The following is a 57,671-nucleotide window of genomic DNA, read 5'->3' as shown; positions in this document are numbered from 1 at the left end:
GTCCTTAAGAACCCTCCCTCCCAAAAAAGTGATGCAATAAACCCGAAGGTTAACCTCGCTGCAAAATCCAACGACAATGAAGCAGGAAAATTCGATTCCAAGGTGCGGGAACGAACCGACCTCGGGGCGCCAAAATTCAATTTGAATGAAAGCCGCTCATCAGGCATTCAGCCAACATCTCCTGCGACGCTAGTCGAACTGCACAAAAATTTCCACCGAAATGCCAGCTCTTCCTCGAATCTCACCGGTGCGGTTCCTGTTCTAATCAATGCAGTCTCTGACGCCCCTCACTTGGCAAACGATTCTCGAAGTGATACTTCCTCGCCAAACGTCCTTCGACCACAACCCCACAAACGCTCCGCCGACGACAACAATGCCCCCAGCTCGACAGCGGCGAGTGACGTTCAAACTGAAGAACACCCGCTAATTGTCGCGAGACAAAAGGCCGTTCGAAAACTACTTGGGGAGGCGGCGAATGGGGCGCGCGGTGCAGATCTATTGGCCTTCGCAAACAAAATTCACTCCAATGAGGGGAATAATGGTAACAGCGATCTTGCTAGTGATGCCGATTTGGCGCTCTGGAAAGAAGAAGCAATAGCCTGGTGTGCGGAAAATGGTAGAGATAAACGCCCTGTAAGTGACGAAGAGTGCCTCGAAATCTTCAAAGAGGCATGGGACCTTGCTCTAAACCCACCGCCGCCTCCGTCTGGGTTCAAAACCTGGCAGAAAGTGAGAGAAGACGTCGATAAAAATATGACTCCTGCTGAGCGAGTGCGGATTAATTCAACACCCAATGGAAGAGTGGGGGCGGCTGCTCAAATAAATGCAAAAGCCACAAAATTGTATTACGGGCAGTTTGTTGACTACATTGAAAATCACCTTGATCGATTTGCTACGGCAAAGGCCATTGCAAATGGGGAGTTGGCTGGTCTTAGCAGACTTGAGATGGAATATCCTATCAATGTCGCAAAAGTTATCAGGAGCGTTTCTCTCAATATACTAAAATCCAAGAGCGATAATCCGTCGATACGTATCTATCCGAAAAGTATTCCATTGACAAATACCAATCCGGCGGCCTATGTATTTCAATTCGGAGTTTCGCAAGGAGACGAACATTTTGGGGTTATCGGTCCCAAAGGAGAATTTCGAGTTGTCGCTCGAACAAATTTAATGCCGATCCAGAATCGGGAAGGATCGGTGGAGATAAAATTCAGTAATCGTGAAGTCCTCCGCGCCATGGGTATTCCGTTCGCAACTCACGATGAGCCGTTTGCTCCAGAATGCCAAATAAGCAATCCCAGGGGTTGCTCAATCGCCAACTTCATTGTTGATAAAGGGGATGGGCTTGGATATTACATGGCCCTAAATGGAAAGACCGTCAAGGAGATAATGGAGCTTCAAATCCGGGAGGAAGTGAAGCACACCATAAAATCATTCAAGGAAGGGAGTGATGGGAAGGATGTCATCGACAAGCTCTTTGGCATGGTAATTCCATTCTATGATCAAATCATTGATGGCATAAATGATCCGGGTCATCAGATTGAGATCGAAGATATTGCATTTGATTTAATAGATTTGGGTCTTACGCTCACCGCAATAGGCAAGGCCGGCTTAAGTTCTCTTAAAAGTGGACTCGTGCACGCCAAAGCCACATACGCTTCCGGGCAGGGAGTTTTGGCGACTTTGCGTTCGTTAAAAGGAAATATGAAAATTTCAAAACTAGCAAGAAAGACGGGGAGTGAGTTGCTTGATTTTGTTTCGCCTCCTTTTACGAATTTTAATTTGAATAGGATGAAAGAGGAGAGTCTTACGTTGGTGGACATTAAAAAAATAAAGAATTCTGATGGAACGGACGTGCTGCGTTGCAAGAGGGATCTGATTTTCAAAAGTTGCGGCTTCCATTGGCGATCCTCGCGGGTCGCCCCCGCTCCCGACGACGTAGAGTATCTTAATAAGCTCTATGCAAAAACTGATGCAATATATAAAAATCCATACATGAAGGAGATCGATTTAAAGAACCGCATTGATAAATATGCCGATCGTCCATTGCCAGATGTTCTTTATCGGGCTCAACCTCGACCAGGAGCAGAGCCCGTCGCTGGGGTTGGTTACAGAGAAGTCGGTTTTACCGGGCCGGCGCATGCAACGCATGACGATGTTCTGGCTTATGCCATTAAGCATACGGCGAGCGAGAAAGGGATCAAGGACAAGGCTGCTTCGCTTTCAGGGACGCGAAGCGTATCTGAGGATTTTATGAGAAATAATAGAGATAAAAATTACGCACTGTTTCAAATAAACAGGCGAGCTGGAGAAAATGAATTTAGGCGGATTGAGGACATTGTAAAATACGACGGTCCGAGGTTGGTGAGAGAGGGAAAAATCACCGAAGACGAATTAATCGATGCATTAAATCATGTTTTCGTTACCCAGGAGGATGAGATTTTCTACGTGGCGAACTTTGGGAAAATACCTCAGAATTTAGTTGTACCGTTGTAGCCGTATTTGTCGCGGGGAGCGCCCGGAATTTACGAGTATCAAGGGGCGGCTGAACTGAATCTGTGCAAATCAAACTGCCCTTGCTGCAGGCGCAACAAGAACGTGTTGCGCCTGAGGTGAAGAGGCAGACGATGGACGGCCCTGCTTCGGTTTCACGTACGGCGGAACTGCTGCATAAGTCAAGCGTGAGGGCGGAATGGCCCGCTGGAGCATGGACAGCAGTCCTCAGCGGATGTTCACCGAGCGCCTGCCCAGATTGTTCGAGCCTCGCACTCCGACAATCTCTGCGAGAACACCGCCCGCCCGTTTGTCGTCGGACGCAAGGGCTGGTTGTTCTCCGATACCGCCATTTCTGTTTATTGATCCGGCATGAAAATATTGAACATATTCGATCGGATGTGTTCACATGACTCATGAACAAGATCGACTCGAGGACGCTGTCTGTCACCGCTTTGAACGAGCGGCGCCAGCATGCACCAAACTGCAAGTTGGTCAAGGCCGCTGCGTCGCACCTGCGCAGTGTTCAACGACAACCAGAGCGGATCAAAAGCTACTTCGAGTACAAGCCCGTTCGATACGCCGCATAAGTTCATAGATTCAATGCCGGATCATTAACCCCATGCTCCGAAAAACATGGGGTTCGTCAACATTCTGTGGGCGCCTGCAAGGCGCCCATTGCTTAAGTGTGTCGACTGACTTGCGCCAGCACCGGCTCCGCATCACGAGAATGTCACGCGAACATCACGCGAACGCCAGCGACTTCGTCAGGTCGCCCGGCGGCATGGCGCCGCGCGCCGCGAAGGCGGCGTTGCGATGGGCGATGCCTTCGAGCGTCGGCAAGTCGTGCAGCCGCGTGACGAAGCGCAGGATCGACGTGGTGTCGTAGAACGTGTGATCGACGTTGCCGCGCTTGGCGAACGGCGAGACGACCATTGCCGGAATGCGCGAGCCCGGACCCCAGCGATCACCCTTGGGCGGCGCCACGTGATCCCACCAGCCGCCGTTCTCGTCGTACGTGATCACAACCATCATGTTCTGCCACTGCGGCGACTTCATCAGGTGCGCGAGCACGTTCGTGACGTGCTGGTCCCCCTGACCTGACGGACTTTTTCGTACCACTGGTGTCTAGAGATTCACGGCCCCAGTGGTTGGATTACATTCGCTAACCCGACGGAATTCGGCCGGGGTCAGGTACTGCAAACTCGAATGCGGGCGCACTTCGTTGTAGTGGGTTCGCCAGTATTCGATCACGATCTTCGCTTCGATTCGATTCCGAAACCACTCCATCGCCAAACATTCATCACGGAATTTGCCGTTGAAGCTTTCGTTAGTGCCGTTTTGCCAAGGCTTACCTGGATCAATCAGCACCGTCTCGATCCGCTCTTGGACGGCCCACTTCAGAAGCGCCGTGCTGACAAATTCCGGCCCGTTGTCTGACCGAATATAACCGGTGCGTTTTTTGTAGGCATCCTGGGTGTGTAGCCCAAGCTTGATCGACTGATCTGCATCAGCGCACAGGCTCGCCGTTGACTCAAGCCCTGCGTCATCGCAAACCGGGCTTGCTCACAGCGAACCTGCACGCTCACCACTTTTTTGCGCCGATCTCCTTCATGACCTCAATCTCAAGATCGCGCTCAGCCACCATTTTCTTTAACCGCGCGTTCTCCGCCTCAAGCGTCTTGAGTCGCTTGACGTCATCGCTGCACCCGCGCGAAACGCGATGAGACTCTGCCGCCAGACATCAAGATTGCCTGGCAGACCAACATGCAGGTGTATGGCGTGCCGATGGCCTGGAAGCAGATGAACCAGGAAAGCATTGGGGCGCACGCTGTGTGGTCGGACGTCTGAAGAGTTTGCAGGACCTGCGTAGTACGATTCGCGGCAAGCGGGTTCGCGCGACGACTTTCGATGCGAGAGCGCTGCACCCCGTGGGAAACGAGGAAATCCGTCGAGCTTGCAACACTGGAATGGGTGGCTTGGTACAACCATCATCGACTGATGGAACTGCTGAACCATATCCCGCCCGCCGAGGCCGAGGCAGACTATACGGGTAACTCAAACTATCGCTGGTGTGTTCGCATTAACTTATGGCAACCGGCCTTCACGATTCCCGGTGCGGTTCAGGAATGCTTGCGATCTCTGCGGCAGTCCAATTCGGCAAATACGAAAGGTAGTTCATGAGGTTCGTTACCCTGGGGCGCGGTATTCACGACGGAATACAAGTTCGTCCTCGATGGCCTGCGCGACACGTGCGTGTAGATGCTGTTGTTCTGAGTAAATTGCAGAGTATTCAAGCACAACTCCCCTCGGAAATCACGTTGATACTGACCCGAGGTTATGAGCCTAGGGCGTCCCATCTTGGCTTCGTCAGGATGTGGTTTCGCACGTTAGGTATCGGTGTGTTTCGCCGTCTTTATCCCGACAGACAACACGAGATCGCCGATATTTTCGGAAGCAATGGCCACGATGTGGATGGCACCCATATCGACGTTTCATTCTGCCTGAATGGGCGCCGCATCCGCATGCTTCCGCTCGGTGTCTTCACTCCGTCAAGCTGGCAGCATCGACGTGTACAAAGATACGCGTCGCCCCTTAACTTTATTCTCACTTCGCTCAAGAGAAATGGCTTTCGGGTTCACCATAATGAGACGGAAAGCCTACAGATTCATTGTGATCTGATACCGGCGACGAAATGAGAACGGTGCGTCCGGTCGCTCACGTTCACGGGTGGGCAACTACATTCAGCCAAAATGCGGATATTTTCCAACCCTGCGCCAACTCCTGCGGCACGAAGCTGGACTCGCAGATTATTGCGAGCTTGCTGAGTATCACGCCGCTGTGGCCAATCATGAAACAGCGTGGCCGCCGAGCGAGATGATGCGCAGTCTTGACGGCTACAGGCTTCGATACCAACCCGGAAACGGTTGGCGTTACTTGAATATTGGTTACATGCTCGTGGCGGGGATTATCGAGCGTGCGACAGACTTGCCGCTTCAAGATGCTGTTAGGCGGCAGGTATTCGTTCCTCTTGATATCTCGGCAGCTCGTTTTGCAACGGAGCATGCCGATTTGCACGGGGAGTACCTCGGCAATTCCTTGGACTATGGCCCCGGTTGGGTCTATCACGGCTTGCTGACCGGACCGGTTTCACAGGTGACTCTACTGCTAGATTGTCTGCTTGCCGGAGAGCTTCTTCCCGCCAACTTGCTTTTGGACATGCAGGCGGCCAGTGTACTCGGTAGCCCGATTGCGGGGCGTCCGTGGATTTCGGCAGGATACGCTTTGGGGTCTTATGCAGGACTCTGCTGAAGGTGGCTTGACCCTCGCTGGGCATACTGGATGCGGCCCCGGAAGTGTTTTTGGGGTCTATCGCGGTTCCGTTGGTGGCGTTTCAGCGTGCTGCGCAGTTTTCTCGCAAGGCGCAGATGAGGGAGATATCGAAGCACTCGTTGCCCAGCAAATATGCGACGCGCTCGGGGCAGGGCCGCAGAGGGAAGCTCTTCGCCGCCCCCCTGCTATTACCAAGAATCCCCCATCTTAAAAATCAAAAACTTACCCTTCACGGGGGACATCCAGAAATGATAAACGCTCTAGCCCGAAACCCTTGCCAGATAAGTCTCCCAGCCACCGCTAGCCAAGGTTTGCACCCTGACTTAGCTGCCCTATTTCGTTGCCTGAGCGGCGTCGAAGGCGCGGGTCTCTTCCCACGCTTGCAGCGGCACGTGATCGCGTTCACCCTTCTGCACGTTCTTGTCGTCGACGAACACCAGCTTCGGCTTGAAGCCGGCCAGCACGTCCTTCTCTTCGACCTGCGCGTACGACACGATGATGACGACGTCGCCCAACTGCGCGCGGCGCGCCGCTGCACCGTTGAGCGAGATCATGCCGCTGCCGCGCTCGCCGCGAATGGCGTACGTGGTGAAGCGCTCGCCGTTGTTGACGTTGAAGATGTCGATTTGCTCATTTTCGACAAGGCCCGAGGCTTCGAGCAGGTTTTCGTCGATCGCGCACGAGCCTTCGTAATGCAATTCGCAATGCGTCACGGTGGCGCGGTGGATCTTCGACTTGAGCATGGTGCGGTACATGGCTTGCCTCTAGTGTTGCGGTGTCGCGCAAGCGGCGCGACGAAAGATGCGCGTGCAACCGGCACGCGCGGCTTGCGTCGGGAGCACGCGGTACCGGTCATCCGGCCGTGCGCCGCGTGCCCGGCGCTCAGATTTCGAGATTGTCGATCAGACGCGTGGCGCCGAGCTTGGCTGCCGCGAGCACCACAAGGCTCTCGGCGGGGGCCGCCCCCGGTGCCGGCATGCGCAGGTTGGCGCGCTGGCGAATCGACACATAATCCGGCTTCCAGCCACGCCCGGTCAACGTCTGCATGGCCGCCGCTTCGAGCGCGGCGTAGTCCGTCTTGCCGCTGTTCACGTCGTCGCGAATCTGGCCCAGCAAACGATAGAGCTGAGGGGCCTCAGTGCGCTCGGCGTCCGACAGATAGCGGTTACGCGACGAGAGCGCCAGGCCGTCGTCGGCACGCACCGTCTCGGCGGCGATGATTTCGATGGGCAGCGCGAACTGACGGCACATGCTGCGTACGATCATCAGTTGCTGGTAATCCTTCTTGCCGAACACCGCCACGCGCGGTTGCACGCAGGAGAACAGCTTGGTGACGACAGTGCACACGCCCTTGAAGAAGCCCGGGCGGAACTCGCCCTCGAGAATGTCGCCCAGATCGTGCGGCGGCTCGACACGGTATTCCTGCGGCTCGGGGTACATCTCCTTCTCGTCGGGAGAGAACAGCACGTAGACGTTCTCGCGCGTGAGCTTCTCGATGTCATCGGCCATCGTGCGCGGGTACTTGTCGAAGTCTTCGTTCGGCCCGAATTGCAGGCGGTTCACGAAGATGCTGGCGACGACCGGGTCGCCATGCTGGCGCGCCAGTCGCATGAGCGACAGATGTCCTTCATGCAGGTTGCCCATGGTGGGCACGAAGGCGACGCGATTCTGGCCGCGCAGTTGATCGCGCAGTTCGTGAATCGAGGGGATGACTTTCATTGAAGTTCCGTGCGTGGCGTACGTTGATGACGTCCAGGAGTGGCGCACGCCTTATCTGGCAAGGGCGTGGCCGCCAAAATGTCCGGGGGGATTGTAGAGGAAATCTCAATGCGCGTGCGCAAAAAACGCACTGTTCAACAGACTCCCCCGGTTGCGAGGATTCACCGGGCGCTCAGTTGGGGGAATAGGTCAGGCGGACATAGATCGGCGCAAACGGCTCGGCCTGAGTGATCTCCAGCAACGATTCGCGCGAGAGTTCGAGCATGGCGATGAAGTTGACCACGACGACGGGCACACCGCGCGTGACGTCGAAGAGTTCGGTGAACTCCATGAAGCGGGCACCCTGCAAACGCCGCAGAATCTGACTCATGTGCTCGCGCACGGACAGTTCTTCGCGCGAGATCTTGTGATGCTGCACGAGCTTGGCCCGGCGCAGCACTTCGGCCCACGCAGCGCGCAGATCTTCGGCATCGACATCGGGAAAGCGCGGCTGGAGGCTCTGCTCGATATACACCTGCGAGCGCAGGAAGTCGCGGCCAAGCACCGGCAGGGTGTCGAGTTTCTGGGCGGCGAGCTTCATCTGCTCGTACTCAAGCAGGCGGCGCACGAGTTCCGCGCGCGGATCTTCGGCCTCTTCGCCCGTATCTGCCTTCTTGACCGGCAAGAGCATGCGCGATTTGATCTCGATGAGCATCGCCGCCATGAGCAGATACTCGGATGCGAGTTCGAGATTGGTCCGGCGGATCTGCTCGACGTAGAGCAGGTACTGCTTCGTGACCTGCGCCATCGGAATGTCGAGCACGTTGAAGTTCTGCTTGCGGATCAGATACAGCAACAAGTCGAGCGGGCCTTCGAAGGCTTCGAGGAAGATCTCAAGCGCGTCCGGCGGGATGTAGAGGTCGTTCGGCAGTGCGAAGAGCGGCTCGCCGTACAGGCGCGCCCGCGCGACACCGTCGACCGTGTCGGGCGTGGTGTCCCGCCCGTTCTGCGGTGTGGGCAATTCCGTCGTCGCGACGACGGCGGGATGGGGCTTGATCGCCTGCGCTTCCGATGCTTCCAGCGGCGTCATCCCCGCGAGGGCGCTCGCTTCGCTCGATTCGTCTGCTTCGTCCGATTTGCCCTCACTGCCGGATTCTCCTGCGGCGGCAGACGCTTCGATCGACGCATCGCTGCGCTCGTCATCCGGCGCGGCATCGACGTGCGCAGACACCGGCGCGATCTCGGGGATCGGCTCTGGTGTGTGCGACGGATCGTCGGGCGAACTCGGATTCAATGCGGAACTCGGCCGGAAGGCGGTAACTTATTCGCTTTGGTAGACGTACGGCTGCTGGGCCACGCGCGACTGCTGGGCGCGGTGGCGCTCTTCCATATCGATCGGCTGCTTGTCCCACAGCAGTGAGCGGCCCTGACGCTGCTCGGCTTCCAGCGCGGGCTTCTCGGACTTCAATTGCTTGATGAATTGGGTGATGTCGGATTCGTACATGGTCGAATGCTTAAAAAATAGGCGGAAGCGGCGTCATCGCGATGGCGCCAATCGACGCCGATTCTACCGCAAACGCGTCCCGGTTCGCCTTTTTGACAGATTTGAGAGACACGGGTGAATACGCCGTGGGGATATGGTCAAATATGCCCATCTACGCATTGCACGTTACGTCGTTGTGCGATGCTTGCCAACATTGTTCGATTGAGCCCCCTGAACCGCACGCGGGACAACCTGCGGCGGTATTTAAGATTTCAAGGAAGGTTTTGTCCGTCTCACAGATCAAACCCGGTTTCGACGTTTCTCGTCGCCTTGGCGTGCGCCCTTTGCGCACCCTGCCTGCCGCGCTTCTGGCGCTTGCCACACTGACCTGCGGCCTATTGGTGCCCGGCGTGGCACAGGCCGACTATCGTGTTCGTGTCGACGCCCCGAATGGCCTGGCCAAGCTCCTCAAGGACAATCTCGACCTCGCGCGTTACGCCGAGCGTGACGACATTGGCGAGGCGCAGTTCGAGCACCTGATTGCGACCGTCGGTGAGCAGGTTCAGGAACTCACGTCGACGGAAGGCTATTTCTCCCCCGTCACGCATGTGGATGTGGCCACCATCAACGGCCGCCACGACGTTCACGTCACGGTCGACTCGGGGCCGCGCACGTATATCAAGAACCTCGACCTGAAGTTCGAAGGCCCGGTGATCGAGCAGAACCCGCAGCGCGTCGAGCAGTTGCGTCGCGCCTGGGAACTGCCGGTGGACGCTCCGTTCCGTCAGGACGACTGGGACAAGGCGAAGAACGACACGCTGTTTCAACTCGGCCAGAAGCGGTATCACGCGGCGAAGATGTCCTTCTCGCGCGCGACGATCGATGCCGACAGCGACACGGCGTCGCTTGCGGCCACATACGAGAGCGGCCCGCCGTTCACGCTTGGCCCGCTCATCATCTCCGGCACCCGGCGCTATCCCGAGCAGATCATCCGCAACGTCAACCCGCTGTCAGAGGGCGAGCCGTTCGACGCCGATCGCCTGCAGGAACTGCAACGCCAGATTCAGGCGACGCCATATTTCTCGAACGTCATCATCTCGGTGACGGAAGATCCCGAGAAGGCCGCGAATGCGCCGATCGAGGTGAACGTGCGCGAGTTCCCGGAACACCGTGTGCAGAGCGGGGTGGGTTATACGACGGATACGGGGGCGAGCGTCAATGGCCGGTACTCCTACTACAACCTGTTCGGCCGCGCGTGGACATTCGACTCTCAGGCGCGTCTGGAGCAATACCGGCAGGGCGGTTACGCCGAGATCGGCATGCCGCCCGACACCACCGGGTACACCAACAGCCTGCGCGGATCGTTCGATCGCACCTACCTGAACGGCCTCGATCAGCGCTCGAGCCAGATCGGCGTGAAACGCGCACGCTCGCGCGAGCGCTACGACTGGGCCTACACGCTCGACCTCTACCGCGCCGACGAACGCCCGGACGGCGGTCAGCGATTTCTCAACAAGGCGCTCGTGCCCGCGTTTTCCTGGAACCGTCGTGACGTGGACGACCTGATCTTTCCCCGCAGGGGCAACATCATCAACACGCAGATCGGCTTCGCCGCGAAGCCCCTGCTGACCGATCAGAGTTTTGCGCGTCTCTATGGCCGTATCCGCCAGTACTTTCCCGTGGGACAACGCGATCTCGTGATCGCACGCCTAGAGCTTGGCGCCGTGCTCACGAACGGCAACACCAATCGCATCCCGTCGCCGCTGCTGTTCTTCGCGGGCGGTACGTCGTCGGTTCGCGGGTACACGTATCAGAGCATCGGCCGTCAGCAGAACGGCACCACGTTCCCGACGAAGTACCTCGGTACGGCGAGCCTCGAATACCAACGCTGGGTGACCCGCGACTGGGGCGGGGCGGTGTTCTGGGACGTCGGCACGGCGACCGATGACTATCGCCATCCCACGCCGCTGTATCACGGCGTGGGTTTCGGCGTGCGCTGGCGCAGTCCCGTCGGCCCCGTGAATCTCGACCTTGGCTACGGCGTGCGCGACCGGCGCTTCCGTCCGGCCATTTCGCTGGGGGTGGCGTTCTGATGAGTACGATGCCCCTCGATAAGACGCCCGGCGACACGCCTGCGCCGCCGCCTCCACCCGCTGCGCCTGTGTCACCCACTCCACCCCCTCCCCCTCCGCGCCGTTGGCGATGGGGCCGCACCCTGGCGGGCATCGTGCTGGCGCTGCTGCTGATCGTCGCGCTGGCGATCGGTGCGCTGCTCTGGGCAATCTCGAGCGAGCAGGGCAGCCGCTGGCTGTGGCAGACGGCCGTGTCGACGCTCGGCGGCAAACTCTCGGGCGAATGGCACAGCGGCAGCTTCGCCCATGGCTTCACCGTGCGTGACGTGCGCTATCTCGACGGCGCAACGCGCATTACCGTGAGCCGTCTCGAAAGCCGCTGGGAACTGCAATTGCGTCCGCTGCATTTCACCGTCGACAAGCTGCGCGCGGGCGATGTAGAGATGGCGTTCGCGCCGTCGCCGCCATCGAACACGCCGACGACGATGCCGTCGAGCCTGCGGCTGCCGCTCGGCCTGACACTGAACGACGTTCGTGTCGCCAAGCTCACGCTGGATTCCCCCGCGCTGGTGCTTGATGACATTCGTGTCTCGGCGCGCAGCGACGGCACGCAACACACAATTCAGGTCGAGCACCTCGGCACACCCTACGGCAAGGCCCAGGCGAATCTGCAATTGAACGGACGGCATCCGTTCGCTCTCAGCGGCAATGTCGGCTTGCAAGCCAAGGCGGGCGACATTCCGGTGGCGTTGCAGGCCAATCTGTCCGGCTCGCTCGACGCGCTCGCCGTCGACCTGAGCGCGAGCGGCGAGAGGTTGAACGGGACGGCCCATATCGCCGCCTCGCCGTTCGGTCCGGTGCCGCTTTCGCGCGCACAGATTTCGCTCGATCACCTGAATCCGCGAGATTTCGCTGCCAGTGCACCGCAAGCGGATCTTGCGGTGCAGGCCGACTTGCGGCCCGAGCCCGGAGCCAAGGAATTCCGTGTGCTGGGGCCGGTGTCCGTCACCAATGCCAAGCCCGGGGCCATCGATGCGGGATGGCTACCCGTCGAGAGTCTGCGCACCCAGGTGCTGCTCGACGCAACGCGTCAGGCGTTGACAGACATCGAGTTGAAGCTCGCAGGGCGCGCGGTGCTTACCGGTAGCGGTGAGTTGCGTCGCGAGAAGATTGCCGCGACGGTGGCTGCGGCGCCTGTGGCGTCGGGGGCGAGCGGCGCGAGCGTTGCCACTGGGACGGCGCCGGGTGCCGAAGCTACCGTCGGCGGCTTTGCCCTCACGATGCGCGATCTCGACCTGCGCGCGTTGTACGGCAAGCTGCCGGCGACGAAACTCGCCGGGCCGCTCGATATCAGGCTCGACGCTGCCGGGCAACGCATCGTTCTCGACTGGCGCGACGCCGCCCGGCACGTCTTGGCCGATGTCGGTCTCGACGCCAAGGGCACCACGATCCACACGCTCTCGCTCGATGCCGGCAACAGCAAGGTCGCCGCAACCGGAGGGCTCGAAAACGGCGACACCGGCGCGTATCGGGCGCAGATCAGGCTCACGCGTTTCGACCCGGCGGCATGGTATGACCTTTACGGTCCGCAAAAGCGCGGCGCAAAGACCCCGGCGGCGAGTGTCACAGGACAGTTCGACGCGCAGGGCACCCTGCGTCCAGCGTTCGGTCTCACACTGAAGTTTGCGTTGCGGGACAGTGTCTACGCCGACTTGCCGATGAGCGGGTCGGGCACTGTCAGGCTCGCGGGCAAGCGTTTGCTGCCGAGCGACGCCAACTTGCTCGTGGCCGGCAACAAGGTGGTGCTGCGCGGCAGCTTCGGCGCGCCCGGCGACAGGATGGCGGTGAATATCGATGCACCGTCGCTCGACAAGCTCGGTTTCGGGCTCGCTGGTCGTTTGCGACTCGACGGGCAGGTGTCGGGCACGATCGAGCGTCCGGCGGTGGTTGCCGCGCTCGCGGCCGACAAGCTCATTTTCGGGGTGCAGAAGCTCGAGCATCTCACCGGCAAGGTGGACGTGAGCGGTGGATTGCCGGGCGCGGCGGGCGATCGTCTTAACGTGACGCTCGACGGCCAGGGTTTCACGAGCGATATCGCGCGGCTCGACAAACTCTCGGTGGCGCTGGCGGGCACCCGTGGCGCGCATACGCTGCATCTCAAGGCGGCGGGCAAGCTGCGCGAAGCGCCGCTGGACATGGATCTCGACGCCGCCGGAGCGGTGACCGGCGCGGGAGGCAAACCGGGCTGGCGCGGCACGATTCACACCCTCGAAAACCGTGGTGTACCCAAGCTCAAACTGGCCACGCCGTGGCAGGTCGAAGCGAGTGCCGAGCGTGTGCATCTCGGCGCGGCCAAGCTGGTGACGGGGGCGGGGACGCTGTCGCTTGCGAACTTCGACTATGGCGATGGGCAACTGAAGACAGCCGGCACCATCGACGCGCTCGATATCGCGCAGGTGCTGCGCGTCGTGGCGTCGTTCACGGGGGAGCCGTCGCCGGTCGCGAGCGACCTCATACTCGATGGCAAGTGGGATGTGCGCGCCGGTCAGCGCGCCGATGGGTTTGTCGAGATCGTGCGTCGCAGTGGCGATGTGACGCTACGCCGCGGTGGTGTGAACGAAAACGTGAAGGTGACCGTGACAGGCATTCCCGGCCTGAGTGCCGAGAAGGGCGGCGTCGGCGCCCGTGTGCCGCTGGGCATCTCGGAACTGCGTACGCGCATCGATCTGTCGGGACAGACGGCACGTGCAACGCTCAAGGCCGTCTCGTCGCTGGTCGGAACGGTCGACGCCGACGTACAGGCCGGCTTGCATGTGCAAGCCGGCATTCCCAATGTACCGGACGATGCGCCGCTCACGGGACGCGTCGCCATCGCCATTCCGGACCTCTCGAAGTTCGAAGCGCTGGCCGGTGCGCAATTCGCGTTCAAGGGACGTGCCAACCTGCAAGTGGCGCTGGCGGGCACTGTGGCCAAGCCACGCCCCACGGGCGAGTTGACGGCCGACGATCTGTCGATGCAGATGTTCGATACCGGCGTGAGCGTCAAGAACGGCCGCGTGCGCATCGTGCTGACGCCGACCGAAATCGTGCTGCGGGACGTGGTCGTGACGGGCGGTGGCGGGGGCACGGCGAAGGCGACGGGTAACATCCGCCTTGATACGCCTGAGCCGACGCTTGCGATCACACTTGCGGCCGACAAGCTGCAATTGTTCGCCGCCCCCGACCGGCAGCTTTCGCTGAGTGGAGAGGCGAAGGCGGCAGGCAGTGGCGAGGCAATGGCGGTGACCGGCAAGTTCACCATCGACCGGGCCCGTTTCGCCTTGCCGCCGACGAGCGCACCGAAGCTGGGCGACGATGTCGTCGTTGTGCGCGGCGGGGCACAGACGCGCGCCAAACCGATCGACCCGAAGGAGGAGGCCGCCCGCATCGGTGCGAAACCGGCCAGCCGCTTCTCGCCGCACATCAATGTGGAGGTGGATCTGGGACGCGATTTCCGCTTTGTCGGTGCGGGGGCCGATCTGCTGTTGCGCGGCAGTATGCGCTTGCAGAGCGACCCGCTCACGCCAATGCGCGCCACCGGTACGATCACGGTGGCCGAGGGCACATACGAAGCGTTCGACCGCAAGCTCGCCATCGAGCGCGGTCAGATCAACTTCGTCGGTCCGCTGGACAATCCCGACATCTACATTCAGGCCATGCGCCGTAACCAGGAGGTCGCCGCCGGGGTGCTGGTCACGGGTACGGTGCGTCAGCCGCGCGTGTCGCTTGTCTCGGAGCCCAACGTATCGGACGAGGAGAAGCTCTCGTGGCTGATGTTCGGGCACGGTCCGGACGGTGCGGGTCTGGGCCAGCGTCAGGCGATGGCCGGGGCCGCGACGGCACTGCTCGGGGCAACCGGTGGCAAGCGCATCATCAAGGATCTGGGGATCGACGAGTTCAGCATCGGCACCAGCGACTCGGGGCTGGCGGACGACGAGCAGGTGGTGAAGGTGGGCAAGGCGATCTCGGACAACTTCGCGTTGGGATATGAGCAGAGTCTCACCAGCGCGGCGAGTATCGTGAAGATTACATGGCAAGTCTCGCGCCGCTGGCAACTGGTGCTGCGCACCGGCTCGCTGTCCGGCTTCGATGTGCTGTTCAACCGTCGTTTCGACTGACGCACGCATGGCGCAGCAAACGATGATGCGGGACTGTGAAGCGTGAAGAGGAGGTGTTACCGATGCTAACGTCGCGTAGTTCCGTTCATCCGGCGCAGGGGCTGCGCCGGGGTCTTCGTTGGAGAGTGGCCATGGGATTGTTCGCGAGTCTGCTGGGACTATTCGGCTGCGATCAGCAGCAGATCGACAAAGCGCGGGAGAAAGCGCGCGACACGTTCAACGCCATCAAGCCGGACGATATGCTGCTGCGCAACCTGACGCCCGGCGTGACAACCGAAGCGCAGGTGCGTGAGCAGATGGGCAAGCCCGAAATCGTCTGGGAAAACGACGACGGCTCGCGGCGGCTGGAGTATCCGCGCGCGCCGGGCGGCTTGCGAACCTACATGGTCGACATCGCGCCGGATGGGAAGCTGCGCGCCGTTATCCAGGCGCTCGCCGCCGAGAATTTCCAGCAGGTGCAGCCGGGCATGACGCAGGACGACGTGCGGCGGCTGTTGGGCAAGCCAACGACCGTGGCGGAATACCGCTTGAAGAAGGAAACGGTGTGGAGCTGGCGCTGGCTCGAAGATGGTGTCAACACGCCGGGGATGTTCAACGTCCACTTCGGTCCGGACGGCCGTGTGACGGTCACGTCGCGCTCACCGGACCCGGCGTCGGAGCGTCCCTGATCCAGCGGGAAAGGTGCTGCGATGGGGGACGAGCCTCGCTTGCCGGGCGGCTATTGGGCGAGCGGGCTTATCCGCTCGCCTGAGTTGTCCGGTTATGTCGCCTGATCCGCCTGATTTGCCTGAGCGGCTTGCGGGGCGTGCCGGTGACGATGCGTCACCATGCGATCGTGCAGGCTAACGATGATCCGGCTGCCCGTCTTGGCAAACAGGAACGGCAGTAACGCGTGCACGAGACAGGCCAGAAAGGCGCCCAGCAACGGCAGTGCGAACGACAGTGCCGATCCCATATGTTGGAAGTAGCTTTCGCCGACAGAGGCCGGGTGCTGAGTGAAGATTTTCATAATGTCCCCAATTTCCGGAATATTTTTGAAGTTTACTTGCCAACGCGGGGTAAAGGCTTTCAAATATTCGGCCGAATCGGGTAGGATTTGGAAGAACTTTCCTCCCGGGTGGCTGTTGTGGACAAAACTGATCTCGCAATTCTCGAAAATCTGCAAGCCGATGCCTCGCGCTCGCTGGGTGAACTGGCCGAGGCTGTCCACCTGTCGCCCACGCCCTGCTGGCGGCGTGTGCAGCGTCTGCGCGAGAACGGGGTCATCACTGGGCAGGTGACGCTGTGCGACCCTCAGCAGCTCGATCTGCGCGTGACGGCCTTCGTGTTCATCAAGGCGGCGACGCACAGCGAGGACTGGATGGTTCGCTTCGTCGCCGGCGCGCGGGAATTGCCTGAAATCGTCGAGATTCATCGTATGGCAGGCGAGATCGACTATCTGCTCAAGGTCTATCTGCCGGACATTGCGGCTTATGACCGTTTCTACAAAAAGCTCATCCGCGTGGCCGATCTGCAAGACATCAGCGCAAGCTTTTCGATGGAGACGGTGAAGTTCACCACCGCATTGCCGGTGGATCATCTGCGCTAGCCCGCGCCGGGACATCGGCCCGACGATTTTCCGAAGGACTCGAGACGCGCCGCGGCAGTCACGCTATCGAAGCATTCGCTCGGACAAATCTCATGGCTCAGAACATCTACGACAACCCCGAGTTTTTCGCCGACTACAGCCAGTTGCCCCGTCAGGTGCAGGGGGGACGGCGCGCCCGAGTGGCCCGCCATCCGGGCGATGTTGCCCGATTTGCAAGGCAAACGCGGGGTCGATCTCGGCTGGGCGTCGTGCGGGATGCGGAAGCAGGGCGCGGCGCACCGATTGGTTCGCCAAGGGCGTGCTGAAGTACCGTCGCACGCTCGGCACAACGCTGAACGCGCCCATCGACGCGGGCTTCCTGATTCAAAAGGTCGAGGAGTTTGCGCCGACGGCCGCGCAGATCCGCGCGACGCCATCGCTGGCGGACATGACGTCCGCCAACGGGGTGTCTTGCTTGGGAAGAGCGTCGGCGTGAAGCGCGGTCCGCCTTCCCGTGTGCTGGCGTGGCTGCCTTACTTGACGCGCATGCCCGGCTTCGCGCCGTCGTGCGGTTCGAGGATGTAAATCCCCGGTTCGGCTTTCTCGTCGGCGGCCGATGCGGCGAGCACCATGCCTTCGGAAAGACCGAACTTCATCTTGCGTGGTGCGAGATTGGCGACCATCACCGTGAGCTTGCCCACCAGCACTTCCGGCTGCGGATACGCCGACTTGATCCCGGAGAAGACGTTGCGCGTTTGCGCTTCGCCGGCGTCGAGCGTGAGTTGCAAGAGCTTGTCCGACCCTTCGACCGCCTTGCAATCGACGATGCGTGCGATACGCAGATCGATTTTTGCGAAATCGTCGATGGTGATGACACCGTCCTCGGCGCGCTTGTCCGGCTTGCCGGCGTTCTCCGTCGTCTTGGCGGTTTTGTCCTTGCCCTTGGCCGCGGCAGCGTCCGTGGCCGGCGCGGCTGCTTGCAGCGAGTCGCGGTTGGCCGCGAGCAGCGCTTCGACCTGCTTGCCTTCGACGCGCGTCATCAGATGCTTGTACGCAGCGATGGCGGTGTCGGCGGTGAGCGGGCGGCTCACGTCGTGCCACGTTTGCGGCGCGATGTTCAGGAAGTGCTCCACGGCCTCGGCCGTCACCGGCAGCACCGGCTTGAGGTACAGCGTGAGCAGGCGGAACGCCTCAAGGCACACCGAGCAAGCCTCGTGCAGCGCGGCGGCCTGCGCCGGGTCCTTCGCCAGATCCCACGGCTTGACCGTGTCGACGTAGCCGTTCACGGCATCCGCCTGTTCCATCACCAGACGCAGCGCTTTGCCGAATTCGCGGGCTTCGTAATGCGCGGCGATCTGCGGGGCGACGGCACGCAACTGACCCAGCAGTGGCGCTTGCATGGCGTCCGGCGCCACGCGGCCGTCGAAACGCTTGATGAGGAAGCCTGCTGCACGGCTGGCGATATTCACGTACTTGCCGACCAGATCGCTGTTCACGCGGGCGATGAAGTCATCGAGGTTCAGGTCGATGTCTTCCATCGTGTTGCTCAACTTGGCGCCGATGTAATAACGCAGCCATTCCGGATTGAGGCCCGTGTCGACGAAGCTCTGTGCGGTGATGAACGTGCCGCGCGACTTCGACATCTTCTGGCCATCCACCGTCAGGAAACCGTGGGCGAACACGTTGGTCGGCGTGCGATGGCCCGAGAACTCGAGCATCGCGGGCCAGAACAGCGTGTGGAAATACAGAATGTCTTTGCCGATGAAGTGATACTGCTCGGTTGTCGAACCCGGCTTGACCCATTCTTCGAAGTTCAGGCCACGCTGCGCGCACAGGTTCTTGAAGCTGGCGTAGTAACCGACCGGCGCATCGAGCCACACGTAGAAATACTTGCCCGGGGCGCCCGGAATCTCGAAGCCGAAGTACGGGGCGTCGCGCGAGATGTCCCAGTCGGCCAGCGTGGACTCGCCGTCTTCACCGAGCCACTCCTTCATCTTGTTGGCGGCTTCAGGTTGCGCGAGACCGGCAACCCACTTGCGCAGGAACTGCTCGCAGCGCTTGTCCGAGAGCTTGAAGAAGTAATGGGTCGACGTCTTGCGCACTGGTGTGGCGCCCGAGACAACCGAATACGGGTTGAGCAGGTCGGTCGGCGCGTAGGTCGAGCCGCAGACTTCGCACGAATCACCGTACTGGTCCTTGGCGCCGCATTTCGGACATTCGCCCTTGATGAAGCGATCCGGCAGGAACATTTCCTTGACCGGGTCGTAGGCCTGTTCGATATCGCGCGCTTCGATCAGCCCCTGATCCTTGAGGGCGAGATAGACGCTTTCCGACAGTTCACGGTTCTCTTCCGAATCCGTCGAATAGTAGTTATCGAAGGAAATGCCGAAGCTGTCGAAGTCGCGCTTGTGTTCCTTCCAGACGCGCTCGATCAGTTGCTTGGGCGTGAGACCTTCCTTCTCGGCGCGCAGCATGACCGGCGTGCCGTGCGTGTCGTCCGCACCGACGTAATAGACCTCATTGCCCTGCATCCGCATGAACCGTACCCAGATATCTGTCTGGATGTATTCCACCAGATGACCGATGTGAATCTGGCCATTGGCGTACGGCAGGGCGGAGGTGACAAGAATGCGGCGGGACATGAGGATCGATTGTCTGTTGAGGGGTCGGGGAAGGGACGATTCTAGCAGGCGGGGCGGGATGACGCCCAATCGGGCGTTCCGGGGGATGGATTTGCAGGGCGCGCGTTGGCTGGCGTCAGGGGGTGAATGCGGGATCGAACGGCCAAAAAAAAGCCGGAACCAGGTTCCGGCATAACTAGGCACACGTAACGTCAATAACAAAGAGGAGATGGAAGCGCCCACAGCAGGCACTTCCGAAGGGTCTGAGCGATGTGACGCGGGTTTAGTTCAACCGATGTGCCGATCTTTCGATGGTGCGGTGCAGCATGAAAACGCCGCGAGCCCGTCAAACACATGCCCGGCGGACCGGGCATGTGTCGGAACGGCAAACGTGAGACGCGGGAGGATCAGCCGCGCGGTGCGGACAGCAGGATTTCCACGCGGCGGTTCTGCGCACGGCCCTCGGCCGTGGCATTCGAGGCGACCGGCTGGCTCGAGGCCACGCCCGTGCCGCTCATGCGGTTCATCGCGACACCACGGCTGTTCAGATACTGGATGACGTTGGCCGCCCGGTTCTGCGAGAGGGGAATGTTGATCCGGTCGCCGCCCGTGCTGTCGGTGTGGCCCACGACGTTGGCGGTAATGCCCGGGTTCTGGTTGAGCGAGGCGGCAACGTCGTCGAGCACGGCGCGGAAGTTCGGCTTGATCTCGGCGCGGCCGGTATCGAACGTCACGTCGCTCGGCACGGCGACCTTGAGCGTGCCATCGGGTTGTTCGGAGATCGTGGTGCCAGTGCCGGCGGTGTGGCCGCCCAGCATGTTCTTGATGGCGCCCCAGTTGTACCCTGTTGCGCCGCCGGCGGCAGCGCCCACGGCGGCGCCGATCAGCGTGCCGGTGGTATTGCCTCCGATGAGGTTGCCCAGACCTGCGCCGACTGCCGCACCGACGCCGGTGCCGACAGCGGTATTGGTGCCCTGTTCGGTCTGGCACCCGGCCAGCATGGTGGCAGCAGCTAGAACTAGCGCCGAAGCGCGCAGAGTATTTTTATTCATTTAAGGCTCCTTCTCGATTAGCTTGCAGTCATGAAACAACGCGTGAGCACTTCGCCGAAGCACGCGCGCCTCGCAGGGGTTTTGAGCCTGTGGGCGCGGCGTCTTTTACAATAGCGCTGAGTGTCAACCGCAGGCAAGGAAAGATTGCCGCGACGGCTGGTTCCCCAAACACGCGCGCCTCGCATGCTAATCGAGAGCGCGCGCCACGGATGTTACAAGTTGTTAGCGCCCGCCGGGGGTTTTCCCGGCGGGCCTCGACAGAGCGAGAGACCCATGGAAGTCGCCCAAATCAATGAAGTGCTGCGTGGCATCGTCGACCCCGACACGAGGCTCGATCTGATCGCCGGGAAGTATGTGAAGCAGGTTGTAGTCGAGCACGGCCACGTCGGCATTCAGATCGAGTTCGGCTATCCCGCCAAGAGTCAGTTCGAAGCGATGCGCGCGAGCATCACCGAGGCCGTGGGCAAATTACCCGGCGTTGAGCGCGTGGCCGTCGAAATCAGCCAGAAAATCGTGTCGCATGCGGTTCAGCGCGGCGTGAAGCTCCTGCCCAACGTGAAGAACATCGTGGCTGTGGCCTCGGGCAAGGGGGGCGTGGGCAAGAGCACCACGGCCGTGAACCTGGCGCTGGCACTCGCGGCCGAAGGCGCCAACGTCGGTATTCTCGATGCCGACATCTACGGCCCGTCGCTGCCCACGCTGCTGGGCATTCACGGCAAACCCGAATCGAAGGACGGCAAGACGCTCGAGCCGATGGTCGGCCATGGGCTGCAGGCAAGTTCCATCGGTTTTCTGATCGCGCCGGACAATCCGATGGTCTGGCGCGGCCCGATGGTTACGCAGGCGCTCGAGCAACTGCTCAACCAGACGAACTGGCACGACCTCGACTATTTGATCGTCGACATGCCGCCGGGCACGGGCGACATCCAGCTCACGCTTGCGCAGAAGGTGCCGGTCACCGGTGCGGTCATCGTCACCACGCCGCAAGACCTCGCACTGCTCGACGCCCGCAAGGGTCTCAAGATGTTCGAGAAGGTCGGCGTGCCGATCCTGGGCCTCATCGAGAACATGAGCCTGCATATCTGCTCGAAATGCGGTCATGAAGAGCCGATCTTCGGTGCGGGCGGCGGCGAGCGCATGAGCCACGATTTCGACGTCGACCTGCTGGGCAAGCTGCCGCTGGAGATGAGCATCCGCGTGCACGCCGACGCCGGCATGCCGAGCGTGGTGAGCGACCCGAACGGCCCGGTGGCCGATCGTTACCGGGCCATTGCCCGCAAGGTGGCGGTGAAGATCGCGGCCAGGCAGAAGGACATGACGAGCAAATTCCCGTCGATCGTCGTCCAGAACACGTAAAGGTGTTCGACAGGGCGTGCGCCAGCCCCGTGCGGTGCGGTGCGAGTGAAAAAATCACCGCACCGCAACAATCGCGTAAAATACGCGCACTTTTTCACGTACTACGCCCATTCAGGCCCACACATGAGCATCAAGTCCGACAAATGGATTCGGCGTATGGCCGAAGAGCACGGCATGATCGAGCCCTTCGAGCCGTCGCAGGTCCGGTATTCCCAGGACGGGCAAAAGATCGTCAGCTACGGCACGTCGAGTTACGGCTACGATATCCGCTGTGCGGCTGAATTCAAGATCTTCACGAACATCAATTCGACGATTGTCGATCCGAAGAACTTCGACGAGAAATCGTTTGTCGACTTCTCCGGCGACGTCTGCATCATTCCGCCGAACTCGTTTGCGCTTGCGCGCACGGTCGAGTACTTCCGCATTCCGCGCAACGTGTTGACCGTGTGTCTGGGCAAATCGACGTATGCCCGCTGCGGCATCATCGTGAACGTGACGCCGTTCGAACCCGAATGGGAGGGTTACGTGACGCTGGAATTCTCGAACACGACGCCGCTGCCGGCCAAGATCTACGCCAACGAGGGCGTGGCCCAGGTGCTGTTCTTCGAATCCGACGAAGTCTGCGAGACCTCGTACAAGGACCGCGGCGGCAAGTATCAGGGACAGCGTGGTGTCACGCTGCCGAAAACCTAGCCTGTTACGCTCGACTCGCCGCCGGTGAGCATCCCCCATATCGCACTGCCCAAGAGCCACGGCCATGTCGGACCGTGGCTCGTTCTTTTGTCGAAGGAACGCCAATGAAATTCCGTTTTCCGATCGTCATCATCGACGAGGACTTCCGCTCCGAAAATATCTCCGGATCCGGGATTCGTTCCTTGGCGGAGGCCATCGAAGCCGAGGGCATGGAAGTCAACGGGCTCACGAGTTACGGTGATCTGACCTCGTTTGCGCAACAGGCAAGCCGCGCTTCGAGCTTCATCCTGTCCATCGACGACGACGAGTTCGGCACGTTCTCGAGCGAAGCGGGCGGCGAGGGCGAGGGAGAACTGGCGCTGGCCATCATCAACCTGCGCGCCTTCGTGCAGGAAGTGCGCCGTCGCAACCCGGACATTCCGATTTTCCTGTATGGCGAGACGCGCACGTCGCGCCATATCCCGAACGACATTCTGCGCGAGCTGCACGGCTTCATTCACATGTTCGAGGACACGCCGGAGTTCGTGGCGCGTCACATCATTCGTGAAGCCAAGTCGTATCTCGACTCGCTGCCGCCGCCGTTCTTCCGCTCGCTCACGCATTACGCGGCCGACGGGTCGTACTCGTGGCATTGCCCGGGGCACTCGGGCGGCGTGGCGTTCCTGAAGAGCCCGGTCGGCCAGATGTTCCACCAGTTCTTCGGTGAGAACATGCTGCGCGCGGACGTGTGCAACGCGGTGGAAGAGCTGGGCCAACTGCTCGATCACAACGGCCCGGTGGGCGCGTCGGAGCGCAACGCGGCGCGCATTTTCAATGCCGATCACCTCTTCTTCGTGACGAACGGCACGTCGACGTCGAACAAGATCGTGTGGCATGCCACCGTGGCGCCGGGCGATATCGTCGTGGTCGACCGTAACTGCCATAAGTCGATTTTGCATGCAATCACGATGACGGGCGCCGTGCCGGTGTTCCTCACGCCCACGCGCAACCATCTGGGTATCATTGGCCCGATTCCGAAATCGGAGTTCGAGCCGGAAGTCATCCGCGCGAAGATCGAGGCGAACCCGTTTGCCCGCGAAGTGCTCGAACGTGACCCGAACGCCAAGCCGCGCATTCTGACGATCACCCAAAGCACCTATGACGGCGTGATCTACAACGTCGAAATGATCAAGGAAGTGCTGGGCAACAACATCAACACGCTGCATTTCGACGAAGCCTGGCTGCCGCACGCGGCGTTCCACGATTTCTACCGCGACATGCACGCGATCGGCGAAGGCCGTCCGCGCTCGTCGGAAGCAACCATCTACGCCACGCACTCCACGCACAAGCTGCTCGCCGGTATCTCGCAGGCGTCGCAGATCGTGGTGCAGGACTCCGAAGCTCGCACGTTCGATACGTACCGCTTCAACGAGGCGTATCTGATGCACACGTCGACCTCGCCGCAGTACGCCATCATTGCGTCCTGCGACGTGGCGGCCGCCATGATGGAGCCGCCGGGCGGCACGGCGCTCGTGGAGGAATCGATCGTCGAGGCGCTCGATTTCCGCCGCGCCATGCGCAAGGTGGAGAGCGAGTACGGCGATTCGTGGTGGTTCTCGGTCTGGGGTCCGGAAAATCTGGGCGACGAGGGCACGATTCAGCGCGAGGACTGGGTGCTGCGCGCGAACGACCGCTGGCACGGCTTCGGCGATCTGGCCGATGGCTTCAACATGCTCGACCCGATCAAGGCGACGATCATCACGCCGGGGCTGGACGTGGAAGGCGAATTCGGCGAGAGCGGCATTCCGGCGGCCATCGTCACCAAGTATCTGGCCGAGCACGGCATCATCGTCGAGAAGACGGGGCTGTATTCGTTCTTCATCATGTTCACCATCGGCATCACCAAGGGCCGCTGGAACTCGATGGTGACCGAGCTGCAACAGTTCAAGGACGACTACGATCACAACCGTCCGCTGTGGCGTGTGCTGCCCGAGTTCGTGGCGAAGTTCCCACGCTACGAGCGTATCGGCCTGCGTGACCTGTGCGATCAGATTCACAGCGTGTACAAGGCGAACGACGTGGCGCGCGTGACCACCGAGATGTACCTCTCGGACATGCAGCCGGCGATGAAGCCGACCGACGCGTTCTCGAAGCTGGCGCACCGCCAGATCGACCGTGTGCCCATCGATGAACTGGAAGGCCGCGTGACGAGCGTGCTGCTCACGCCGTATCCGCCGGGCATTCCGCTGCTGATTCCGGGCGAGCGTTTCAACGCGGCGATCATCGAGTACCTGCGCTTCGCGCGCGACTTCAACGAGCGCTTCCCGGGCTTCCACACTGATATTCACGGTCTGGTCGTCGAGGAAGTGGACGGACGTCCCGAATACTTTGTGGATTGCGTGCGTCAGTAAGTCGTCCTGCCTGATGTGAAAAGCGGCCCCGTGTGAAAACATGGGGCTTTTTTCTTGTGTGTCGATTGCCCTGAAGGTGGCGCGCCTTATACGCCTGTTTGCGGCGTCTGAAATTCATGACTTGCGTACTCTTGACTTGAGGAACACAGTGGCGTGTGTGTAACTCGATTGAAATGACGGTGAACTGGCGCGAAATGCCGGTATATTGACGCAAAGCGCCCTCGATCGCTCGATTTGTGCATTAGCTTGAATTTCTCGCATTTAAGCAGTTTCCCGGCAATTAGGACTGCTTCGATTGCTACACTCGACGCACTTTTTTCGAGCAGGAGGGTTCATGGAAACCGGACAACTGGTGTTCAGTAACTACGGCACGCTCGTATGTGCCACGTTGGTCTTGTTGCTGGGCCGCAAGCTGGTCGAGTGGATCGCACCGCTCCGTACGTACAGCATTCCCGAGCCGGTCGCTGCTGGCTTGCTGGTGGCGCTGGGCACGCTGGCGCTGCGTCAGATCGGGCACTTCGAATTGAAATTCGATACGTCGCTGCAAACGCCGCTGATGCTGGCTTTCTTTGCGACGATCGGCCTGTCGGCCAATCTGGCGAGCCTCAAGGCGGGGGGGCGTCGTCTGGTGCTGTTCCTCGCCGTGGTGGCGGGTATGTTGATCATGCAGAACGCGATTGGCGTTGGGCTTGCCACGATGATGGGATTGGCGCCGGGCGTCGGTATGCTGGGCGGGTCGATCACGCTGGCGGGCGGGCATGGCACGGGCGCCGCGTGGGGTGAGACGCTGACCTCGCGCTACGGCGTGCAATCGGCCCTTGAGATCGCGATGGCCTGCGCCACGTTCGGGCTGGTGCTGGGAGGCTTGCTGGGCGGGCCGGTAGCGCGTTATCTGGTGGGGCGCTTGGGCAATCAGGTGCCGGGCTTCGATGTCGCGAAGGATGCGGCGCCGGAAGGCTTCGAGCAACCGCATACGGTGCGTCTGATTACCGCGCAGGCGCTGATCGAGACGGTGGCGATGATTGCGATCTGTCTGTTGGGCGGCGAGGTCATTGCACGCTGGCTCTCAGGGACGGCGTTCGAATTGCCGACATTCGTGTGCGTGCTGTTTACCGGTGTGGTCGTGCGCAATCTACTGTCGCTCGTGGGGTATGAAGTGTTCGAGCGCTCGCTGTCGGTGATGGGCAACGTGAGTCTGTCGCTGTTTCTGGCGATGGCGCTCATGACCCTGCGCCTGTGGGATCTCTCGACGCTGGCGTTGCCGATGATCGTGATTCTCGTCGTGCAGGCCGTGGCGATGGCTTTGTACGCGATTTTCGTCACGTTCCGCGTGATGGGGCGCAACTACGATGCCGCGGTGCTGGCTGCGGGCCATTGCGGCTTCGGGCTGGGCGCGACGCCGACGGCCATCGCCAACATGCAGGCGGTGACCGAGCGTTTCGGTCCGTCGCACATTGCGTTCCTGATCGTGCCGATGGTGGGGGCGTTCTTCATCGACATCCTCAACGCGCTCATCATCAAGGGGTTCCTGTCGTTACCGCTGTTCTGATGGAAGGCGTGTGACATCGCCGTGCCGATAAAAAATGCCACCCGATCGGGTGGCATTTTCGTTGGTGCCGGCTAAGTCAGAAGAGATCAGAGCAAGGTTCGACGGCCCTGCCGGACGACCTTACTTGGCGAGCTTCGCGCGCGCTGCCGCGATGGCGCGTTGCACCTGTGCCGGGGCCGTGCCGCCGATATGGTTACGGCTGGCGACCGAGCCTTCGAGCGTGAGGTAGTCGAAGACGTCTTCACCGACCAGCGGCGAGAACTTCTGCAACTCGGCGAGCGACAGGTCGGCCAGATCGATGTCGCGGTCCGAACAGATCTTCACGGCGTGAGCCACGATTTCGTGGGCGTCGCGGAACGGCAGACCCTTCTTGACGAGGTAGTCGGCCAGATCGGTGGCGGTCGAGAACCCTTGCAGCGCGGCGTTACGCATGTTGGCTTCGCGCACCTTGATGCCGGGCACCATGTCCGCGAAGATGCGCAGCGTGTCGATCACGGTGTCGACCGTGTCGAACAGCGGCTCCTTGTCTTCCTGATTGTCTTTGTTGTACGCGAGCGGCTGGCCCTTCATCAGCGTGAGCAGGCCGATGAGGTGGCCATTGACGCGGCCGGTCTTGCCGCGCGCCAGTTCGGGCACGTCCGGGTTCTTCTTCTGCGGCATGATCGAACTGCCGGTGCAGAAACGGTCGGCCAGATCGATGAAACCCACGCGCGGGCTCATCCACAGCACCAGCTCTTCCGAGAAGCGCGACACATGCGTCATCACCAGCGCAGCGGCTGCCGTGAATTCGATGGCGAAGTCACGATCCGACACGGCGTCGAGCGAGTTCGCGCAGACGTCTTCGAAGCCGAGCGTCGCGGCGACACGTTCGCGATCGATCGGATAGCTCGTGCCGGCCAGTGCGGCGGCGCCCAGCGGCAGGCGGTTCACGCGGCGACGCACGTCGAGCATGCGCTCGGCGTCGCGGCTGAACATTTCGAAATAAGCCATCAGGTGATGGCCGAACGTCACCGGCTGCGCCACTTGCAAATGGGTGAAGCCCGGCAGGATCGTCGCGCTGTGCTGCTCCGCCAGATCCAGCAGCGCGCGGCGCAGATCGCCGAGGTGATCGCCGATCCGGTCGATTTCGCTGCGCAGCCACAGGCGGATGTCGGTGGCGACCTGATCGTTACGCGAGCGGCCAGTGTGCAGGCGCTTGCCCGCGTCGCCGATGAGGGCGGTCAGGCGCGCTTCGATGTTCAGGTGAACGTCTTCGAGATCCAGTTGCCACTCGAACTCGCCGCGCTCGATCTCACCGCGGATCTGCGTCATGCCGCGCTGGATGTCGGCCAGATCCTGTGCGCTGATGATGCCTTGTGCCGAGAGCATGTCGGCATGGGCGAGCGAGCCTTCGATGTCGAACAGCGCGAGGCGCTTGTCGAAGAACACCGACGCCGTATAGCGCTTGACGAGTTCGGAAACGGGTTCGGAAAAACGGGCCGACCAGGCTTCGCCTTTCTTGTGGAGTTGGGAGGTCATTGTCGTAGCGTGGCTAATCGAGGCCCATCGGGGCAGATTGAAGCGAACCGCGGCAGAGCACGGCAAACCGTGATTATACAACCCCCCGGGCGGCGTCTCCCCCAACACGCGCCTCGCCGAGGTCGGGCACCCGGTCAGTTCGCCATCGACAGTGTCCAGATACGCGGCGGTGCCGACAGACAAAGGCCGGAGGTGGCTTCGTCGAACGCCGCGCGTTGCAGCGCTTCGAGCTTCGCCGTCTTCGCAATGCGCTCGCGCGCCTGGTGAATGCGGGCCATGCGCGAGGGATCGTCGGGCAGCGCGCACAGGCGTCCGAGATCGTGCATGAGCGAGGTGCCAAGCCGGTCGAGCGCGGGGCGCAGACGCGTGGCCAGATCGACCGGTTCGCCCGGGGCGCCGCCTTCACGCGCCCAGCGGGCCAGCAGGGCGGTCTGCACCAGCTTGCCCGCCTCGATTTGCAGACGGAAGAAAGTTCGGGCCTGCGCGGACGTCAGGCCGAACTGGGCAGCCCGCTCTCCCATGCTGTCAAGCAACGCCTGTTCGCGCGGCGTGTCCTGCACCGGCTTGCCCGACGTGTACTTGGTGCGCGCCACGGCTTCGCTGATCGCCAGACGCTCCAGAATGCCGTTCATCAGCGAGTCGAGCACCGGGTCGACGACGGCGCGTGGCTTGGCCGGCGCGCCGGGCGATGCGGTCAGCGTTTGCGAAACCAGGCGCACGGCCAGACCCCGCACGCCATGCGGTGCGGCGGCCGTGAGCGTATGCGAGGGAGAAAAATCGTTGTTGGCATCGCGCAACGGCATCGTGGATGCCGGACCCGCCTGCACGCCGATGGACGGCAGCGCAAGCGCCGTCGCGGCGATCAGCGTTGCCGCATGTCGTGCGACGCCGATGCGTGCCGTGCGCGGCGGGTATGTCGATAGTGCGTTGGAATCGGAATGCATGATGGATGGGCCCCCCGGCAGCCATCGGGTCGAATCCGATGAAATATACCGTCCTATCGGTCGACTGTCGTTGGGGAGAATCCCAAGGATCTCGTAGATCAACTGGCCGGACGTCTCCGGTGAGCCGGCGTTCTGCGTCAACCCCGCATTCTGCGGCGCTGACGCAGCGTCACGCTACGCGGGCCTCAACCCGTATTGCGCAGACCGGCCGCAATGCCGTTGATGGACAGATGGATGCCACGCCGTGCGCGCTCGTCCGATGCCCCTGCCCGATGCCGTTGCAGCAACTCGACCTGCAAGTGGTTGAGCGGATCGAGGTAAGGGAAGCGGTTCTTGATAGAGCGTGCGAGCAACGGGTTGTCTGCAAGTCGTTCTTCATGACCGGTGATGAGGGTGAGTGCCCGCGACGTGCTTTGCCACTCGCTCACGATGCGGTCGAAAACGCGCTTGCGCAGCTGCTCGTCCGCCACCAGTTCGGCATAACGCGATGCCACGCCCAGATCGGTCTTGGCGAGCACCATGTCCATGTTCGAGAGCAGGTTCGCGAAGAACGGCCAGCGCTTGACCATCTGACGCAACGTATCGAGCCGCTTCTCGCGGCTTGCGTCGTCGGCCTTCGCATCGCCCTCGAGATAGGCGCCGACCGCACTGCCAAAGCCGTACCAACCGGTGATGAGCAGGCGGCACTGGCCCCACGAGAAGCCCCACGGAATGGCGCGAAGGTCTTCGATGCGGCGGTTTTTCGGGTCGGAGAACTTGCGCGATGCGGGGCGCGAACCGATGTTCAACTCGGCGATTTCCGCAATCGGCGTCGCCGAGAAGAAATAGTCGGTGAAGCCCGGCGTCTCATAGACAAGGTTGCGATATGCTGCGAAGGCCGTGTCGGAGAGCGTCTGCATGACCTTCTCGTACGCGGCCAGATGCGGTGGCTGATTGCGGCTCGGCAGCAGCGTGGCTTCTAGCGTGGCGGCCACGATCGTCTCGAGATTGCGCCGCCCGATCTCCGGGTTGGCGAACTTGCTTGCGATGATCTCGCCTTGTTCCGTGAGGCGAATCTGTCCGTTCACGGTACCCGGCGGTTGCGACAGGATGGCCTGATAGGTCGGGCCACCGCCACGGCCCACCGTACCGCCCCGGCCGTGGAACAGGCGCAGGCGGATGCCTTTCTCCTCGAACAGGCGCACGAGTGCGAGTTCCGCCTTGTACAGTTCCCAGTTCGATGTGAGGAAGCCGCCGTCCTTGTTGCTGTCGGAATAGCCGAGCATGACTTCCTGCTCGCCGCCTTGCTGCGTCACCACACCGGACATGCCAGGGATGTCGAAGAACTCGCGCATGATGACGGGCGCATTGCGCAGGTCGGCGATCGTCTCGAAGAGCGGGATGACCATGGCGCCGATTTTGGGCTCCACGGTCTTCGCACTATCGCCGCCGAGCGCGCCCTGAAAGAGTCCCGTCTCCTTTTGCAGCAGCATGACTTCCACCAGATCGCTCACGGTTTCCGTATGCGAAATGATGTAGTTGCGTACCGCACGCGGACCGAAGCGGGCGCGGATGTCGCGAGCGGCGGCAAACACGGCCAACTCGTCGCGGGTGCGCTGCGAGTAGTCGAGATACGGCGAGAAGAGCGGACGCGGCTCGCGCAGTTCGCGCAGCAGCAGAGCGAGCTTTTCGTCTTCGCCGAGTTTTGCGTAATTCGCTTCGACGCCCGCCTTGGCGAACAACTCGGCGATGACCGCTTCGTGAATATCCGAACTCTGACGCAGGTCGATGCTCGCCAGGTGGAAGCCGAATACCTCTGCGGCGCGCACGAGCGGGCCGAGCCGTTGCGAGATCAGCGCGCCGCCATGATGCGCCATGAGCGACGCGACGACCGTGTTCAGGTCCGAGATGAATTCGCTGGCGTCGAGATACGGCCGGGCGTCGCCGACCGCGCCGCGGTGCGGCACGTGGCCGACCCACTCGCGCGCCGTGGCGGCCAGACGGGCGTACACGCCGATGAGGGCGCGCCGATAGGGTTCGTCGGTGCGGTGCGGCGAGTCGTCGGGTGAGCGGCGGGCGAGTGTGAGCAAGGCGTCGCTTGCTCCGGCGAGCAGTTGCGAGACAGACAATTCCGCCCCCAGCAAGTGCACCTCTTCGAGGTAATGCGCGAAGATCTCGGTGGCCTGACGCGTGATCGCGAGTTGCAGCGTTTGTGCCGTGACGTTCGGATTGCCGTCGCGATCGCCGCCGATCCAACTGCCCATTTGCAGGAAGCGTCCGAGACCTTCGGCGCGCACGCTCGGTACGGCGTCGTGCAGCTCGGCGCTGACATCGTCGTACAACGCGGGAATTTCGGTGAGGAACGTGCTGCGGTAATACGACAGCGCGTTGTCGATTTCGTCGGCCACTGTCAGTCGTGAGCCGCGCAACATACGGGTCTGCCACAGCGTGGTGACGTAAGCGCGCATCGATTCCGTGTTACGCGCCGACTCCCGTTCGGTGAGGGCGTCGTCGCGATGCGCCAGCAGGCGGGCGATTTCGCGCTCGGCATCGAGAATACTCTTGCGCTGAACTTCGGTCGGGTGGGCCGTGAGCACCGGCACGATGAGCGCGCTGGCGAAAAACGCCTGCAACGTGGCCGGATCGGCACGACCAGCGTCTTTCAGGCTTTGCAGCGCGGCGCTCAGGCTGCCCGGCTGTGCGCGGCTGCCCGCGAGGGCATGTACGCGGCGACGCCGGTTGTGGTGGCGGTCCTCGGCAATATTGGCCAGATGCGAGAAATAGCTGAACGCGCGCACCACCTGAATGGCTTGCTCGTTGGTCAGGCCGCCCAGCAGTGTGTCGAGTGCGCGGGCGGCGCTGCGGTCACCTTCGCGGTGAAAGCGCACGGCGTTCTGACGAATCGTCTCGACCAGATCGAAGGCGGCGCTGCCTTGCTGCTCGCGCAACACATCGCCGAGCAGGCGGCCGAGGAAGCGTATGTCCTCGCGCAGCGGCGCGTCCTTGTCTTCGCGCGAGCGGCGAGCCTTGGACTTGGCCGGCACATCCGGCACCGTTTCGGAGATGGATGGGACCGCGGCTGCTGCATTTGCGGGGGAAGTTTTGCCGACCGACTTGGCGAGGCCCTCTTGCGGGGCTTTTACCTTTGCGCTGCTCTTCATGTCGCTCCTCTCGAGACCAGCCGTTCGGGCCGGTCAAGCGTGTTACCATTTTTTCTTTTGGTCTTCACGCGGTTGCTGAATGAACTTCGCTACTCCTGAAACCCTGGTGATCGCTTCGCGCGAGAGTCGGCTTGCCATGTGGCAGGCCGAACACGTGCGTGACGCGCTGCACAAATTATATCCGCAGTGTCACGTGAGTATTCTCGGAATGACCACTCGGGGTGACCAGATTCTCGACCGATCGCTCGCGAAGGTCGGCGGCAAGGGGCTGTTCGTCAAGGAACTCGAACTTGCACTGGCCGACGGACGTGCCGATCTCGCCGTCCATTCGCTCAAGGACGTGCCGATGCAACTGCCCGATGGCTTCGCGCTGGCGGCGGTGCTAGAGCGCGAAGATCCGTGCGACGCCTTCGTGAGCAACGACTACGACAGCCTCGATGCGCTGCCTGCCGGGGCGGTGGTCGGTACATCGAGCCTGCGCCGTGAAGTGAGCCTGCGCACCCGGTATCCGCATCTGAAGGTCGCGCCATTGCGCGGCAATCTGGATACGCGTCTGGGCAAACTCGACCGGGGCGATTTCGCGGCGATCATTCTCGCAGCGGCCGGCCTCAAACGACTAGGGCTTGGCGCGCGCATTCGCGCCACGATTCCGACAGAGGCCAGCTTGCCGGCGGCCGGGCAGGGCGCGTTGGGGATCGAAGTGCGTGCCGGACGTCCCGAAATCCTGCAATGGCTCGCACCGTTGCATGATGCTCGCACCACGCTGGCGGTCAGCGCAGAGCGCGCGGTTTCGCGCGCACTGGGTGGCTCGTGTCAGGTTCCGTTGGGTGCTTTTGCCGAATTCACCCCGCAAGGCGAATTGACGTTGCGCGCTTTCATTGCGTCGACGGATGGCGCCACGATGCTTCGCTCGCAGGGGGCCGCCAGGGTCGCCCAGGGGGATGTGGCTGGGGCCGAAGCACTGGGACAACGTGTGGCGCAGGCGTTGATCGACGCGGGCGCGCGGGCATTGGTGCCGCCGTCCGAGCCGAAGGCCCCCCCCGTTTGAGCCCGCGCGCGCCGATGCTGCCGCTCTCCGCCGGTATCTCGCCGGCGAGTGCCGCTGGCCGCGCTGCCGCCGGTTCGGCGACGCCGGCTGCGCCATGCGCCATCCTGACGCGCCCCGACGGGCAGGCGGATTCGCTCGCCCAAGCGCTGCGCGCCGAAGGCATCGACACGCTTGCGTTCCCATTGTTGGACATTGCCGAGCAAGTCGACCCCAGCGCATTGGCGGCGCTCGATAGCGCGTTGGGCGCGCTACCATCCTACGCGCTGGTGGTATTTGTCTCGCCCAATGCCGTCGCGCATGCGCTGGCGCGGCTGGTGGATATTCAGTCTCGCGACGGCGGTAATGCCGCCATTGCAACCGATGCCGGTATCGACGCTGGCGAACGCTGGCCGGTGGCGTTGCCGGTCGCGGTGGTAGGGCCGGGCAGCGCGCAGGCGTTGGCCGACGCGGGCATCGCCCCGCCGCGGCACAAGGTGATTGTTCCGCCGGGGGGACCGTCGGCGAGATTCGACTCGGAAACCTTGCTCGAGCAACTCGATCTGACGGCGCTTGCCGGACGCCGGGTGCTGCTCGTGCGGGGCGATGGTGGCCGCGAATTGCTGGCTGACACGTTGCGCGCGAACGGTGCGCAGGTCGACATCGTGAGCGCCTACACGCGTCGCGCGCCCGTGCCGGACACCACCGCCTGGGCTGCACTCGAAGCCCGGCTGGCCTTGCCCGCGCGTTGCGCCTGGGTGCTGACCAGCTCCGAGGCCGTGCGGCATCTGGCCACTTTGCTCGCTGCGCGCTACGGCACGCGCGACGGTCTTCATACACCTGGCACCCCACAAGTGCTGGCGCAAATCCTCGCCGCGGCGTGCTTTACGTCGCATGCACGCATCGCAGATGCCGCGCGTGCTGCGGGGTTTGATAGGATTACGCAATGCGCGCCCGGCGACGAGAACCTGCTGGCGGCACTCAAAACATGGGCGGATCCCATTCAAGTCAAGCATGACGACAGATAATCGCGTTCCAGAGTCTTCCCAGAACCCGCCGGCGTCGACCGGCCCGGCGGCATCGAATTCCACTGCGACCGGCAGCGCCCCTTACGGCACGGCTGGCGTCCCGCCTGCGTGGCAACCGCCGGAGCCGCCGCAAAAGCGCCGTGGCTCGGGTGCCGCGTTGCCGTGGCTGCTCTTCGTGCTCGTGTCGGCGGGGGCCGGCATCGGTGGCTGGTCGCTCAACCAGAAGCTCGACCGCGTGCAGCAAGAAATGGCGCGCCGCCAGCAGACGGGCGACACGCAACTCATGCAGGCGCAGGTACGCACAGCACAGGCACTCGACAATCAACGCGATCTGCAAAACCGGCTCACGTCGCTTGAGAGCCGCGTCGCCGATTCGCGCAGCCAGCAGGCCGCGCTCGAACAGCTCTATCAGGACCTTGCACACAACCGCGACGAATGGGTGCTGGCGGAAACCGAGCAGATCGTCACGAGTGCCAATCAACAGTTGCAGCTCACCGGTAACGTGCGTGGCGCGCTGATTGCGCTGGAAGGCGCAGACGCCCGGCTGGCACGCACGGGCGCGCCGCAACTCGCCGGGGTGCGTGATGCGTTGAAGAAGGACATCGACCACCTGAAGGCCGTGCCAGCCGCCGATCTTCCGCAATTGACGGGCAAGCTCGACCAGGCCATCGCCATGATCGACACGCTGCCATTGCAGGCCGAAGAGCAACGCGTCGAACCCAGGAAGGATGGGAGCAGCCCGAGCAGCACTGGCGAGACGGGCTGGACGGCAACGTGGCACCGCCTGTCTGCCGAGATGCTGGGCAGCGTGAAGCAACTGGTGCAGGTGCGTCGCCTGGACGATCCGGACGTGATGCTGGTCGCGCCGGAGCAGGGCGCTTTCCTGCGCGCCAATCTCAAGTTGCGATTGCTCAATGCGCGTCTGGCGCTGCTGGCGCGCAACGCGTCGGCCGTGCATAGCGACGTGCAGGTCGCGCAAGCCGCGCTCGACAAGTACTTCGATGCGAAGTCACGCCGCATTGCTGCCGTGAAAACGTTGCTCGATCAGGTCGACTCGGGCTCGCGCACGATCGAACTGCCGACCCTTGACGCCAGCCTGACCGCCATCGGTCAGGTCAAGGACGTCAAGGACAAGCCGTAAGGAGCCGGGCATGCGAGGATTGATCTGGTTGACGCTCCTGTTCGCGGTGGCGGCCGGCTTTGCCGTGCTGGCCACGTTCAATCACGGGCAGGTGGTGATGCTGGTGCCGCCATACCGTGTGGACGTGTCGCTGAACCTTTTCGTGCTGGCGCTGCTGGCTTTGTTCATTGCGCTGTACATCATCATTCGTATCTTGCGCAACATCTACAAGATGCCGGAGCGTGTGGCCGCTTATCGCAATCGCCAACGCAGCCGCCGCGCGAACATCGCGTTGCGCGATGCGGTGGCGAACCTCTTTGCAGGCCGCTATACACGCGCCGAGAAGGCGGCGCGAGAGGCTGCGGAGCAGGACGACAATCGAGGTGTGGCGGCAATCATCGGGGCGCGAGCCGCGCATCGAATGCGTGAATTTGCGCGTCGCGACGCATGGCTGGCCGAGGCGCAAGGGGCGAATCTCGAAGAGGCGCGACTGTTGCAAACCGCAGAGTTGCGCGTCGATACCCGCGACGCGGAAGGCGCGCTCGAAGCGCTCACGGAGATGCGGGCGCAGGGCGCACGTCGCATGCAGGCACAGCTTGTTGCGTTACGGGCGCATCAGCATTTGAAGCACTGGCCCGAAGTGCTGAACTTGCTCAAGGTGCTGGAGAAGCGCGAGGCGTTGCATCCGGCGCTGGCGGCCAAGCTCAAACAGACGGCCAGCGAAGGCATTCTGCGCGATCATCGGCACGACGCCGACGCGCTGCTCAAGTGCTGGCATGAACTGCCGGCCGATACCCGCACGTCGGCGCGAATTGCCGACGTGGCTGCCGAATTGCTGATTTCACTCGACCGTCCACGCGAGGCGCGCGATATCGTGGAAGCGGCACTGGCCGAGCACTGGGACTCACGTTTGCTGCGCCGGTATGCGGAATGTGCCGGCGGCGATGCGCTGCCGCTCATCCAGAAGGCCGAGGCATGGCAGCAGCGCCATCCGAACGATCCCGATCTGCTCTTCGCGCTGGGCAAGCTGTGTCAGCATCAGCGTCTGTGGGGCAAGGCGCAGACGTTCCTTGAAGGGGCGCTGCGTCACACCGACGAGCGCTATTTGCAGCAGCGCGTGCATTTGGCGCTCGCTCAACTCTTTGAAGGTCTTGGCCAGATGGATCAGGCCAACCGCCACTATCGGGCCTGCGCGACCGCGTAAGCCCCGCGAGACACCGATGGCATCCGCGCAACGCGGTGTCGGCCATCGGTGTCGGTCACAGGAGTGCCCGAACGCGCTCCGATTCCCGCCCTTCCCGTTTTTGCCCCGTGTTTGCCCTGTGAGTCAGTCCAGCACGGCGGCTCTGTAGTTATCGAACGCTTCCACGAGCTTGGCATGGGCTTGGGCGGCGAGATCGTTGAAGTGTGCGCCCAGGCAGGTCGAATGTAGGTCGTGGAGCATCTCGACGCACTCGCCGCACGAGAACACCAGGTGATCGTACTCGCCTTCCGTCGCAGCGATTTCGATGAGGTGCGCGAGCAAGGCGCGAGCATCTTGTGATGGGATTTTCTCGGTTTCGTCGGCGATGACCGCTACGGTCGCAATCATGGGAACGCCGTACACCCCCCGATCGGGATGCACCATCGCTCGGGCTATCGCCGGTTTGTCGGCTGGCGCAACGGCGTTGAGGAGCGATTTCGTAAGTTCACTCCACCCGTCGCGGGTACTCAGCTTGTTGGTCGCGGCGACGATCGCGTCGGCAGCCGTTCGCTGCTCGGGGACAGGCAACAGGCTGATGAATGTCGCCAGTGTCCCGAGTCGTTCAGCGTTGACCCCTGCCATCGAGCGCAAGAGGCTGGTGAGCATGTCGTTCCATGCGCTTGAGCGGTTCTCTGCGGGCATATCCGCAATCGCGTGAAGCCGATGGGCGATCAGGCGGTCGATGCTCGTGTGCGTCGATGCACCGGCGAGGAGCAGCGCTTCGTCGCGCGACCCGCTGTCGTGGGTGAGCAGCAGCGCTTTTGCGGCGTCTGCCGTGCGGGATTCGAAGCGCATGATGAGCGATACCACGCGCTCGAACGCCACCGGCCAGGGATCGATGGCCTGTTCGGCCTCCAGCCGCCTGACAAGCCCCTCGAGCAGATAACGGGCATCCAAGTACGGCCCCATCTCCAATGCCGTGTCGACCGCGAGCGACTCCAGCGTGGCAAACCAGTCGGCGGCGAGCGTGTTCGTGTCGGACAGGGCAAGCAACGTCTTCCGCAACACGGTATTCGAGATCGAGACGCCGGATCTGCGCCCGATCCCCGAGGTGGATGGCGACGGCTCCAACGCAGGGATCTCCGGCAAAGCCATGTGTCGTATGCGGTTCAGCGCCATGGCGGCAAGGCTCTCGTCACTGAAGGCTGCGCCGAAAGGTCGCTTGGCCGTGAGCGGCAGCAAGGCATACGACCGCGTTGTCGGATCTGATCCCGCGAGGTTCTCGAAAGTGAGGAAGGTCGCGCCGGGATCTTGGATGAGACCGGAAAACTCGTCACGCATTGCAGACCATGGCAAGCCGGTCGCGGTTGCCGTGTCGGCGCCGTCATGCGTTGTCGATGCGTAGCTCGGCGGACTGAAGGCGAATTGGGTGGCGTGCCAGAAGTCGGCGAGAAGGGCGGCGCGTGACGACCCTGCGGCGGCGGTTCCCGGCACGTTGGTCGTCGCGGCGGTCGTCGTGGCAGTGGTTGTGTCCGTTGTCGCGCTAAGCGGCGCGGTCGTATTGGGCGGGAGAGACGGGAACAATACGGACTCCTGATGTGATGATGGGAGTCCGCACTGTGCCGTAGTGCCGGGCGCAGCACTTTGTGGCGCGTGCACGGGCTTTGCAGAACCGTGCAGGGAGCGCGCGGTAATCGTTGCCTTGTTACTCGATGGCCGTCGCCTCGTTCCCCGAACTTTGACGCAACGGCAATTCCGGCAGCCGGCCGAGTGCGACGATGGCGAGCGCCGCGATCAGCGCGCTACCGGCAAAGAACGCCCCGAAGGCGAGCTGCAGGTGATCCTCCATCCCGGCGGGTGCGCCGCCGGAGCGCAGGAAATCGGTAAGCTCGTGCGGTGCGCTGCCGTGGTCGCCTGAGACTAGCAGGCCCACGATGAGTGCGCCGAACATTGCCACACCGATCATGCCGCCCAGCGCCCGGAAGAACGCATGCGCGGCGGTTGCGATGCCGATGTCGCGCGGTGCGACGGCATTTTGCGTGGCCACGGTCATGACGGGCATGGCCGAGCCGAAGCCAATCCCGACGAGTCCGAGGCACAGCCCGATCGCCACGAGCGGCAGCGACTGCACACCCATCGCCATCGTGGCGAGCCCGAGAAATGCCACTGGCAGACCGATCTGCGGCGGACGTTTGTAATGCCCCGTCGTGCGCATGTAATGCCCCGAGCCAAGCGCGCCGACCACGATACCCAGCAGCGGCAGGATCAGCATCAGGCCGGAGCTACTGGCCGATTCGCCACGCTGCAACTGGAGATAGAGCGGCACGTAGATCCCGATGCTGATGTTGACCATCATCACCAGCACCGCCATCGTCGACGTCATCCGGAACACCGGGTTGGCGAGCAACGCGAGCGGCAGCAACGGCTCGCGCACGGCGCGTTGATGATGCAGGAAGACCGCACCGACGAGCACGGCCGCAGCGAACAGACCGCCGATTTCCTTCGAGAGCCAGGCATAGCGGTGGCCGCCCCACGTGAGCGCGAGCAGCAGACAAACGGTGGCGGCAATGAGCAGCAGCGACCCGAGATAATCGATGCTCGGCTTGCCTTCGCGACGCGGCAGATGGCGCAGGGCGCGGTCGCTCAGGTAGATGGCGAGCACGCCGAGCGGGAGGTTGATCCAGAAGATGAGCGTCCAGTTCAGGTACTGAGCGAACACGCCGCCGGTCACGGGGCCGGCCACACCGGAGACAGCGAACATGCCAGAGATATACCCCTGATACCGACCGCGCTCACGCGGCGAGACGATATCCGCGATCACGGTATTGGACAGCGCAATGAGGCCGCCGCCGCCCAAGCCCTGCACACCGCGCGCGAGTATCAGCACGAGCATGCTCGGTGCGAGTGCGCACAACACCGATCCCACGAGGAAGACCGCCACGCTCGCGGCAATGACGACGCGCCGTCCGAGCAGGTCGGAGAGTTTGCCGACGATAGGCGTAATGGCCGTGGACGAGAGCAGATACGCGGTGACGACCCAGGAAACGGCGTCGAAGCTGCCGAGGTCGCGGGCGATGGTCGGCAGGGCCGGCGCGACAATGGTCTGGTCGAGCGAGCCGAGAAACATGGTGAGCAGCAGGCCGGAGAGGATCGACTTGATCTCTGATGGCGTGAGCGAGACGCCGGCCGGCGTCGTCTGAGAGTCGTTGGCGGGCATGCGGATTTTCGGGGGGCAAAAAATCAGGCCGTCCCGGCGGGGACGGCCTCACGCATGTTACTCCCAAGGGGGGAGCCGGGCCAGCCGTCCCGTGGCGTCTTGGTCTTGCGCGCCAAGACGACGTTTCGTCAGTCGATCTGCGTGGCCGTCACTTGCTCACGAGCCGCGCGGGCACGCATAGCGTGAGCAGTCCGCCCAGAATCATGAAGACCGTGAGCAGGAACATGCCGCTGTTGGTGCTCTGGGTGGCGTCTTTGAGAAACCCGATCAGGTACGGGCCCACGAAGCCGGCCAGATTGCCCAGCGAGTTGATCATCGCGATGCCTGCGGCGGCGGCGGTGCCGCCGAGAAACGCGGTGGGCAGACTCCAGAACAGCGGCAGCACGATCATGATGCCCATCGTGGCCAGCGTCAGCGCGAACATGGCGAGCTGGGTGTTGTGGCTCCAGACCGTCGACAGGAAGAGACCGATCGCGCCGAGGAATGCCGGGATCGCGATGTGCCAGCGACGCTCGCCTCGCAGATCGGAGCGGCGCCCGACCATGACCATCGCGATCACCGCGAAGAAGTACGGAATCGCCGTGAGCAGGCCGATCTGCAACGGATCGGTCACGCCGGTACTCTTGACGATCGTGGGCAGCCAGAAGCCCACGCCGTACAGGCCGATCACGAACGAGAAGTAGATGAGGCTCATCATCCACACCCGCGGGCTGGAGAACACCTGACGCAGCGGCAAATCCTCCTTGGTCTGCACGTCGCTGGCGATGTTGCGCTCGAGCATCGACTTCTCGTCCTCGTCGAGCCATTTGGCATCGCGGATGCGGTCGTCGAGCACGAACAGCACGGCAATGCCGATCACGACGGAGGGAACCGCTTCGATCAGGAACATCCATTGCCAGCCGGCAAGGCCGGAGACGCCGCTCATGTCCTTGAGAATCCAGCCCGAGAGCGGGCCGCCAATCAGCCCGGAGAGTGCCACGGCCGTCATGAACAACGCGGTCATGCGGCCGCGTCGCGAGGCCGGGTACCAATACGTGATGTACAGGATGATGCCGGGGAAGAAGCCCGCCTCGGCCACCCCGAGCAGGAATCGCATGACGTAGAACATCGCGGGTGTCGTGACGAACATGGTCGCCCCCGAGATGATGCCCCACGAAATCATGATCCGCGCGATCCACACGCGCGCGCCCACGCGGTGCAGGATGACGTTGCTTGGCACTTCGAAAATGAAATAGCCGATGAAGAAGATGCCCGCGCCGAGACCGAACACCGTTTCGGAGAAATGCAGGTCGCCGACCATCTGCAACTTGGCAAAGCCTACGTTCACGCGGTCGAGGTACGCGACCACATAGCACAGCAGCAAAAACGGAATCAGCCGCCAGCCGACCTTGCGATAGGTGGCTGCTTCAAAGTCTGCCAACGGGGTGTTGGCCGTGGATGTCGGGGGCGTCGGAACGCTGTTCATACGGAATCTCCTCCGGTTTGACGTTGTGTTGTCTGTCGTTATGGTGTGAATGCGACAACTACGGGGACTGCCGAGTGCAAAAACAGTGGGTCGCTCAGATGCAACGTCCGCCGTCGACTTCCAGGCAGACGCCGGTGATGAAGGCGGCGTCGTCGCTGGCGAGATAGAGGCAGGCGTTGGCAACGTCCTGCGGTGTTGAGAAACGGCCGAGCGGAATCCCGGCGAGGAATTTGGCGCGGTTCTCGGGGGTATTGGGCACGCCCATGAATTCGGCGGTCAGCCCTGTGTCGCCGATCACCGGATTGACGCAGTTCACGCGAATGCTGTGCGGGCCGAACTCGGCGGCCATGGCCTTGCTCGCCGTGATGACAGCGCCTTTGCTGCCGTTGTACCAGACGAGTCCGGGGCGCGGTCGCACGCCCGCCGTCGACGCGATGTTGATCATCACGCCGCCGCCGCGTTGCAAAAAGTACGGGATGACAGCGCGCGCGCTCCAGAAGATACCTTTGACGTTCACGGCATAGACGCGGTCGAACTCGGCCTCCGTGACTTCGAGCAGCGGCTTGTTCCGATGCGTGGTGCCCGCGTTGTTGACCACGATGTCGAGATGACCGAAGCGCGTGACGGCCTCGTCGAGCAGGGTGACGTGATCGTCTTCAAGCGACACGTCGCCGTACACGAACGCGGCGCGCCCGCCCGCTTCGGTGATTTCACCGGCCACACGCTCGCCGGCTTCACGATTCAGATCGCCCACGATGACCGCTGCGCCTTCGCGCGCAAACGTCTTGGCGATGCCTTCGCCGAAGCCGGAGCCGGCGCCCGTCACGATGGCCACTTTCTCTTGCAAACGCATGCCTTGTCTCCTGAGTTGCCGTGTTGTGGCGAAGCGCTGAACCGATGACGCGGCCGCGCTTCGCTGCGATCCCAGTCAGCTTGGGTGCTGCGGGTGCTGCGAAGCCATCGTTGTTCAACCGTGCCTGATCGCGACAGTCTTGAGCGTGGTGAACCCATAAAGCGCTTCGAAGCCTTTTTCGCGCCCGTGACCGGAGTGACGCATGCCACCGAAGGGCAGCTCTACGCCACCGCCGGCACCGTAGTTGTTGATGAAGACCTGCCCCGCGCGGATGGCGCGCGCCATGCGCATCTGACGTCCGCCGTCGCGCGTCCACACCCCGGCCGCAAGACCGTAGAGCGTGCCGTTGGCCAGGCGCACGGCGTCGGTCTCGTCGGTGAAAGGCATGGCCGCGAGCACCGGACCGAACACTTCCTCACGGGCGAGACGATGCGTGGCGGGCACGTCGCGCAGGAGCGTGGGCGCCTGATAGAACCCGGCCTGCGGTGCGCTGCCGACGACTTCGCCCTGCGACATCACGGCAATGCCGTCGTGCTGCGCTTCGGACAGGAAGTCCCACACGCGCTGCTGCTGACGGGCGTTAATCAGCGGGCCAAGATCGAGATCGTCGTGCGACGGTCCCACGCGCAGGCGCGCGAACGCCTCGGCCAGATGCGCGAGCACGGTCTCGTAGGCGTCGCGCTCGATCAGCACACGGCTACCGGCCGAACACGTCTGTCCGGCGTTTTGCACGATCGCATTGACGACGACCGGCAGCACGGTTTCCATGTCCGCATCGGCAAAGACGATCTGCGGCGACTTGCCGCCGAGCTCCAGCGTGACCGGTGTGTGGTTTTCGGCGGCCATCTGCGAAATCAGGGTGCCTGTCGCGGGCGAGCCGGTAAACGAGATGTGGTCGATGCCCGGATGCCGAGCCAGCGCCGCACCGGCTTCCGCGCCGTACCCCGTGACGATATTGAGCGCCCCGGGAGGCAGCCCCGCTTCCAGCGACAACTCGGCAACGCGCAGCAGCGACAGGCAGGCGTCTTCGGCCGGTTTGACAACGCAGGCGTTGCCCGTCGCCAGCGCGGCGGCCACGCTGCGTCCGAAGATTTGCAGCGGGTAGTTCCACGGAATGATGTGACCGGTCACGCCGTGCGGTTCGCGCACGGTGAACACGGTGAAGCCCTGCTGATAGGGGATGGTCTCGCCATGCAACTTGTCGGCCGCGCCCGCATAGAACTCGAAGTAGCGCACGATCGCCGCAGCGTCGGCGCGCGCTTGCTTGAGCGGCTTGCCGGTGTCGCGCGCTTCGAGTTGCGCCAGTTCTTCGTGATGACGGGCGAGGGTACTGGCCAGCGCGTACAACAAGCGGCCGCGCTCGGCGGCGGCGGTGCGGCCCCAGTCGCCATCGAAGGCGGCGCGTGCGGCCTGCACGGCGTGGTCGATGTCCTCGGCATCGCCTCGGGCGATTTCGGCAAAGGGTTGTCCGTCGGACGGGTCGATAACGGGAATGACGAGGGCGGCGGGCGTAGCGGAAATGCCGGGGCGCTTCGCGCAAGCGACCCATTGATTGCCGATGAAGTGTGTAGCGTCGGGCATGTCGACTTCACCTCGTGAGGGAGTGGGAGTCATTATCACTTAACTCACGAGCGCGTTGACTATCGTATCGGGCGTATCCGCATAAACACCTAAAATGATTGCATTGCAATTAAAGATATTTTATTGCAATTTTTTATCGCCTATCCTTGATCGAAATGAATCGCCAGACGTGCGTCTGGTGTGACACTACCGCTCGCTGTGCGCTGTCGCAGACATCGCAGCGAGGTGGTCGAACCGAAGCATTCAGGAGTCGGCAGGAAATGAACGATGCAGTGACGCGCGAGACGCTGATCCACCGGTTGCAAGATGCGCTTGGCGCGGATGCCGTGCTCAGTGACGAGCCCGATACCGCCGGCTATACGGAAGACTGGCGCGGGCGCTACCGGGGCGAGGCACTGTGTGTGGTGCTGCCGTCGTCGACCGCGCAGGTAAGCGAAGTGGTCAAGCTGTGTGCCGCGGCCGGTGTGCCGATCCTCCCGCAGGGCGGTAACACGAGCCTGTGCGGCGGCGCGGTGCCGCCGGCCCAGGGCCCGTCGCCCGTCATTCTGAATCTGGCGCGCATGCGTCACATTCGTCAGATCGATGCCGCGAACGGCTCGATGATCGTCGAAGCCGGGTGCATCCTGAAAACCGTGCAAGATGCGGCGGCCGACGTTGGCCGCTTGTATCCGATCAGTCTCGGCGCGGAGGGGTCGTGCCAGATTGGCGGCACGCTTTCGACCAATGCCGGCGGCACCGGCGTGCTGCGCTACGGCAACACGCGTGAAAACGTGCTGGGTCTCGAAGTCGTGCTGGCCGACGGCACGGTCTGGGAGGGGCTGCGCGCGCTGCGCAAGGACAATACCGGGATCGATCTCAAGCATCTGTTCGTCGGTGCGGAAGGCACGCTCGGCATCATCACTGCGGCGGCCATCAAGCTGCATCCGCTGCCCACCTGTCATTCGCTGGCCTGGTTCGCACCGCGCGATCCGGCGGCCGCCCGGCAGGTGCTCGGCATGTTCCAGAACGCGTGCGGCTCGCGTCTGTCGGCGTTCGAAATCATGAACCGTTACCAACTCGACATGGTGCTCGCGAACGTGCCGAATCGCCGCAATCCGCTCGCGGGCGCGCACGACTGGCATGTGCTCGTCGAACTCGGCGACACGCGCGATGCAGAAGGGCTCGAGGCCGTACTCACGGAAACGCTGGGCGAGGCCATCGAGCAAGGACTGGTCGAGGATGCCGTGATCGCGGCGAACGAAACCCAGCGTGCCGATCTCTGGGAAGTGCGCCACAGCGTGAGCGAAGCGAACAAGAAGGCGGCTGTCGGACTCACGACGGATTGCGCCGTGCCGGTCTCGAGCGTGCCCGAATTCATCGACGCCGCCACGCGTGCTGTGCACGCCGTGGTGCCGGGCCTCGACATCGCCATCGTCGGTCATATGGGTGATGGCAACGTGCACTTCATCCCGATGTTCTCTTTTGCCGCGTGGTCGTCGTTGCCCGACAGTGCATCGATGGGCGACACGATGCGTGCATGCGTGAACGACGTTGCCGCGCGGCTGTCCGGCACGTTCAGCGCCGAGCATGGCGTGGGACAGACGGGGTTGCCGCTTATGCAGCGCTACAAGGCGCCGGCCGAGCTTGCACTCATGCGCACCGTGAAGGCGGCGCTCGATCCGAACCAATTGTTCAATCCGGGACGCCTCGTTCCCTGAGTCATTTTCAGTGTTGCTGTTTGTTTTGCCATAACTGCGCGCGCGGCGGCTGTGCCGAAGCTGCCGTCCGTCGCCGCGCCCACCCCTCCCAGTCAAGACCGGAGACCATGATGAAACGCAAGACCTCCGCAAGCCCGCTCGACATCATCGACAACAACGCAGCGCCGCTCGCGCAACCGGGCCGTCGCACGGCCATGAAGACGGCGCTCGCCGGCGCGGCCGCCGTAGCGTTCCCGTTCGTGTGGACGCCCTCGCGCGCCGCGACCAAACGCATCGTCGTGCGCGACGACGGCGGCATCTATACCAAAGCTTACGACGCGGTGTTCTACAAGCCGTTCGCCAAGGCGACCGGTATCGAGGTCGTCGGCGTGCAGGCGAACGCGGAGCCGACCGCGCAGATCAAGAGCATGGTGGAGGCCGGCAGCTATACGTGGGACATGGCCAAGATCAGCCAGCCCGCGATTCTGCTGCTGACCTCGGGCGGCAAAGAGTATCTGGAGCGTCATGGCCTCGAGTCGGACCCGGTCATCGCGAAAATTCCTCAGCAGTACATGTCGCCGTTCGGTGTCGGTACCAACATCTACTCGACGGTACTCGCCTATCGAACCGACGCGTTCAAGGGCCGCAAGGCACCGACATCGTGGGCCGATCTGTGGAACGTGAAGGATTTCCCGGGCCGCCGTTCGATCCGCAAGTACCCGTTCGACACTATCGAAGAGGCGTTGCTGGCGGATGGCGTGGCGGCGGGTTCGGTGTATCCGTGCGACTTCGATCGTGCGTTCAAGAGCCTGGACAAGATCGCCAAGCATGTGGACGTATGGTGGACCACGGGCGCGCAAGTCGAACAGATGCTCGGTTCGGGCGAAGTCGACATGGTCGCCACGTGGGCCTCGCGCGCGCAGTCGGCACAAGCCAACGGCGTGCCTGTGCAGATCGTGTGGAACCAGAACATCTGGGGCTGCGACAACTGGTCGATCCTCAAGGGCACGCCGAACGCGGGCGCGTGCCGCGAGTTCATCAAGTTCGCCAGCGATCCGAAGCGTCAGGCCGAACTGACGAAGTACTTCCCGGCCGGCATGACGCAACCGGAGGCGTTCAACTATGTGAAGCCCGAAGTGGCCAAGAACTGCCCGACGTTCCCTGAGAACATGAAGAGCGGCGTGCAGATCAATGCCAAGTTCTGGCAGCAGAACCAGAGCGTAGCGCTCGAACGTTTCAACCGCTGGATCCTGACCTGATCCTCACCTGCCGTTTCGTTTCAAGCATTTTTTGGGTGCTGATCTCATGACCGTTGCCAATCTCCAAGTCTCGGGCCTGTCCAAGCGTTACGGCGATTTTGTCGCGCTTGCACCGACCGACCTCGATGTCGCCCAGGGCGAATTTTTGACCTTGCTGGGCCCGAGCGGCTCGGGCAAGACCACGTTGCTCTCGCTCATCGCCGGTCTGTCGCAGCCCGATGCGGGCGCTATCCGTATCAACGGGACCGATGTCACGTACGGCGCGCCGTACGAGCGCGACATCGGTATGGTGTTCCAGAACTACGCGCTGTTCCCGCACATGACCGTGGCGGAGAACATCGCATTCCCGTTGCAGATGCGCCGTACCGACGCGCAGACGGCTCGCAAGATGGTCATGAACGCGCTGGAGATGGTGCATCTGCCGCACGTGGCAGAGCGCTATCCGCGCGAACTCTCGGGCGGCCAGCAGCAGCGCATTGCGCTGGCGCGCTGCATGGTCTACCGGCCGTCGATCATTCTGATGGACGAACCGCTGGGTGCACTCGACAAGAAGCTGCGCGATCACATGCAGCTCGAGATCAAGCGCATTCACCGCGAACTCGGCACCACCATCGTGTACGTGACGCACGATCAGGAGGAAGCGATGACGATGTCCGATCGCATTTGCCTGATGAACGCCGGGGAAATCGCGCAACTGGGCACGCCGGACGACCTGTACTTCCGTCCGAAGAGCGTGTTCGTTGCCGACTTCCTTGGTGAGTCCAACCTGCTCGACGCCACCGTGCTCGAGCGCGCGGGCGATCAGGTGCGTGTGGCGATGCCGGGCGTGGAAGGGGCGAACGGCGCCGGGGCCATGGTCTACGACCCGCAAGTCGAGCGCGGCCGTCCGGTCAAGCTGATGCTGCGTCCGCAGAATCTGCACGTCCGGGACGCTCAGAGCCGCACCGACGGCATGGCAACGATCTCGGCGACGCTCACCGACATCATGGTCACGGGCGGCATGACGAAGCTGTATCTACAATCGGACGTCACGGGCGGCAAGACGGGCAAGGACGGTGAATCGGGCAAGTCGCTCGTGGCGGCGTTCCCGACGCATCGTCAGGGCAACCGTTTCGAGATCGGGCAGACGCTGGGTCTCGCGTGGCACGCCGACGACGCCGTTGCGATCGCGGGGTAAGCGATGAGTGCATCCGCCGTGGTTCGTCCTTCGTCGTCCCGTCCCGTTCAGCCGGCGCCGCGCCGGGCACGCTGGCGCGCACGCCTGCGCCCGATGCTCATGGCCGCGCCGATCGTCATCCTGTTGACGGTCATGCTGATCTATCCGGTCGGTCAGTTGCTGCTGCTGAGCATTCGCGGCGAGAGCGGCTTCACGCTCGCCGAATATCAGCGGCTGTTCGCCTCGTCGGTGTATGTCGAGGTGCTGCTCATCACCCTCAAGGTCTCGCTCTACACAACCTTCTTCGCGGTGCTCACCGGCTATCCGATCGCCTACCGGCTTTCGACGCTCACCGGGGCGCGCAAGCAGCGGCTGCTCTTCTGGCTGCTCGTCTCGTTCTGGACGAGCTTTCTCGTGCGCACGTTCGCGTGGGTGGTGCTGCTTGGTCGCAACGGAGTCGTCAACCGCACGTTGCTCGATCTCGGCCTGATCGACGCGCCGCTCGCGCTGCTCTACAGCTTCCCCGCCGTGATACTCGGCATGGTGCATGCGCTCATGCCGCTGGCGGTGCTCACGATGCTGTCCGTCATGGAGAACATCGACCGCCGTCTGCCGAGCGCGGCATCGACACTGGGCGCGCGTCCCGGCACGGTGTTCTGGCGCGTGTATTTCCCGCTGTCGCTGCCGGGCGTAGCGGCCGGCGCGCTGATGGTGTTCGTCACCTCGATCGGCTTCTTCATTACGCCGACACTGCTGGGCGGACGTCATGAAACGATGATTACGCAACTGATCATCGATCAGGTGATGCAGGCATTGAACTGGGGCTTTGCAGGCGCGATTTCGGTGCTGCTGCTTGCCGTGGTGCTCGTCGTGTTCCTCGTCTACGACCGCATGGTCGGCCTGTCGACGATGGCCGGCGGCGCGGGCGACGTCAAAGCGGGCAAGCGACGCGGCGGCTGGAGCCGCACGCTCGGCGAGAAGGTGCTTGGCGCGTTGGGGAATGCCACCGATGTGCTGTTGCGTGCGATGCCGCGTCACAAGGGCGAGCAGGGCGACGGACTTGTGCTGCGCGCGATCGTCTTCCTGTTGGTGGTGTTCCTTGCCGCGCCAGCGCTGCTGATGATTCCGGTGTCGTTCGATTCGGCCTCGGCGCTTGCGTGGCCGCCGAAGGGATTCTCACTGCAGTGGTATCAGCAGGTCTGGGATTCGCCGCTGTGGATGCAGGCTGTCACGCGATCGATGCTGGTCGGCATTGGCGCCGGTCTGCTCTCGATGCTGATCGGCACGCCCGCCGCGTTCTTGCTGGTGCGCGGTGGCATGCGCGGCAAGTCGGCGATGCTCGCCTTCGTGCTGGCCCCCATCGTGGTGCCGCGCATGATCCTGGCCGTCGGCGTGTTCTATTTCTTCGCCAAGATCGGTCTGGTGGGCTCGAATGTGGGGCTGACCATCGCACACACGGTGGTGGCCGTGCCGTACGTCGTCATCACGATGATGGCCGTGCTGCGCAACTACGACACGCGTCTCGATCTGGCGGCTTACAGCTTGGGAGCGCGCCCGTGGGCCACGCTGCGCCGCGTGACGTTCCCGATTCTCGGCGCTGGCCTGCTGTCGTCGTTCCTGTTCGCGTTCGCCACGTCGTTCGACGAACTCACGATTGCCCTGTTCACGTCGGGCGGCCTGTCGACCACATTGCCCAAGCAGTTCTGGGACGAACTGACGATGCAGATCTCGCCGGTGATCGCGGCGGTCTCGACGTGTCTGTTCCTTTTCATCGCCGCACTGATCTGGGTCGCCGAGCGTCTGCGCCGGCGCAGTCTCGCGACCTGACGCGGTATCCGATTCCTCCGAACTTACGATTCACGGACGTCTATTTCATGCTTCACTCTGCACAACTGAAGGGCATTCTGCCAGCGATTCCCACGCCGGTGAATGCCGACGACACGATCCATACCGACGCCGCTCGCGCGCTGATGCGTTACCTGCTGGGGCAGGGTATCGACGGTGTGGTGCCGCTGGGCGGCACTGGCGAATACGGTGCGCTCTCGCGCGCCGAGCGCGTGCGCATGGCCGAACTCACGGCGCAAGAAGTCAAGGCGCATGGCCGCGACGTGCCGGTGATCGCGGGCGTGCTCGACCCCGGCTATCACGATGCCATCGAAGCCGGACGTGACTTCGCCGCCGCCGGTGCCGACGGCCTGCTCGTGCTCACGCCGTACTACACCAACCCGACGCAAGCCGGTATCCGCGATTACTTCCTGCGTTATGCCGACGAGTCGCCGGTGCCGATCCTGATCTACGAGATTCCGTACCGCACGCGCATTGCGATCACCCCGGAAGTGCTGCACGAGCTGTCGCGGCACGAGAACATCATCGGCATGAAGGCCTGCAACACCGACATGTGGCATTTCCTGCGCACGGTCGCCGGTGTCGACGAGTCGTTTGCGGTGCTGAGCGGCGAAGACACGCTGTTCCCGCTGCATGTGGCAGCAGGGGCGCGAGGCGGCATTGTGGTGACGGCGTCGCTGCTGCCCACTGCGTGGCAGCGCATCTTCGCGCTGGCGTCGGCAGGCAAGACGGCCGAGGCGCTCGAACTACACCGCTCGCTCATTCCGCTGATGAATCTGGCGTTCGCCGAGACGAATCCGGGCCCGATGAAGTCGGTGATGGATCTGATCGGGGTAAACGCACCGGCAATGCTCGCACCGCTGTTGCCGCCCGCACCTGCGCTCTCGGCCGAACTGCGCGAGGAACTGGCCAAGCAACTGGCGATTTTCGAACGGCGTTGAGTCGCGGTTGAGTCGTTGTGACCTGCCCGCCGCCCTGAGATGACTTGGCGGCGGAAGGTCGATAGCCGCCTGAGACGGCTTAGCGGCGGAAGGTCGATAGCCGCGATTTCGAGATCGAAGTCGCGGCGACCTGAACGTGCGACGCGAGTTCGGCTTCGACACGCTCACGCGTCCAACGCGAAGTCGGCACCGAGATGTTGATGGCAGCGACGGCGTGTCCGTCGTGGTCGGTGATGGGGGCGGCAACCGAAATATCCCCCATCACGGTCTCGCTATCGATGATGGCGTAACCGCGCCGCGCGGCCGTTTGAATACGTTCGAGCAGCTTTTTCTCGTCCGTCACCGTGTAAGGCGTCATCGGCTCGAGCGACGTGTTGGCCAGAATCTCGCGCACGCGCGTTTCGGGCAGGCGCGACAGGATGGCGATACCGGACGCGGTGAACATGGCCGGCAGACGCGCGCCGACGACGATGCCGATGTTCACGAGATGCTGACCCGGAAAGCGCGCGACGTACACGATCTCGTGGCCGTCGAGTTCTTGCAGGTTGGTCGTCTCGCCCACGCGGCGGAAGATGTCGAGCAGATACGGTGCGGCCTTCTCGACGAGGTCGTTCGCGCGAATGTAGTTGTACGAGAACTGCAAAACCTTGGTCGTGAGGCCATAGGTGCGCGTCTCGGGCACGCGAAAGAGATAGCCGAGGGCTTCCAACGTGTGCACGAGCCGCTGTGTCGCACTGCGATCAAGCCCTGCGGCCTTGGCGATGTCGCCGAGTGTCATGTAGCGCGCCGGGCCGTCGAACGCGTGCAGCACCTGAAACGTTTTTTCGGTCGAGCCGACGAAGAGCGACGAGCGTGGCGCAGACCGCGCAGCATCCGTCGCACCGGTGGATCGGGCTGACGGGGTGGCAGGCGCGTCTTCTGTCGGGCGGGATGACCGGGCGGGTAAGCGCGGCATGGAATGTTCCGGTGTGTTCGGATTGTAACGATTGTGATTGTAATGCAATTGTTTGTGAGCAAGTAGCGATTTGTCCCCAGGGCAAGTTGTGGAGCAAGGATAAAAACCTCGTGGCGCGCTTCACGGGGGACATGAGGACAGGGGGAGCCAATGCACGCGTTTTCCTGCGTGGAGGATTACCGCCGGGCAGCCCGGCGGCGTTTGACGAAGCTGGCGTTCGATTATCTGGAAGGCGGGGCGGAAGACGGCGACGCGCTGCGGCGCAATCGCGATGCATTCGGGCAGTGGGGCTTTTCGCCGCGGGTGCTGACCGATACTTCGCAGATGTCGAGTGCGGCGACCTTCTGGGGGCGTGAAGCCGCCGCCCCGATGGTGGTTGGGCCGACCGGGCTCAATGGTCTGTTCTGGCCCTGTGCGGACGAACTGCTCGCGCGTGCGGCCGCCGACGCGGGGCTGCCGTTCGTGCTGTCGACGGCGTCGACCTCGTTGCTGGAGGACGTGCGTGCTGCGGTGCCCGACGGCGAACTGTGGCTCCAGCTTTATGTGCAGCAGGACCGGCGCATTGCCGAGAGCATGATGCGCCGCGCGCGTGAAGCCGGTTTTCGCACATTGCTGCTGACGGTCGACACGCCGGTACATGGCAAGCGCGATCACGACACGCGCAACGGTTTCAAGCTGCCGTTGCGCTTCACCCCGCGACTGCTGGCGGACTGCATGCGGCATCCGCACTGGAGCTGGCAGATGCTGGCCCACGGTGCGCCGCAACTGCGCAACATCGCGAAAAGCATGGGCGAACGGGCCGATCTGGCGCGCCATGCGGCGATGCTGAGCCGTCAGATGGATCTGTCGCTGCGTTGGGACGATCTGGGCTGGGTGCGGCGCCACTGGCCGGGCGAAGTGCTCGTCAAGGGGATTCAGACGGTGGAAGACGCGCGACTGGCGCAGGCGCATGGCGCCGACGGCATCGTCGTCTCGAATCACGGCGGGCGGCAGTTGGGCAGCACGCTTGCACCGCTCGAAGCGCTGCCGCCGATTGTCGAGGCGCTTGACGCTGGCGGCCCCAGGATGACCGTCTTCGTCGACGGTGGCGTGCGGCGCGGGGCAGACGTGGCCAAGGCGGTCGCGCTGGGGGCCAAGGGCGTGTTGCTTGGCCGGGCGCCGCTGTACGGGGTAGCGGCGCGTGGCGGGGAGGGCGCTGCCGGTGTGCTCTCGTTGCTGCTTGGTGAGTTGCGCACAACGATGCAACTGCTGGGCTGCACGCACGTGGACGAACTCACCCCGCAGCGGCTTGCCCGCCTGCCGGCTATACAGGCAAATCAGGCAAACCCGCTATAATGTTCCGCGCCCGATTGCCGTCGGGCGGCGTGGCATCCGGCAGGTTGGCGGGCGTGCGCGCCGTGCGGCGGCAATGCCCTTTTTCATACACAGGAATGCCATCATGAGCTTCAACCACGTGCCTGCCGGCAAGGACATCCCCAACGATTTCAACGTCATCATCGAGATCCCGGCGCAGAGCGACCCGGTGAAGTACGAGGCCGACAAGGATCTGGGTCTGCTGGTCGTTGACCGCTTCATCGGCACGGGCATGCGCTACCCGGCCAACTACGGCTTTATTCCGCAAACGCTGGCTGGCGACGGCGACCCCGTCGACGCGCTGGTCGTCACGCCGTTCCCGCTGCTGGCCGGCTCGGTGGTTCGCTGCCGCGCACTGGGCATGCTCAACATGACCGACGAGTCGGGCGTGGATGCCAAGTTGGTGGTCGTGCCGGTCGACAAGATCTGCCCGATGACGGCGCACATGAAGTCGCTCGACGACGTGCCGGGTTACCTGAAGGACCAGATCAAGCACTTCTTCGAGAACTACAAGGCGCTCGAGAAGGGCAAGTGGGTCAAGGTCGAAGGCTGGGAAGGCATCGAAGCTGCCCACAAGGAAATCACGGAAGGCGTGGCCAACGCCAAGAAGTAAGCGATTTTCGCCCGCGGCGTCGCACGTCGACGTCAGAGAAACCCGGCCGAGCGCCGGGTTTTTTTGTCTCACGATGTCGTAAGTTCGGTGAGTCGGCCGTTGAGCCGACCCACGTCGCAGGGTAGGAGTGGCACGCGCCGGTTTGGGGGCGATCTGGCAACCGGGGTCTTGGCTCCATGTTTCCTTTATCTGCGCAACGTCAAGGCAGAAAGGACACTGGCAAGTTTCTTGACAGCGATTTCCAACTCGCCGGGGGCGTGGGCAGCGAAGCCCATGAGGAAACCGGCCTTGGGCTTGCCTGAGGCATGCAGCGCGGTCAGTCCAAGCAGGTCGATGCCGGCCCGGCGCGCCGCATCAACCGCTTCGCGCTCGGGAATGTCGCGAACGAAAACGCATGGCATCTGCATCCCTCCGGCCGGCACGCGCGGTTCCACGAAATCGGACAGGTACGCGCGCACCAGTCGTGCCAACACGTCGCGCCGCTCTGCATAGACAGCCCGCATGGTGCGCACGTGCGCACCGAAATGACCGCCTTCGATGAAACGTGCCAACGTCAGTTGCGGAATTGGTGCGCTGTGCCCGTCCAGCAGGGTGCGTGCCACCGTCATCGGCGCGACGAGGGGCGAGGGCAAAACCATGTAGCCGATGCGCAGACCGGGGAACAGCGATTTGGTGAAGGTGCCGATATAGATCGTTCGCTCGTGCGGATCGAGCCCCTGTACACAGGCCGTGGGCTTGCCTGCGTAGTGGAACTCGCTGTCGTAGTCATCTTCGATAATCCAGGCCCGCTGCTGGTGTGCCCACTCAATGACGGCCAGGCGTCTATCCAACGCCAGCGTGGCCCCGGTCGGGAATTGATGCGACGGCGTTAAAAACACGGCACTACCGGTCTGCGTCGCGTTGCGCAGATGATCGACCTGCATACCGCCGGCATCCAGCGGCACGGGCAAGCACTCCAGGCCGGCAGCGTCAAATGCCTTGCGTGCGCCGTGGTACACGGGATCTTCGATGAAAATCCGCTCGCCGACGTCCAGCAGCATGGTGGCGCACAGGGTCAGGGCTTGCTGAGAACTGGTCAGCACCAGCACGCGCTCCGGCGTGGCCCGGGCGCCGCGTTCGAGATTGACGTAGTCCGCGATGGCACGCCGCAGCGGTTCCATGCCTTGAGGCGGGCTGTGCAGCAGTGCCTGTGTTCCGTATTCTTTCAACACTTGCCGCTCCAGTCGTTCCCAGGTCTGGAGCGGAAAGCTGCGTGTTTCCGGCACGCCGGGCGCGAACGGGCGCGGTGTCAGGAAGTCGCGTACGCCACCGTCCCGGTACATGGCGTTGCCGCGCTGGCTCAAGCGCAGCGTGTCCTGGCGAGCGACCGCATGACGAGCTGTGCCGCGCCCCGACAGACGTTGCGCTCGCGCCGACACGAAGCTACCACTCCCAACACGCCGCTCGATGAATCCCTCGGCATGCAACTGGCTGTAGGCCGACTCGACTGTATCGCGGGACACCCCCAATGAACTGGCAAGGGCGCGCGACGCGGGCAGTGGTTTGCCTGTATCGAGCACGCCGTCGAGGATCAACTGGCGAATGGCCCTTTGCACACGCGCGTACAGGGGCAGGGCGCCATGGGCCGGATCACTCATCCAGGCTTTGACCGACTCAAGTTGGGCGTGTTTGAACAATTGGTCTGTATCTCATCATAAAAATGGAGGGGAACATCCGGCCATTTTAAAATTATAAATACGGTTCAGAACGCATTCATTCCTCTTTCAGGAGTCGCCGTCAGGCCATGGCATCCGTCTCTTCACGTTCGTCCGTTCATTGGAGCGATCTCACTCATCCGGTCGTGGCCGGTCTGATCTCGGTCATCGTCAATTACGGTGGCACGTTCATCCTTGTGTTTCAGGCCGCCAAGGTGGCGGGTCTCAGCCCGGCGCTGACGGCTTCGTGGGTGTGGTCGATTTCCATTGGCGTAGGCGTGACAGGGCTCATCCTGAGCTGGATGTTTCGCGAACCCATCATTACCGCCTGGTCCACGCCGGCGGCGGCGTTTCTGGTCTCGGCGCTGGCAACCACTTCGTATGCAGAGGCCGTGGGCGCCTACCTGATATCGGCGCTCGCCTTTGTGATACTGGGACTGTCGGGCTGGTTCGAGCGCGTGATTCGCCTGATCCCGCCGGGCGTGGCGGCCGGATTGCTTGCGGGCATCCTGCTGCAGTTCGGCATCAAGGCGTTCGGCGGCATGAGCATCGACCCGCTGCTCGCCGGGCTGCTGATCGTTGCCTATGTGGTGCTCAAGCGGTTCTCCGCCCGTTATGCCGTGGTGGGCATCCTCGTGCTGGGGCTGACCTTCCTGCTGATTCAGGATCGCGTCGATCTGTCGGGACTGACATTGACACTGGCCGAACCGGTCTTCACCGTGCCCGTTTTTTCCATCAACGCCTTGCTGAGCGTGGCGCTGCCGTTGTTCCTGATTACGCTGACCGGCCAATACATGCCCGGCATGCTGGTGCTGCGCAATGAGGGCTTCAAGACCAGCGCCAATCCCATCGTGACCCTCACCGGCCTGGGCTCGTTGCTAATGGCGCCATTCGGCTCGCACGCCTTTAACCTCGCCGCCATTACGGCCGCCATCTGCACTGGCAGGGAGGCGCACGAAGCGCCGTCCAAGCGCTGGATTGCCGGTGTCGCCGCTGGTGTGTTCTACATCCTGATCGGCGTATTCGGGGTGACGTTGGCCGCCGTGTTCATGGCCTTTCCCGCGACTTTCATCACCACACTGGCAGGCCTTGCCCTTTTGGGCACCATCGGCAGCAGCCTTGCCAGCGCGATGGCCGATGCCAAAACCCGTGAAGCCTCGCTGATCACCTTTCTGGCCGCCGCGGCCAACATTACGCTGTTGGGTATCGGCGGCGCGTTCTGGGGGCTGGTCGTCGGGCTGGTGGCATATGCGGTACTCGATGGCCGGTTGCCGTCGAGGGCGCCGGAATCCGCCCGGAAGGGAGGGGACTGATGTCCATAGTTGCCGACACACAAATCCGTCACGACAAGCACGGCCGCTATCCCGAGGCCACCACGATCGAGGATTTCCGGCGCAACCTGGCCTGCTGGTTTCTACGAGTTGAACGCCTGCCCAAGCTAGCAGTGAAATCCTCTTCGCGTGAGAACGCTGCGCACTGAGCGATTCATGCAAGCGCCGATGGCGAGACCATGCGACAGTCAATCGCAATCGCAAAAAATTTCTATCGTGTGAAGCCATGAATCGAGTTTCCAGCACTGGAGCCGCGCGCTGCCAGCCCCCATTGACTGCGTTAACGTCGGCGCAGCCCCGACAGAATGCTCGGCCGCCGACTGCGCTGGCCGCCAATGTGCACGTGGTGCGTCAGGCCGACGGGCGGTCCGGCATGCCGTCGAGCTCGGCCCAACGACCGCTTTCCGTCACAACACTGGAAATCGCTTCGAACAGCGGATCAGAAAAGCGCTCGGCACCACAAGACGCCAGCAGTGAAAAGGATGCTGTTTTCATGCCGCCTCCGGCCAAAATCCCTCGACAAAAAACTGGCGCGTCGGGCGGGAAAGCGAAAATCACCGACGCCATGTTGCAGGCGTGGAAGGCCCTCGGCCAAGCGGGGATTGGGGCCGCGGGTGGGCTCGCCGGTGTGGCCAGACGGGACAATGTCCCGGCTGGGGCGCTGAGAAATTACCTGCGTGCCGACGGCCGCCTGACCCAGCGCGGCGAAGACCGGCTCAACCCGGGCAGGAAAGTGGAGATCACCGACGCCATGCTGCGGACGTGGAAGGCCCTCGGCCAGGCGGGGATTGAGGCCGCGGGTGGGCTCGACGGTGTGGCCAGGCGGAACAAGGTCCCAGTTATGGCACTAAAAAATTACCTGCGTGCCGACGGCAGCTTGAGCCAGCTCGGCGAAGACCGGCTCAACCCGGGCGGGAAAACAAAGATCACCGAGGCCATGTTGCGAACGTGGAAGACCCTCGGCCAGGCGGAGATTGAGGCCGCCGGTGGGCTCGCTGGTGTGGCCAGGCGGGACAATGTCCCGGTTATGGCACTGAAACATTACCTTCGTGCCAGCGGCCGCCTGACCCAGCTCGGCGAAGACCGGCTCAACCCGGGCGGGAAAACAAAGATCACCGACGCCATGTTGCAGGCGTGGAAGGCCTCGGGCCAGGCGGGGATTGACGTTGCCGGTGGGCTCGACGGTGTGGCCAGGCGGGACAATGTCCCGGCCACGGCACTGCGACATTACCTTCGTGCCGACGGCCGGCTGACCCAACTCGGCGAAGACCGGCTCAACCCGGGCGGGAAAGCGACGATCACCGACGCCAT

44 protein-coding genes and 4 pseudogenes (2 of these 48 only partly in view) are annotated in these 57,671 nt (G+C 62.7%); 28 read left to right on the top strand and 20 right to left on the bottom strand.

The genetic code is table 11. From position 1 onward, the window contains the following. Both PHO31112_RS14170 and PHO31112_RS28200 read left to right on the top strand, forming a co-directional pair. Positions 1-2,496 carry the 3' portion of a hypothetical protein gene (locus tag PHO31112_RS14170; protein ID WP_150621077.1) on the top strand. 189 nt of this gene lie to the left of the window's left edge, so 2,496 of the gene's 2,685 nt are visible here — the last part of the coding sequence; its start codon lies beyond the left edge, outside the window; the stop codon is at positions 2,494-2,496. A 463-nt stretch (positions 2,497-2,959) separates the two neighbouring features. Beyond that, a pseudogene (locus PHO31112_RS28200) lies at positions 2,960-3,083 on the top strand (IS630 family transposase); the annotation flags it as partial. A gap of 154 nt (positions 3,084-3,237) precedes the next feature. Here the strand turns inward: PHO31112_RS28200 and PHO31112_RS14160 are convergent. Both PHO31112_RS14160 and PHO31112_RS27645 read right to left on the bottom strand, forming a co-directional pair. Further along, positions 3,238-3,588: pseudogene (locus tag PHO31112_RS14160) on the bottom strand (alkaline phosphatase family protein); the annotation flags it as partial. A gap of 33 nt (positions 3,589-3,621) precedes the next feature. After that, positions 3,622-4,198, bottom strand: a pseudogene (locus PHO31112_RS27645) (integrase core domain-containing protein); the annotation flags it as partial. A gap of 215 nt (positions 4,199-4,413) precedes the next feature. Between PHO31112_RS27645 and PHO31112_RS28195 the strand changes: the two are divergent. The 3 genes and pseudogenes from PHO31112_RS28195 to PHO31112_RS14135 form a co-directional block, all read left to right on the top strand. Continuing rightward, positions 4,414-4,542 (top strand): annotated as a pseudogene (locus PHO31112_RS28195) (IS3 family transposase); the annotation flags it as partial. Between the two features lie 131 nt (positions 4,543-4,673). Beyond that, entirely contained in the window at positions 4,674-5,192 is a 519-nt protein-coding gene (locus PHO31112_RS14140) for a hypothetical protein (RefSeq protein ID WP_150621074.1), read from the top strand. A gap of 31 nt (positions 5,193-5,223) precedes the next feature. Continuing rightward, positions 5,224-5,805, top strand: a complete 582-nt coding sequence (locus tag PHO31112_RS14135; protein ID WP_217427030.1) for a serine hydrolase domain-containing protein — start codon at positions 5,224-5,226, stop codon at positions 5,803-5,805. 353 nt (positions 5,806-6,158) lie between these two features. On the opposite strand, the gene panD is transcribed toward PHO31112_RS14135, so the two are convergent. The 4 genes from panD to PHO31112_RS14115 form a co-directional block, all read right to left on the bottom strand. After that, positions 6,159-6,581 (bottom strand): aspartate 1-decarboxylase, encoded by a 423-nt coding sequence (panD, locus tag PHO31112_RS14130; protein ID WP_150621073.1) that lies wholly within the window; start codon positions 6,579-6,581, stop codon positions 6,159-6,161. A 127-nt stretch (positions 6,582-6,708) separates the two neighbouring features. Then, on the bottom strand, positions 6,709-7,545 hold the full coding sequence (gene panC / locus PHO31112_RS14125; protein ID WP_150621072.1) for a pantoate--beta-alanine ligase: 837 nt from the start codon (positions 7,543-7,545) through the stop codon (positions 6,709-6,711). 172 nt (positions 7,546-7,717) lie between these two features. Further along, a complete protein-coding gene (locus PHO31112_RS14120; protein WP_174995717.1) occupies positions 7,718-8,614 on the bottom strand; it encodes a segregation and condensation protein A in 897 nt (298 codons plus the stop codon). Positions 8,615-8,845: 231 nt separating this feature from the next. After that, positions 8,846-9,028, bottom strand: a complete 183-nt coding sequence (locus PHO31112_RS14115) for a DUF3460 family protein (RefSeq protein ID WP_150621071.1) — start codon at positions 9,026-9,028, stop codon at positions 8,846-8,848. A 314-nt stretch (positions 9,029-9,342) separates the two neighbouring features. Between PHO31112_RS14115 and PHO31112_RS14110 the strand changes: the two genes are divergently transcribed. The 3 genes from PHO31112_RS14110 (at position 9,343) to bamE (ending at position 15,904) form a co-directional block, all read left to right on the top strand. Next, positions 9,343-11,100, top strand: a complete 1,758-nt coding sequence (locus tag PHO31112_RS14110; protein ID WP_246178191.1) for an autotransporter assembly complex protein TamA — start codon at positions 9,343-9,345, stop codon at positions 11,098-11,100. Next, positions 11,100-15,236, top strand: a complete 4,137-nt coding sequence (locus PHO31112_RS14105; RefSeq protein WP_150621070.1) for a translocation/assembly module TamB domain-containing protein — start codon at positions 11,100-11,102, stop codon at positions 15,234-15,236. Before PHO31112_RS14110 ends, PHO31112_RS14105 begins: the two co-directional genes overlap by 1 nt. Before the next feature lie 131 nt (positions 15,237-15,367). Beyond that, a complete protein-coding gene (gene bamE, locus PHO31112_RS14100) occupies positions 15,368-15,904 on the top strand; it encodes an outer membrane protein assembly factor BamE domain-containing protein (protein WP_150621069.1) in 537 nt (178 codons plus the stop codon). 92 nt (positions 15,905-15,996) lie between these two features. On the opposite strand, the gene PHO31112_RS14095 is transcribed toward bamE, so the two are convergent. Then, positions 15,997-16,245, bottom strand: a complete 249-nt coding sequence (locus PHO31112_RS14095; RefSeq protein WP_150621068.1) for a DUF6356 family protein — start codon at positions 16,243-16,245, stop codon at positions 15,997-15,999. A 117-nt stretch (positions 16,246-16,362) separates the two neighbouring features. On the opposite strand from PHO31112_RS14095, the gene PHO31112_RS14090 reads away from it, so the two are divergent. Together PHO31112_RS14090 and PHO31112_RS28190 are read left to right on the top strand one after the other, a co-directional pair. Continuing rightward, on the top strand, positions 16,363-16,824 hold the full coding sequence (locus PHO31112_RS14090; RefSeq protein ID WP_036662003.1) for an Lrp/AsnC family transcriptional regulator: 462 nt from the start codon (positions 16,363-16,365) through the stop codon (positions 16,822-16,824). A gap of 298 nt (positions 16,825-17,122) precedes the next feature. After that, positions 17,123-17,299, top strand: a complete 177-nt coding sequence (locus tag PHO31112_RS28190) for a hypothetical protein (RefSeq protein WP_246178177.1) — start codon at positions 17,123-17,125, stop codon at positions 17,297-17,299. Between the two features lie 37 nt (positions 17,300-17,336). On the opposite strand, the gene metG is transcribed toward PHO31112_RS28190, so the two are convergent. Both metG and PHO31112_RS14075 read right to left on the bottom strand, forming a co-directional pair. Beyond that, complete coding sequence (gene metG / locus PHO31112_RS14080) at positions 17,337-19,445, bottom strand: methionine--tRNA ligase (RefSeq protein WP_150621066.1); 2,109 nt, start codon at positions 19,443-19,445, stop codon at positions 17,337-17,339. 386 nt (positions 19,446-19,831) lie between these two features. Continuing rightward, the gene (locus PHO31112_RS14075) at positions 19,832-20,476 is read right to left on the bottom strand and encodes a YiaD family glycine zipper/OmpA-like lipoprotein (protein ID WP_150621065.1); all 645 of its coding nucleotides are present in this window, start codon (positions 20,474-20,476) and stop codon (positions 19,832-19,834) included. Between the two features lie 273 nt (positions 20,477-20,749). On the opposite strand from PHO31112_RS14075, the gene apbC reads away from it, so the two are divergent. From apbC to gltS, 4 genes are all read left to right on the top strand, one after another. Beyond that, positions 20,750-21,832, top strand: a complete 1,083-nt coding sequence (gene apbC / locus PHO31112_RS14070) for an iron-sulfur cluster carrier protein ApbC (RefSeq protein WP_150621064.1) — start codon at positions 20,750-20,752, stop codon at positions 21,830-21,832. Positions 21,833-21,955: 123 nt separating this feature from the next. Beyond that, entirely contained in the window at positions 21,956-22,525 is a 570-nt protein-coding gene (gene dcd, locus PHO31112_RS14065; RefSeq protein WP_010805461.1) for a dCTP deaminase, read from the top strand. 104 nt (positions 22,526-22,629) lie between these two features. Further along, positions 22,630-24,915, top strand: a complete 2,286-nt coding sequence (locus PHO31112_RS14060; protein ID WP_150621063.1) for an arginine/lysine/ornithine decarboxylase — start codon at positions 22,630-22,632, stop codon at positions 24,913-24,915. 334 nt (positions 24,916-25,249) lie between these two features. Further along, positions 25,250-26,464, top strand: a complete 1,215-nt coding sequence (gene gltS, locus PHO31112_RS14055; protein WP_150621062.1) for a sodium/glutamate symporter — start codon at positions 25,250-25,252, stop codon at positions 26,462-26,464. A 120-nt stretch (positions 26,465-26,584) separates the two neighbouring features. Here gltS and argH read toward each other — a convergent pair whose 3' ends face one another. The 3 genes from argH to ppc all read right to left on the bottom strand — a co-directional run bounded on the left by argH (position 26,585) and on the right by ppc (position 32,066). Continuing rightward, positions 26,585-27,982, bottom strand: coding sequence for an argininosuccinate lyase (argH, locus tag PHO31112_RS14050; protein ID WP_010805458.1), 1,398 nt, complete (start codon positions 27,980-27,982; stop codon positions 26,585-26,587). 134 nt (positions 27,983-28,116) lie between these two features. Further along, on the bottom strand, positions 28,117-28,926 hold the full coding sequence (gene aroQ, locus PHO31112_RS14045; protein ID WP_150621061.1) for a gamma subclass chorismate mutase AroQ: 810 nt from the start codon (positions 28,924-28,926) through the stop codon (positions 28,117-28,119). Positions 28,927-29,111: 185 nt separating this feature from the next. Continuing rightward, on the bottom strand, positions 29,112-32,066 hold the full coding sequence (ppc, locus tag PHO31112_RS14040; RefSeq protein ID WP_174995714.1) for a phosphoenolpyruvate carboxylase: 2,955 nt from the start codon (positions 32,064-32,066) through the stop codon (positions 29,112-29,114). A 79-nt stretch (positions 32,067-32,145) separates the two neighbouring features. On the opposite strand from ppc, the gene hemC reads away from it, so the two are divergent. Genes hemC through PHO31112_RS14020 form a run of 4 tightly spaced genes read left to right on the top strand, consistent with a single transcriptional unit; the run spans position 32,146 to position 36,442 of the window. Then, on the top strand, positions 32,146-33,114 hold the full coding sequence (gene hemC, locus PHO31112_RS14035; RefSeq protein ID WP_150621060.1) for a hydroxymethylbilane synthase: 969 nt from the start codon (positions 32,146-32,148) through the stop codon (positions 33,112-33,114). 14 nt (positions 33,115-33,128) lie between these two features. Beyond that, a complete protein-coding gene (locus PHO31112_RS14030; RefSeq protein WP_150621059.1) occupies positions 33,129-34,118 on the top strand; it encodes a uroporphyrinogen-III synthase in 990 nt (329 codons plus the stop codon). Then, positions 34,105-35,259 (top strand): uroporphyrinogen-III C-methyltransferase, encoded by a 1,155-nt coding sequence (locus PHO31112_RS14025; protein WP_174995713.1) that lies wholly within the window; start codon positions 34,105-34,107, stop codon positions 35,257-35,259. The genes PHO31112_RS14030 and PHO31112_RS14025 overlap by 14 nt, the downstream gene beginning before the upstream one ends. 10 nt (positions 35,260-35,269) lie before the next feature. Next, a complete protein-coding gene (locus PHO31112_RS14020) occupies positions 35,270-36,442 on the top strand; it encodes a heme biosynthesis HemY N-terminal domain-containing protein (RefSeq protein WP_150621057.1) in 1,173 nt (390 codons plus the stop codon). A gap of 123 nt (positions 36,443-36,565) precedes the next feature. On the opposite strand, the gene PHO31112_RS14015 is transcribed toward PHO31112_RS14020, so the two are convergent. The 5 genes from PHO31112_RS14015 to PHO31112_RS13995 form a co-directional block, all read right to left on the bottom strand. After that, positions 36,566-38,005, bottom strand: a complete 1,440-nt coding sequence (locus PHO31112_RS14015; RefSeq protein ID WP_150621056.1) for a hypothetical protein — start codon at positions 38,003-38,005, stop codon at positions 36,566-36,568. A gap of 121 nt (positions 38,006-38,126) precedes the next feature. Next, complete coding sequence (locus PHO31112_RS14010; RefSeq protein ID WP_150621055.1) at positions 38,127-39,638, bottom strand: MDR family MFS transporter; 1,512 nt, start codon at positions 39,636-39,638, stop codon at positions 38,127-38,129. 148 nt (positions 39,639-39,786) lie between these two features. Next, positions 39,787-41,103: an MFS transporter gene (locus tag PHO31112_RS14005; RefSeq protein WP_150621054.1), complete on the bottom strand. Its 1,317-nt coding sequence runs from the start codon at positions 41,101-41,103 to the stop codon at positions 39,787-39,789. A 94-nt stretch (positions 41,104-41,197) separates the two neighbouring features. Further along, positions 41,198-41,956 carry an SDR family oxidoreductase gene (locus PHO31112_RS14000; RefSeq protein WP_150621053.1) on the bottom strand — a complete coding sequence of 253 codons (759 nt, stop codon included), beginning with the start codon at positions 41,954-41,956 and terminating at the stop codon, positions 41,198-41,200. Positions 41,957-42,070: 114 nt separating this feature from the next. Further along, the gene (locus PHO31112_RS13995; protein WP_150621052.1) at positions 42,071-43,537 is read right to left on the bottom strand and encodes an aldehyde dehydrogenase family protein; all 1,467 of its coding nucleotides are present in this window, start codon (positions 43,535-43,537) and stop codon (positions 42,071-42,073) included. Between the two features lie 260 nt (positions 43,538-43,797). On the opposite strand from PHO31112_RS13995, the gene PHO31112_RS13990 reads away from it, so the two are divergent. From PHO31112_RS13990 to PHO31112_RS13970, 5 genes are all read left to right on the top strand, one after another. After that, entirely contained in the window at positions 43,798-45,234 is a 1,437-nt protein-coding gene (locus PHO31112_RS13990) for an FAD-binding oxidoreductase (protein WP_150621051.1), read from the top strand. A gap of 110 nt (positions 45,235-45,344) precedes the next feature. Next, positions 45,345-46,472, top strand: coding sequence for an ABC transporter substrate-binding protein (locus tag PHO31112_RS13985; protein ID WP_217427032.1), 1,128 nt, complete (start codon positions 45,345-45,347; stop codon positions 46,470-46,472). Positions 46,473-46,518: 46 nt separating this feature from the next. Then, positions 46,519-47,649, top strand: a complete 1,131-nt coding sequence (locus PHO31112_RS13980) for an ABC transporter ATP-binding protein (protein ID WP_150621050.1) — start codon at positions 46,519-46,521, stop codon at positions 47,647-47,649. Positions 47,650-47,748: 99 nt separating this feature from the next. Then, entirely contained in the window at positions 47,749-49,455 is a 1,707-nt protein-coding gene (locus PHO31112_RS13975) for an ABC transporter permease subunit (protein ID WP_150621103.1), read from the top strand. 47 nt (positions 49,456-49,502) lie between these two features. Further along, complete coding sequence (locus PHO31112_RS13970; protein WP_010805442.1) at positions 49,503-50,414, top strand: dihydrodipicolinate synthase family protein; 912 nt, start codon at positions 49,503-49,505, stop codon at positions 50,412-50,414. A 79-nt stretch (positions 50,415-50,493) separates the two neighbouring features. Here PHO31112_RS13970 and PHO31112_RS13965 read toward each other — a convergent pair whose 3' ends face one another. Further along, the gene (locus PHO31112_RS13965) at positions 50,494-51,369 is read right to left on the bottom strand and encodes an IclR family transcriptional regulator (protein WP_150621049.1); all 876 of its coding nucleotides are present in this window, start codon (positions 51,367-51,369) and stop codon (positions 50,494-50,496) included. 150 nt (positions 51,370-51,519) lie between these two features. Between PHO31112_RS13965 and PHO31112_RS13960 the strand changes: the two genes are divergently transcribed. Continuing rightward, positions 51,520-52,704 (top strand): alpha-hydroxy acid oxidase, encoded by a 1,185-nt coding sequence (locus PHO31112_RS13960; RefSeq protein WP_150621048.1) that lies wholly within the window; start codon positions 51,520-51,522, stop codon positions 52,702-52,704. Positions 52,705-52,807: 103 nt separating this feature from the next. Further along, on the top strand, positions 52,808-53,335 hold the full coding sequence (gene ppa, locus PHO31112_RS13955; protein WP_150621047.1) for an inorganic diphosphatase: 528 nt from the start codon (positions 52,808-52,810) through the stop codon (positions 53,333-53,335). 185 nt (positions 53,336-53,520) lie between these two features. On the opposite strand, the gene pdxR is transcribed toward ppa, so the two are convergent. Further along, positions 53,521-55,011, bottom strand: a complete 1,491-nt coding sequence (gene pdxR, locus PHO31112_RS13950; protein ID WP_150621046.1) for a MocR-like pyridoxine biosynthesis transcription factor PdxR — start codon at positions 55,009-55,011, stop codon at positions 53,521-53,523. Between the two features lie 107 nt (positions 55,012-55,118). Between pdxR and PHO31112_RS13945 the strand changes: the two genes are divergently transcribed. Together PHO31112_RS13945 and PHO31112_RS27140 are read left to right on the top strand one after the other, a co-directional pair. After that, positions 55,119-56,342: a benzoate/H(+) symporter BenE family transporter gene (locus PHO31112_RS13945; protein ID WP_150621045.1), complete on the top strand. Its 1,224-nt coding sequence runs from the start codon at positions 55,119-55,121 to the stop codon at positions 56,340-56,342. Then, entirely contained in the window at positions 56,342-56,509 is a 168-nt protein-coding gene (locus PHO31112_RS27140) for a hypothetical protein (protein WP_174995712.1), read from the top strand. The genes PHO31112_RS13945 and PHO31112_RS27140 overlap by 1 nt, the downstream gene beginning before the upstream one ends. A gap of 202 nt (positions 56,510-56,711) precedes the next feature. Here PHO31112_RS27140 and PHO31112_RS27135 read toward each other — a convergent pair whose 3' ends face one another. Further along, on the bottom strand, positions 56,712-56,855 hold the full coding sequence (locus PHO31112_RS27135; RefSeq protein WP_174995711.1) for a hypothetical protein: 144 nt from the start codon (positions 56,853-56,855) through the stop codon (positions 56,712-56,714). On the opposite strand from PHO31112_RS27135, the gene PHO31112_RS13935 reads away from it, so the two are divergent. Beyond that, positions 56,854-57,671, top strand: partial view of a hypothetical protein gene (locus PHO31112_RS13935; RefSeq protein ID WP_150621044.1) — the 5' portion only. Its footprint extends 364 nt past the window's final position; the window shows 818 of its 1,182 coding nt (coding positions 1-818); its start codon is at positions 56,854-56,856; its stop codon lies beyond the right edge, outside the window. The genes PHO31112_RS27135 and PHO31112_RS13935 overlap by 2 nt on opposite strands.

This window comes from Pandoraea horticolens (assembly GCF_902459555.1).
Classification (GTDB): Bacteria; Pseudomonadota; Gammaproteobacteria; order Burkholderiales; family Burkholderiaceae; genus Pandoraea; species Pandoraea horticolens.
This window is presented reverse-complemented; position numbering and strand designations above follow the sequence as displayed.

Excerpts from the sequence above, each read along its gene's own strand:
- PHO31112_RS14140 (WP_150621074.1), top strand. The coding sequence starts at position 4,674 with ATGAGGTTCGTTACCCTGGGGCGCGGTATTCACGACGGAATACAAGTT.
- panD (WP_150621073.1), bottom strand. The coding sequence starts at position 6,581 with ATGTACCGCACCATGCTCAAGTCGAAGATCCACCGCGCCACCGTGACG.
- panC (WP_150621072.1), bottom strand. The coding sequence starts at position 7,545 with ATGAAAGTCATCCCCTCGATTCACGAACTGCGCGATCAACTGCGCGGC.
- PHO31112_RS14120 (WP_174995717.1), bottom strand. The coding sequence starts at position 8,614 with ATGACGCCGCTGGAAGCATCGGAAGCGCAGGCGATCAAGCCCCATCCC.
- PHO31112_RS14115 (WP_150621071.1), bottom strand. The coding sequence starts at position 9,028 with ATGTACGAATCCGACATCACCCAATTCATCAAGCAATTGAAGTCCGAG.
- PHO31112_RS14105 (WP_150621070.1), top strand. The coding sequence starts at position 11,100 with ATGAGTACGATGCCCCTCGATAAGACGCCCGGCGACACGCCTGCGCCG.
- bamE (WP_150621069.1), top strand. The coding sequence starts at position 15,368 with ATGGGATTGTTCGCGAGTCTGCTGGGACTATTCGGCTGCGATCAGCAG.
- PHO31112_RS14095 (WP_150621068.1), bottom strand. The coding sequence starts at position 16,245 with ATGAAAATCTTCACTCAGCACCCGGCCTCTGTCGGCGAAAGCTACTTC.
- metG (WP_150621066.1), bottom strand. The coding sequence starts at position 19,445 with ATGTCCCGCCGCATTCTTGTCACCTCCGCCCTGCCGTACGCCAATGGC.
- PHO31112_RS14075 (WP_150621065.1), bottom strand. The coding sequence starts at position 20,476 with ATGAATAAAAATACTCTGCGCGCTTCGGCGCTAGTTCTAGCTGCTGCC.
- apbC (WP_150621064.1), top strand. The coding sequence starts at position 20,750 with ATGGAAGTCGCCCAAATCAATGAAGTGCTGCGTGGCATCGTCGACCCC.
- dcd (WP_010805461.1), top strand. The coding sequence starts at position 21,956 with ATGAGCATCAAGTCCGACAAATGGATTCGGCGTATGGCCGAAGAGCAC.
- PHO31112_RS14060 (WP_150621063.1), top strand. The coding sequence starts at position 22,630 with ATGAAATTCCGTTTTCCGATCGTCATCATCGACGAGGACTTCCGCTCC.
- gltS (WP_150621062.1), top strand. The coding sequence starts at position 25,250 with ATGGAAACCGGACAACTGGTGTTCAGTAACTACGGCACGCTCGTATGT.
- argH (WP_010805458.1), bottom strand. The coding sequence starts at position 27,982 with ATGACCTCCCAACTCCACAAGAAAGGCGAAGCCTGGTCGGCCCGTTTT.
- aroQ (WP_150621061.1), bottom strand. The coding sequence starts at position 28,926 with ATGCATTCCGATTCCAACGCACTATCGACATACCCGCCGCGCACGGCA.
- ppc (WP_174995714.1), bottom strand. The coding sequence starts at position 32,066 with ATGAAGAGCAGCGCAAAGGTAAAAGCCCCGCAAGAGGGCCTCGCCAAG.
- hemC (WP_150621060.1), top strand. The coding sequence starts at position 32,146 with ATGAACTTCGCTACTCCTGAAACCCTGGTGATCGCTTCGCGCGAGAGT.
- PHO31112_RS14030 (WP_150621059.1), top strand. The coding sequence starts at position 33,129 with ATGCTGCCGCTCTCCGCCGGTATCTCGCCGGCGAGTGCCGCTGGCCGC.
- PHO31112_RS14025 (WP_174995713.1), top strand. The coding sequence starts at position 34,105 with ATGACGACAGATAATCGCGTTCCAGAGTCTTCCCAGAACCCGCCGGCG.
- PHO31112_RS14020 (WP_150621057.1), top strand. The coding sequence starts at position 35,270 with ATGCGAGGATTGATCTGGTTGACGCTCCTGTTCGCGGTGGCGGCCGGC.
- PHO31112_RS14010 (WP_150621055.1), bottom strand. The coding sequence starts at position 39,638 with ATGCCCGCCAACGACTCTCAGACGACGCCGGCCGGCGTCTCGCTCACG.
- PHO31112_RS14005 (WP_150621054.1), bottom strand. The coding sequence starts at position 41,103 with ATGAACAGCGTTCCGACGCCCCCGACATCCACGGCCAACACCCCGTTG.
- PHO31112_RS14000 (WP_150621053.1), bottom strand. The coding sequence starts at position 41,956 with ATGCGTTTGCAAGAGAAAGTGGCCATCGTGACGGGCGCCGGCTCCGGC.
- PHO31112_RS13995 (WP_150621052.1), bottom strand. The coding sequence starts at position 43,537 with ATGCCCGACGCTACACACTTCATCGGCAATCAATGGGTCGCTTGCGCG.
- PHO31112_RS13990 (WP_150621051.1), top strand. The coding sequence starts at position 43,798 with ATGAACGATGCAGTGACGCGCGAGACGCTGATCCACCGGTTGCAAGAT.
- PHO31112_RS13985 (WP_217427032.1), top strand. The coding sequence starts at position 45,345 with ATGAAACGCAAGACCTCCGCAAGCCCGCTCGACATCATCGACAACAAC.
- PHO31112_RS13980 (WP_150621050.1), top strand. The coding sequence starts at position 46,519 with ATGACCGTTGCCAATCTCCAAGTCTCGGGCCTGTCCAAGCGTTACGGC.
- PHO31112_RS13975 (WP_150621103.1), top strand. The coding sequence starts at position 47,749 with ATGGCCGCGCCGATCGTCATCCTGTTGACGGTCATGCTGATCTATCCG.
- PHO31112_RS13970 (WP_010805442.1), top strand. The coding sequence starts at position 49,503 with ATGCTTCACTCTGCACAACTGAAGGGCATTCTGCCAGCGATTCCCACG.
- PHO31112_RS13965 (WP_150621049.1), bottom strand. The coding sequence starts at position 51,369 with ATGCCGCGCTTACCCGCCCGGTCATCCCGCCCGACAGAAGACGCGCCT.
- PHO31112_RS13960 (WP_150621048.1), top strand. The coding sequence starts at position 51,520 with ATGCACGCGTTTTCCTGCGTGGAGGATTACCGCCGGGCAGCCCGGCGG.
- ppa (WP_150621047.1), top strand. The coding sequence starts at position 52,808 with ATGAGCTTCAACCACGTGCCTGCCGGCAAGGACATCCCCAACGATTTC.
- PHO31112_RS13945 (WP_150621045.1), top strand. The coding sequence starts at position 55,119 with ATGGCATCCGTCTCTTCACGTTCGTCCGTTCATTGGAGCGATCTCACT.
- PHO31112_RS27140 (WP_174995712.1), top strand. The coding sequence starts at position 56,342 with ATGTCCATAGTTGCCGACACACAAATCCGTCACGACAAGCACGGCCGC.
- PHO31112_RS27135 (WP_174995711.1), bottom strand. The coding sequence starts at position 56,855 with ATGAAAACAGCATCCTTTTCACTGCTGGCGTCTTGTGGTGCCGAGCGC.